The sequence below is a fragment of the Burkholderia sp. WP42 genome (assembly GCF_000745665.1).
Taxonomy (GTDB): domain Bacteria; phylum Pseudomonadota; class Gammaproteobacteria; order Burkholderiales; family Burkholderiaceae; genus Burkholderia; species Burkholderia vietnamiensis.
Window position 1 is genome coordinate 58,572 of sequence record NZ_KN050725.1, and the last position, 55,689, is coordinate 114,260.

General features: G+C 67.2%; 56 protein-coding genes and 1 pseudogene (1 of these 57 cut by a window edge). 41 read left to right on the plus strand and 16 right to left on the minus strand.

Features of this window, described 5'->3' with window-relative positions:
• The 3 genes and pseudogenes from EX20_RS32665 to map all read right to left on the minus strand — a co-directional run.
• A pseudogene (locus tag EX20_RS32665) lies at nt 1–497 on the minus strand (pseudouridine synthase); the annotation flags it as partial.
• A 16-nt stretch (nt 498–513) separates the two neighbouring features.
• Complete coding sequence (locus EX20_RS26745; RefSeq protein WP_011885147.1) at nt 514–3,093, minus strand: [protein-PII] uridylyltransferase; 2,580 nt, start codon at nt 3,091–3,093, stop codon at nt 514–516.
• A 51-nt stretch (nt 3,094–3,144) separates the two neighbouring features.
• Complete coding sequence (map, locus tag EX20_RS26750; RefSeq protein WP_034195310.1) at nt 3,145–3,960, minus strand: type I methionyl aminopeptidase; 816 nt, start codon at nt 3,958–3,960, stop codon at nt 3,145–3,147.
• A gap of 377 nt (nt 3,961–4,337) precedes the next feature.
• Here map and rpsB point away from each other — a divergent pair, with 377 nt between their 5' ends.
• From rpsB to EX20_RS26830, 16 genes are all read left to right on the plus strand, one after another.
• Entirely contained in the window at nt 4,338–5,078 is a 741-nt protein-coding gene (rpsB, locus tag EX20_RS26755; RefSeq protein ID WP_011885144.1) for a 30S ribosomal protein S2, read from the plus strand.
• Between the two features lie 162 nt (nt 5,079–5,240).
• Nucleotides 5,241–6,122 carry a translation elongation factor Ts gene (gene tsf, locus EX20_RS26760; RefSeq protein WP_034195311.1) on the plus strand — a complete coding sequence of 294 codons (882 nt, stop codon included), beginning with the start codon at nt 5,241–5,243 and terminating at the stop codon, nt 6,120–6,122.
• Nucleotides 6,123–6,278: 156 nt separating this feature from the next.
• Complete coding sequence (gene pyrH / locus EX20_RS26765; RefSeq protein WP_011885142.1) at nt 6,279–6,992, plus strand: UMP kinase; 714 nt, start codon at nt 6,279–6,281, stop codon at nt 6,990–6,992.
• A 102-nt stretch (nt 6,993–7,094) separates the two neighbouring features.
• The gene (gene frr / locus EX20_RS26770) at nt 7,095–7,655 is read left to right on the plus strand and encodes a ribosome recycling factor (protein WP_011885141.1); all 561 of its coding nucleotides are present in this window, start codon (nt 7,095–7,097) and stop codon (nt 7,653–7,655) included.
• 49 nt (nt 7,656–7,704) lie between these two features.
• The gene (gene uppS / locus EX20_RS26775) at nt 7,705–8,487 is read left to right on the plus strand and encodes a polyprenyl diphosphate synthase (protein ID WP_011885140.1); all 783 of its coding nucleotides are present in this window, start codon (nt 7,705–7,707) and stop codon (nt 8,485–8,487) included.
• Nucleotides 8,481–9,302 (plus strand): phosphatidate cytidylyltransferase, encoded by an 822-nt coding sequence (locus tag EX20_RS26780; RefSeq protein WP_014723217.1) that lies wholly within the window; start codon nt 8,481–8,483, stop codon nt 9,300–9,302. Before uppS ends, EX20_RS26780 begins: the two co-directional genes overlap by 7 nt.
• A gap of 15 nt (nt 9,303–9,317) precedes the next feature.
• Nucleotides 9,318–10,514, plus strand: coding sequence for a 1-deoxy-D-xylulose-5-phosphate reductoisomerase (locus EX20_RS26785; protein WP_011885138.1), 1,197 nt, complete (start codon nt 9,318–9,320; stop codon nt 10,512–10,514).
• Between the two features lie 11 nt (nt 10,515–10,525).
• The gene (rseP, locus tag EX20_RS26790) at nt 10,526–11,899 is read left to right on the plus strand and encodes an RIP metalloprotease RseP (protein ID WP_034195312.1); all 1,374 of its coding nucleotides are present in this window, start codon (nt 10,526–10,528) and stop codon (nt 11,897–11,899) included.
• A gap of 64 nt (nt 11,900–11,963) precedes the next feature.
• A complete protein-coding gene (gene bamA / locus EX20_RS26795; protein WP_011885136.1) occupies nt 11,964–14,270 on the plus strand; it encodes an outer membrane protein assembly factor BamA in 2,307 nt (768 codons plus the stop codon).
• A 34-nt stretch (nt 14,271–14,304) separates the two neighbouring features.
• On the plus strand, nt 14,305–14,832 hold the full coding sequence (locus EX20_RS26800; protein WP_011885135.1) for an OmpH/Skp family outer membrane protein: 528 nt from the start codon (nt 14,305–14,307) through the stop codon (nt 14,830–14,832).
• Nucleotides 14,833–14,848: 16 nt separating this feature from the next.
• Nucleotides 14,849–15,973: a UDP-3-O-(3-hydroxymyristoyl)glucosamine N-acyltransferase gene (gene lpxD / locus EX20_RS26805; RefSeq protein WP_034195313.1), complete on the plus strand. Its 1,125-nt coding sequence runs from the start codon at nt 14,849–14,851 to the stop codon at nt 15,971–15,973.
• 126 nt (nt 15,974–16,099) lie between these two features.
• Entirely contained in the window at nt 16,100–16,567 is a 468-nt protein-coding gene (fabZ, locus tag EX20_RS26810) for a 3-hydroxyacyl-ACP dehydratase FabZ (protein WP_006495559.1), read from the plus strand.
• Between the two features lie 67 nt (nt 16,568–16,634).
• Complete coding sequence (gene lpxA / locus EX20_RS26815; protein WP_011885133.1) at nt 16,635–17,423, plus strand: acyl-ACP--UDP-N-acetylglucosamine O-acyltransferase; 789 nt, start codon at nt 16,635–16,637, stop codon at nt 17,421–17,423.
• A gap of 3 nt (nt 17,424–17,426) precedes the next feature.
• Nucleotides 17,427–18,596, plus strand: a complete 1,170-nt coding sequence (gene lpxB / locus EX20_RS26820; RefSeq protein WP_011885132.1) for a lipid-A-disaccharide synthase — start codon at nt 17,427–17,429, stop codon at nt 18,594–18,596.
• Nucleotides 18,593–19,243: a ribonuclease HII gene (gene rnhB / locus EX20_RS26825; RefSeq protein WP_011885131.1), complete on the plus strand. Its 651-nt coding sequence runs from the start codon at nt 18,593–18,595 to the stop codon at nt 19,241–19,243. The genes lpxB and rnhB overlap by 4 nt, the downstream gene beginning before the upstream one ends.
• Nucleotides 19,240–20,022 (plus strand): TrmH family RNA methyltransferase, encoded by a 783-nt coding sequence (locus EX20_RS26830; RefSeq protein ID WP_034195314.1) that lies wholly within the window; start codon nt 19,240–19,242, stop codon nt 20,020–20,022. The genes rnhB and EX20_RS26830 overlap by 4 nt, the downstream gene beginning before the upstream one ends.
• Before the next feature lie 112 nt (nt 20,023–20,134).
• Here EX20_RS26830 and ppsR read toward each other — a convergent pair whose 3' ends face one another.
• The gene (gene ppsR, locus EX20_RS26835; RefSeq protein ID WP_011885129.1) at nt 20,135–20,950 is read right to left on the minus strand and encodes a posphoenolpyruvate synthetase regulatory kinase/phosphorylase PpsR; all 816 of its coding nucleotides are present in this window, start codon (nt 20,948–20,950) and stop codon (nt 20,135–20,137) included.
• Between the two features lie 375 nt (nt 20,951–21,325).
• On the opposite strand from ppsR, the gene ppsA reads away from it, so the two are divergent.
• The 3 genes from ppsA (at nt 21,326) to EX20_RS26850 (ending at nt 25,335) form a co-directional block, all read left to right on the plus strand.
• Nucleotides 21,326–23,725 carry a phosphoenolpyruvate synthase gene (gene ppsA / locus EX20_RS26840; protein ID WP_034195315.1) on the plus strand — a complete coding sequence of 800 codons (2,400 nt, stop codon included), beginning with the start codon at nt 21,326–21,328 and terminating at the stop codon, nt 23,723–23,725.
• Between the two features lie 206 nt (nt 23,726–23,931).
• Nucleotides 23,932–24,366, plus strand: coding sequence for an NfeD family protein (locus tag EX20_RS26845; protein ID WP_011885127.1), 435 nt, complete (start codon nt 23,932–23,934; stop codon nt 24,364–24,366).
• A 33-nt stretch (nt 24,367–24,399) separates the two neighbouring features.
• Nucleotides 24,400–25,335: an SPFH domain-containing protein gene (locus tag EX20_RS26850; RefSeq protein ID WP_011885126.1), complete on the plus strand. Its 936-nt coding sequence runs from the start codon at nt 24,400–24,402 to the stop codon at nt 25,333–25,335.
• 219 nt (nt 25,336–25,554) lie between these two features.
• Here the strand turns inward: EX20_RS26850 and smpB are convergent, their stop codons facing one another.
• The gene (gene smpB, locus EX20_RS26855) at nt 25,555–26,001 is read right to left on the minus strand and encodes an SsrA-binding protein SmpB (RefSeq protein ID WP_006478511.1); all 447 of its coding nucleotides are present in this window, start codon (nt 25,999–26,001) and stop codon (nt 25,555–25,557) included.
• A 98-nt stretch (nt 26,002–26,099) separates the two neighbouring features.
• On the opposite strand from smpB, the gene EX20_RS26860 reads away from it, so the two are divergent.
• On the plus strand, nt 26,100–26,537 hold the full coding sequence (locus EX20_RS26860) for a type II toxin-antitoxin system RatA family toxin (RefSeq protein ID WP_011885125.1): 438 nt from the start codon (nt 26,100–26,102) through the stop codon (nt 26,535–26,537).
• 4 nt (nt 26,538–26,541) lie between these two features.
• Entirely contained in the window at nt 26,542–26,865 is a 324-nt protein-coding gene (locus tag EX20_RS26865) for an RnfH family protein (RefSeq protein ID WP_011885124.1), read from the plus strand.
• Between the two features lie 85 nt (nt 26,866–26,950).
• Here the strand turns inward: EX20_RS26865 and EX20_RS26870 are convergent, their stop codons facing one another.
• The 3 genes from EX20_RS26870 to EX20_RS26880 form a co-directional block, all read right to left on the minus strand.
• Nucleotides 26,951–27,934, minus strand: a complete 984-nt coding sequence (locus EX20_RS26870) for a DMT family transporter (protein WP_034195316.1) — start codon at nt 27,932–27,934, stop codon at nt 26,951–26,953.
• A gap of 126 nt (nt 27,935–28,060) precedes the next feature.
• Nucleotides 28,061–28,747 (minus strand): Vgb family protein, encoded by a 687-nt coding sequence (locus EX20_RS26875; protein ID WP_034195317.1) that lies wholly within the window; start codon nt 28,745–28,747, stop codon nt 28,061–28,063.
• Between the two features lie 30 nt (nt 28,748–28,777).
• On the minus strand, nt 28,778–29,998 hold the full coding sequence (locus EX20_RS26880; protein ID WP_011885121.1) for a hypothetical protein: 1,221 nt from the start codon (nt 29,996–29,998) through the stop codon (nt 28,778–28,780).
• 112 nt (nt 29,999–30,110) lie between these two features.
• On the opposite strand from EX20_RS26880, the gene EX20_RS26885 reads away from it, so the two are divergent.
• From EX20_RS26885 to EX20_RS26965, 17 genes are all read left to right on the plus strand, one after another.
• Nucleotides 30,111–30,875 (plus strand): DUF899 domain-containing protein, encoded by a 765-nt coding sequence (locus EX20_RS26885; protein ID WP_011885120.1) that lies wholly within the window; start codon nt 30,111–30,113, stop codon nt 30,873–30,875.
• A 15-nt stretch (nt 30,876–30,890) separates the two neighbouring features.
• Entirely contained in the window at nt 30,891–31,718 is an 828-nt protein-coding gene (locus tag EX20_RS26890) for a DUF2182 domain-containing protein (protein WP_034195318.1), read from the plus strand.
• An 18-nt stretch (nt 31,719–31,736) separates the two neighbouring features.
• Nucleotides 31,737–31,961 (plus strand): hypothetical protein, encoded by a 225-nt coding sequence (locus tag EX20_RS26895; RefSeq protein WP_034195319.1) that lies wholly within the window; start codon nt 31,737–31,739, stop codon nt 31,959–31,961.
• Between the two features lie 51 nt (nt 31,962–32,012).
• Nucleotides 32,013–33,473 carry an IMP dehydrogenase gene (gene guaB / locus EX20_RS26900; RefSeq protein WP_011885118.1) on the plus strand — a complete coding sequence of 487 codons (1,461 nt, stop codon included), beginning with the start codon at nt 32,013–32,015 and terminating at the stop codon, nt 33,471–33,473.
• Between the two features lie 6 nt (nt 33,474–33,479).
• The gene (locus EX20_RS26905; protein ID WP_034195320.1) at nt 33,480–34,097 is read left to right on the plus strand and encodes a hypothetical protein; all 618 of its coding nucleotides are present in this window, start codon (nt 33,480–33,482) and stop codon (nt 34,095–34,097) included.
• Nucleotides 34,098–34,204: 107 nt separating this feature from the next.
• The gene (gene guaA, locus EX20_RS26910; RefSeq protein ID WP_034195321.1) at nt 34,205–35,824 is read left to right on the plus strand and encodes a glutamine-hydrolyzing GMP synthase; all 1,620 of its coding nucleotides are present in this window, start codon (nt 34,205–34,207) and stop codon (nt 35,822–35,824) included.
• A gap of 300 nt (nt 35,825–36,124) precedes the next feature.
• Nucleotides 36,125–36,526: a DnaJ family domain-containing protein gene (locus EX20_RS26915; protein WP_034195322.1), complete on the plus strand. Its 402-nt coding sequence runs from the start codon at nt 36,125–36,127 to the stop codon at nt 36,524–36,526.
• A complete protein-coding gene (gene tadA / locus EX20_RS26920; protein WP_011885114.1) occupies nt 36,523–37,116 on the plus strand; it encodes a tRNA adenosine(34) deaminase TadA in 594 nt (197 codons plus the stop codon). Before EX20_RS26915 ends, tadA begins: the two co-directional genes overlap by 4 nt.
• Before the next feature lie 109 nt (nt 37,117–37,225).
• Nucleotides 37,226–38,164: a muramoyltetrapeptide carboxypeptidase gene (gene ldcA / locus EX20_RS26925; protein WP_011885113.1), complete on the plus strand. Its 939-nt coding sequence runs from the start codon at nt 37,226–37,228 to the stop codon at nt 38,162–38,164.
• Between the two features lie 308 nt (nt 38,165–38,472).
• Complete coding sequence (locus EX20_RS26930) at nt 38,473–39,177, plus strand: GntR family transcriptional regulator (protein WP_011885112.1); 705 nt, start codon at nt 38,473–38,475, stop codon at nt 39,175–39,177.
• A gap of 149 nt (nt 39,178–39,326) precedes the next feature.
• Entirely contained in the window at nt 39,327–40,811 is a 1,485-nt protein-coding gene (locus EX20_RS26935) for an NCS1 family nucleobase:cation symporter-1 (RefSeq protein WP_034195323.1), read from the plus strand.
• A gap of 10 nt (nt 40,812–40,821) precedes the next feature.
• The gene (locus EX20_RS26940) at nt 40,822–41,658 is read left to right on the plus strand and encodes an aspartate/glutamate racemase family protein (RefSeq protein WP_034195324.1); all 837 of its coding nucleotides are present in this window, start codon (nt 40,822–40,824) and stop codon (nt 41,656–41,658) included.
• Between the two features lie 150 nt (nt 41,659–41,808).
• Entirely contained in the window at nt 41,809–42,762 is a 954-nt protein-coding gene (gene puuE / locus EX20_RS26945; RefSeq protein ID WP_034195325.1) for an allantoinase PuuE, read from the plus strand.
• Complete coding sequence (gene uraD / locus EX20_RS26950) at nt 42,759–43,280, plus strand: 2-oxo-4-hydroxy-4-carboxy-5-ureidoimidazoline decarboxylase (RefSeq protein WP_011885108.1); 522 nt, start codon at nt 42,759–42,761, stop codon at nt 43,278–43,280. Before puuE ends, uraD begins: the two co-directional genes overlap by 4 nt.
• Nucleotides 43,281–43,339: 59 nt before the next feature.
• Nucleotides 43,340–44,350: an allantoicase gene (alc, locus tag EX20_RS26955; protein ID WP_034195326.1), complete on the plus strand. Its 1,011-nt coding sequence runs from the start codon at nt 43,340–43,342 to the stop codon at nt 44,348–44,350.
• A complete protein-coding gene (locus EX20_RS26960) occupies nt 44,347–44,859 on the plus strand; it encodes an ureidoglycolate lyase (protein WP_011885106.1) in 513 nt (170 codons plus the stop codon). Before alc ends, EX20_RS26960 begins: the two co-directional genes overlap by 4 nt.
• Before the next feature lie 59 nt (nt 44,860–44,918).
• The gene (locus EX20_RS26965; protein WP_034195327.1) at nt 44,919–45,116 is read left to right on the plus strand and encodes a hypothetical protein; all 198 of its coding nucleotides are present in this window, start codon (nt 44,919–44,921) and stop codon (nt 45,114–45,116) included.
• A gap of 579 nt (nt 45,117–45,695) precedes the next feature.
• Here EX20_RS26965 and EX20_RS26970 read toward each other — a convergent pair.
• Together EX20_RS26970 and uraH are read right to left on the minus strand one after the other, a co-directional pair.
• Entirely contained in the window at nt 45,696–46,889 is a 1,194-nt protein-coding gene (locus EX20_RS26970; RefSeq protein ID WP_034195328.1) for a urate hydroxylase PuuD, read from the minus strand.
• Between the two features lie 53 nt (nt 46,890–46,942).
• Nucleotides 46,943–47,296, minus strand: coding sequence for a hydroxyisourate hydrolase (gene uraH, locus EX20_RS26975; RefSeq protein WP_011885104.1), 354 nt, complete (start codon nt 47,294–47,296; stop codon nt 46,943–46,945).
• A 480-nt stretch (nt 47,297–47,776) separates the two neighbouring features.
• Here uraH and EX20_RS26980 point away from each other — a divergent pair, with 480 nt between their 5' ends.
• Nucleotides 47,777–49,189 (plus strand): 8-oxoguanine deaminase, encoded by a 1,413-nt coding sequence (locus EX20_RS26980; RefSeq protein WP_034195415.1) that lies wholly within the window; start codon nt 47,777–47,779, stop codon nt 49,187–49,189.
• A 63-nt stretch (nt 49,190–49,252) separates the two neighbouring features.
• On the opposite strand, the gene EX20_RS26985 is transcribed toward EX20_RS26980, so the two are convergent.
• A complete protein-coding gene (locus tag EX20_RS26985; RefSeq protein WP_011885102.1) occupies nt 49,253–50,182 on the minus strand; it encodes a LysR substrate-binding domain-containing protein in 930 nt (309 codons plus the stop codon).
• Between the two features lie 214 nt (nt 50,183–50,396).
• The gene (locus tag EX20_RS26990; RefSeq protein WP_011885101.1) at nt 50,397–50,606 is read right to left on the minus strand and encodes a dodecin; all 210 of its coding nucleotides are present in this window, start codon (nt 50,604–50,606) and stop codon (nt 50,397–50,399) included.
• Nucleotides 50,607–50,742: 136 nt separating this feature from the next.
• Here EX20_RS26990 and EX20_RS26995 point away from each other — a divergent pair, with 136 nt between their 5' ends.
• A complete protein-coding gene (locus EX20_RS26995; protein WP_034195416.1) occupies nt 50,743–51,636 on the plus strand; it encodes an NAD(P)-dependent oxidoreductase in 894 nt (297 codons plus the stop codon).
• Between the two features lie 74 nt (nt 51,637–51,710).
• Here EX20_RS26995 and EX20_RS27000 read toward each other — a convergent pair whose 3' ends face one another.
• The 4 genes from EX20_RS27000 to EX20_RS27015 all read right to left on the minus strand — a co-directional run bounded on the left by EX20_RS27000 (nt 51,711) and on the right by EX20_RS27015 (nt 55,084).
• Entirely contained in the window at nt 51,711–52,157 is a 447-nt protein-coding gene (locus EX20_RS27000) for a hypothetical protein (protein ID WP_014723190.1), read from the minus strand.
• 342 nt (nt 52,158–52,499) lie between these two features.
• Complete coding sequence (gene mscL, locus EX20_RS27005; protein WP_011885098.1) at nt 52,500–52,931, minus strand: large conductance mechanosensitive channel protein MscL; 432 nt, start codon at nt 52,929–52,931, stop codon at nt 52,500–52,502.
• A 224-nt stretch (nt 52,932–53,155) separates the two neighbouring features.
• Entirely contained in the window at nt 53,156–54,328 is a 1,173-nt protein-coding gene (locus tag EX20_RS27010; RefSeq protein ID WP_034195417.1) for a tetratricopeptide repeat protein, read from the minus strand.
• 75 nt (nt 54,329–54,403) lie between these two features.
• Entirely contained in the window at nt 54,404–55,084 is a 681-nt protein-coding gene (locus tag EX20_RS27015; RefSeq protein WP_011885096.1) for a PspA/IM30 family protein, read from the minus strand.
• Between the two features lie 438 nt (nt 55,085–55,522).
• Between EX20_RS27015 and EX20_RS27020 the strand changes: the two genes are divergently transcribed.
• A protein-coding gene (locus EX20_RS27020) for a penicillin-binding protein 1A (protein ID WP_034195329.1) crosses the window boundary here: on the plus strand, nt 55,523–55,689 show its beginning. The gene runs 2,359 nt beyond the window's last position; 167 of the gene's 2,526 nt are visible here — the first part of the coding sequence; its start codon is at nt 55,523–55,525; its stop codon lies beyond the right edge, outside the window.

Consider the following 55,689-nt stretch of genomic DNA (forward strand, 5'->3'; position numbering starts at 1 on the left):
CCGGCTGCCTTGTCGCGATACGGCGCGCGTGCGCCGCCTTCGCCACCTGCGCGGCGCGGGCGATCGTCATCGCGTGCGGGACGCGCCGGACGGTCGCCGGTCGCACGACGTTCGCCGAAGCTGCGCTTCGCGCCTTCGCCGGCATCCTTGTCGCGATACGGCGCACGCGCACCGCCTTCGGCGCCTGCACGGCGCGGCCGCGCCTCCGGCTTGCCGTCGGCGCTGCGGTACGGCCGCGCGTCGCCGCGCGCTGCGCCGGCGTCACGCGGCGCGCGCTTCGCCGGCGCGCGATCCGCGCCCGGCCGTTGCGCGTCGCGCGACTCGGCGGCACGCTTGCCGGCGCCGGCCGCGGCGGGCTTCTGCGCACGCGGCGGCTTGTCGCCGGGGGCCGGCGCGGCGGGGCGCACGGCCTTGCGGGCGACGAGGCTGCCGGAGCGGACGGGTGCGCGGGTCGGCGACGCCGGCCGCGGATTCTTGACGGTCAATTTGGTGCGCATAAACGCTGGGATTCATTCAGACTGCGATCGCGCGCAGCAATTCGGTTTCAAGCTGGATCTGCAGGCGGTTGTCGGACAGGCCGGCACCATCGAGCAGGAAGATGTCCTCGACGCGTTCGCCGAGCGTATTGATCCGCGCCGCATGGACGCCGACCCGATGCTCGGCCAGCACGCGCGCGATCGAATAGAGAAGGCCCGGCCGGTCGTTCGCGGACACGGACAGGATGTAGTACTGGCCGCGCTCGTCGGCCCGCAGGTCGACGCGCGGCGTGATCGGAAAAGTGCGGGACAGTCGCGACAGGCGGCCCTTCGACGGCTCCGGCAGCGGCGCGGTTTCGGCGAGCCGCGTCGCGAGCTGCTGTTCGACGAGATTCGCGATGTCGCGGTAGCGCACGTCGCGCTCGGTCTGCGTGACGATGAAGTTGTCGAGCGCGTAGCCGTGCCGCGTCGTGCTGACGCGGGCATCGAGCACCGACAGCCCGTTGCGGTCGAAATACGCGCAGATGCCCGCGAACAGGTCGGGGCGGTCCTTCACGTACACGAGCACCTGCAGCGCGTCGCCGATCGGCGACGGCCGCGCCCGCACGATCGCGGTCTCGGCGTTCACGTGGCGGTACAGCACGCGCGTCTGCCACGCGATGTCGGCTGCGTCGTGACGCAGGAAGAAGCCGACGTCGAGCTGATCCCACAGCGCGCGATGCGCGTCGTCGGGCACGGTCTCGAGGCGCAGCAGCGCGAGCGCCTGCTCCTGGCGCGACTTCAGTTCCGAATGCGCATCGGGCTTCGCGCCGCCGAGCACCGCGAGCGTGATGCGGTACAGATCCTCGAGCAGCTTGCCCTTCCAGGTGTTCCACACCTTCGGGCTGGTGCCGCGGATATCGGCAACGGTCAGCAGATAGAGCGCGGTCAGGTAGCGTTCGTTGCCGACGATCGCGGCGAAGCGCTTGATCACCTCCGGGTCGCTCGTGTCCTGCTTCTGCGCGACCTGGCTCATCGTCAGGTGATGCTGGACCAGCCACACGATCAGCGCCGCATCGTCGCCGCCGATGCCGTGTTCGCGGCAGAAGCGTCGCGCGTCGGCCATGCCGAGCGTCGAGTGATCGCCGCCGCGGCCCTTCGCGATGTCGTGGAACAGCGCCGCGACGTAGAGCACCCACGGGCGCTCGAAATTGCCGATCAGCTGGCTGCAGAACGGATATTCGTGCGCATGCTCGGCCACCGCGAAGCGGCGGATGTTGCGCAACACCATGAGGATGTGCTGGTCGACCGTGTACACGTGATACAGGTCGTGCTGCATCTGGCCGACGATGCGGCGAAAATTCAGCAGATAGCGGCCGAGCACGCTGGTCTGGTTCATCAGCCGGAACGCATGCGTGATGCCTTCGGGCTGCTGCAGGATCTGCATGAACGTGTGGCGGTTCTGCGCATCGCGCCGCCACGTGTCGTTCATGATTTCGCGCGAGTTGTACAGCGCGCGCAGCGTGCGGGCCGACAGGCCCTTCACGCCGCGCGTCGTCTCGTACAGCAGGAACGCTTCGAGGATCGCGTCGGGATGGCGCTCGAACACGCCGTCGTCGACGATCTCGAGCATGCCTTGCTTCTCGACGAAGCGATCGTGCGACAGCACGCGCGTGATGCCGCTCGTCGCGGGGAACAGCTGCGCCTCGATGTTCTGGATCAGGATCGTCGCGAGCTGCGTGACGGCCTTCGCCGCCCAGTAGTAGCGGCGCATCAGCTGCTCGCTCGCGCGCTTGGCCTGCGTCGGCCGATAGCCGAAGCTCTCGGCAGCCTGCGTCTGCAGGTCGAACACGAGCACGTCCTGACGGCGGCCGGCGATCACGTGCAGCCGCGCGCGCAGCGCCTTCAGGAACCCTTCGTTGCGGCGCAGCTCGCGCGCCTCGCGCTCGGTGATGAGGCCGCGCGTGTCGAGCTCGCGCCAGCTGCTGCCGAAGCCTGCCGCGCGTGCGATCCAGAGGATGGTCTGCAGGTCGCGCAGCCCGCCGGGGCTTTCCTTCACGTTCGGTTCGAGGCTGTACGGCGTGTCCTGGAACTTCGCGTGGCGCTGACGCATCTCGAGCACCTTCGCGGTGAAGAAGGCGCGCGCATCGAGCGCCTCTTCGTGATAGCGAACGGTGAAGCGCTCGAACAACGCGGTGCTGCCGAAGATGCGGCGCGCCTCGAGCAGCGAGGTCTGCACGGTGACGTCCTGCGACGCCTCTTCGATACATTGCGCGACCGTCCGTACGCTGCTGCCGATCTCGAGGCCGAGATCCCACGCCATCCCGATGAAGCGCTCGATGCGCGCATCGAGCGCCGGATCGTGCGCATCGGGCAGCAGGACGAGGATGTCGACGTCGGAGTGGGGCGCGAGTTCGCCGCGCCCGTAGCCGCCGACGGCGACCAGCGCGAGCGTCGCGGGCAGCCCGCAGTCGTCCCATACGCGTTTCAGTGCGCTGTCGGTGAGTTTCGACAGCGCGTGCATCAGCGACGTGACGTTGGTCGCGCTGCGAAAGCGCTCGAGCAGGTCGGCCTTGGCGGCCTTGAATTCGGCGCGCCGCGACAGCGCTTCGGGCGAGGGGGCGGCGTGAGCGCTCATGGGCGGCCGTTTAGATGAGAAAGCTGGGTGGGGCGGGCGGCGCGGCGGCGCTCAGACCGCGGCGGCCGGTTGCGCGAACACGGGGCGCGCCGGCGTGCCGGCCGACACGGTCAGCACTTCGTAGCCGGTGTCGGTCACGAGCACCGTGTGCTCCCATTGCGCGGACAGGCTGCGATCGCGCGTCTTGACCGTCCACTGGTCGGGCATCGTGCGGATGTCGCGCTTGCCGGCGTTGATCATCGGCTCGATCGTGAAGATCATCCCGGCCTTCAGCTCGATGCCGGTGCCCGGCCGGCCGTAGTGGACGACCTGCGGATCTTCGTGGAACACCGTGCCGATGCCGTGGCCGCAGTATTCGCGCACGACGCTGTAGCCCTGTGCTTCCGCATGCTTCTGGATCGCGTGGCCGATGTCGCCGAGGTGGGCGCCGGGCTTGACCTGGTCGATGCCGAGCCACATGCACTCGTAGGTCGTCTGCACCAGGCGCTTCGCGAGGATCGAGCCCTCGCCGACGATGAACATCCGGCTGGTGTCGCCGAAGTAGCCGTTCTTGATCACGGTGATGTCGATGTTCAGCGCGTCGCCGTTCTTCAGCACCTTCTCGCCGGGAATGCCGTGGCAGATCACGTCGTTGACGGAAATGCAGGTGGCCTTCGGGTACGGCGGATAGCCGGGCGGCTGATAGTTGAGCGGCGCGGGGACGGTGCCCTGCTTGTTCAGCATGAATTCGTGACAGAGCCGATCGAGCTCGGCGGTCGTGACGCCCGCGACGACGTGCGGCGTGATGAAGTCGAGCACTTCGCTCGCGAGACGGCAGGCGACACGCATCTGCGCGATGTCGTGTTCGTTTTTGAGCGTAATAGCCATCGAGGTATGCCTGGAATGCGGTGAATTGACGGATTATCGCACCTTATGGCTGCGGTCGCAGCCCCTGCCGATCGGGCGCGTGCGGGTTTTCGCCGATTGTTCGGCCGGCAGGCGCACGGCAAGCGAAAGTGGTGCGCGACTTGAGAGGCGACAAATCGGCATGCTATACTCTTTGGCTAAGTCGACATCCAAATGCCGAACGTTGCCCGCTTCTTGGGGTGGCATCGAGATGAAGGACTTGCGGCACGCGCATTCGCACGTGCCGAATCGCAAGCCGGCGCAACCAGGGTGCCGGCCGCGCGGAATGGCGGTCCTTCGGGGCGCTCGCGCGGCGGTACGGCAGCCGGCTTAAGACCCAACCCTCGTGGAGAATTTACATGGCAGTCACGATGCGCCAAATGCTGGAAGCAGGTGTCCACTTCGGTCACCAGACGCGCTTCTGGAACCCGAAGATGGCTCCGTTCATTTTCGGTCACCGCAACAAGATTCACATCATCAACCTCGAAAAGACGCTGCCGATGTTCACGGACGCACAGAAGTACGTGCGCCAGCTGGCAGCGAACCGCGGCACGATCCTGTTCGTCGGCACGAAGCGCCAGTCGCGTGACACGATCGCCCAGGAAGCGCAACGTGCGGGCATGCCGTACGTCAACGCGCGCTGGCTCGGCGGCATGATGACCAACTTCAAGACGCTGAAGGTGTCGATCAAGCGCCTGAAGGACATGGAAGCGGCCGTCGAAGCGGGTGAAACCGAAAAGATGAGCAAGAAGGAAGCGCTGCTGTTCGAACGCGAAATCGCCAAGCTGCAAAAGTCGATCGGCGGCGTGAAGGACATGGGCGGCATTCCGGACGCGATCTTCGTGATCGACGTCGGCTACCACAAGATTGCCGTCACCGAAGCGAACAAGCTGGGCGTGCCGGTCATCGCCGTGGTCGACACGAACCACTCGCCGGAAGGTGTGGACTACGTGATCCCGGGTAACGACGACTCGAGCAAGGCCGTTGCGCTGTACGCGCAAGGCGTGGCCGACGCGATCCTCGAAGGCCGTGCGAACGCGGTCAACGAAGTGGTCCAGGCCGTGCGCGGCGACGACGAATACGTCGAGGAAAACGCGTAACTGGCCCCGAGCCGGCGCAAAAAGGGGGCTCTCAACAGGCCCCCTTTTTTTAAGCTTGTGCGCCGGATCTGATCGCGCCGAAACGGCGCGGGTCCGGAAACGAAATTCGGCCGTTCGCGTCCAAGCGGGCGGTGTGGTGAATACAGACTCAAGGAGCGAATGATGGCGGCAATTACCGCAAGCATGGTGGCAGAACTGCGCGCAAAGACCGATGCACCGATGATGGAGTGCAAGAAGGCGCTGACGGAAGCCGACGGCGATCTGGCCAAGGCCGAAGAGCTGCTGCGCGTCAAGCTCGGCAACAAGGCGAGCAAGGCCGCATCGCGCGTGACGGCCGAAGGCGTCGTCGCATCGTTCGTCGGCGGCAATGCCGGCGCGCTGGTCGAGCTGAACTGCGAAACCGACTTCGTCGCGAAGAACGACGACTTCCTCGCATTCTCGAAGACGGTTGCAGAACTCGTCGCGACGCAAAACCCGGTCGACGTGGCTGCGCTGTCGGCCCTGCCGCTCGACGGCTCGACGGTCGACGCAGTCCGTCTGGCGCTGATCGGCAAGATCGGCGAAAACGTCTCGATCCGCCGTTTCGTCCGCTTCGAAACCGCGAACAAGATCGCCACGTACCTGCACGGCGCGCGCATCGGCGTGATCGTCGAGTACACGGGTGCTGAAGAGCAGGTCGGCAAGGACGTCGCGATGCACATCGCGGCAATGAAGCCGGTCGCCCTGTCGGCAGCCGACGTCCCGGCTGAACTGATCGACACGGAACGCCGCGTGGCCGAGCAGAAGGCTGCCGAATCGGGCAAGCCGGCCGAAATCGTCGCGAAGATGGTCGACGGCAGCGTCCAGAAGTACCTGAAGGAAGTGTCGCTGCTGAACCAGACGTTCGTGAAGAACGACAAGCAGACGATCGAGCAGATGCTGAAGGCGGCGGATGCGGCAGTGCAGAAGTTCGCGCTGTTCGTCGTCGGCGAAGGCATCGAGAAGCGTCAGGACGACTTCGCCGCCGAAGTGGCCGCGCAAGTCGCAGCAGCAAAGCAGCAGTAAGCAGTCAGGCAGTATCCGCGGCGGGCGTCCGCTCCGCCGCGGCCGGCGCCGCCGCCGGCCGGCCGGGAACCCCGGTCCGGTCGTCGGCGCTTGCCCGAATCAGTATTTCGCCCCTACAGTTCGTGGTTGTCATCCTCTCGTCGCTCGGAAGCCCCTATGTCCAATGCCTATAAACGCGTCCTCCTCAAACTCTCCGGCGAAGCGCTGATGGGCGACGATGCCTTCGGCATCAATCGCGCGACGATCGAGCGGATGGTGGCGGATATCGCCGAAGTCGTGGGTCTCGGTACGCAGCTGGCCGTCGTGATCGGCGGCGGTAACATTTTCCGCGGTGTCGCGGGCGGCGCGGCCGGCATGGACCGTGCGACGGCCGACTACATGGGGATGCTGGCGACGATGATGAACGCGCTGGCGCTGCAGGACGCGATGCGCCACGCCGGCATCGTCGCGCGCGTGCAGTCGGCGCTGCGGATGGACCAGGTCGTCGAGCCCTACATCCGGCCCCGTGCGATCCGTCAGCTCGAGGAAGGCAAGGTCGTGATCTTCGCGGCCGGCACCGGCAACCCGTTCTTCACGACGGACACGGCCGCCGCGCTGCGCGGCTCGGAAGTCGGCGCCGAGGTGGTGCTGAAGGCGACCAAGGTGGATGGCGTATATTCTGCCGATCCGAAGAAGGATCCGTCGGCCACGCGCTACACGACGATCAGCTTCGACGAGGCGATCAGCCGCAATCTGCAGGTGATGGACGCGACGGCCTTCGCGCTGTGCCGCGACCAGAAGCTGCCGATTCGCGTGTTTTCGATAAACAAGCCGGGTGCGCTCAAGCGTATCGTGCTGGGCGAGGACGAAGGTACGCTCGTCCACGTGTAAACTCCCGCGGATGCGGGCAAGCGGCGTGGGCAGCCGGCCGAGGCGCGTGACGCGCCGGGCGCCGCCCGCGTTCTTTGAAGGTTGGAAGGTTCGGAGGTTGAAATGAGTGTCGCTGATGTCAAGAAGGGCGTAGAGCAGAAAATGCAGCGCTCGATCGAAGCGTTCAAGAACGATCTGGCAAAGATCCGCACGGGCCGTGCGCACACCGGTCTGCTCGATCACGTGCAGGTCGATTACTACGGTTCGATGGTGCCGATCTCGCAGGTTGCGAACCTGACGCTCGTCGACGCACGCACGATCGGCGTGCAGCCGTGGGAAAAGAACATGGTCGCGAAGGTCGAGAAGGCCATCCGCGAAGCCGATCTCGGCCTGAATCCCGCCACGTCCGGCGATCTGATCCGCGTGCCGATGCCCGCGCTGACCGAAGAGCGCCGCCGCGAGCTGACCAAGGTGGTCAAGAGCGAAGGCGAGACGGCGAAGGTTGCGATCCGCAACCTGCGTCGCGACGCGAACGAAGCGCTCAAGAAGCTCGTGAAGGACAAGGAAATCTCGGAAGACGACGAGCGTCGTGCCAGCGACGACGTGCAGAAGCTGACGGACAAGCACGTTGCCGAGGTCGACAAGCTCGTGCAGACCAAGGAAGCCGAGATCATGACGGTCTGACGACCGTCCTCGCGCGCCGCCTTCATTCCGCCTTACTGTCTCAACGGCCATGACCTATACCAGCTCTACCGTTCGCGTGCCTGACGTCGGCGCCGTGCCGCGTCATATCGCGATCATCATGGACGGCAACGGCCGTTGGGCAACCGAACGCCGCTTGCCGCGCGTCGCCGGGCACACCCGCGGCGTGGACGCCGTGCGGTCGGTGGTCGAAGGCTGTGCGCGCGCCGGCGTCCAATATCTGACGCTGTTCGCGTTCAGTTCGGAGAACTGGCGGCGCCCGAACGACGAAGTGTCGTTCCTGATGCGGCTGTTCATCACCGCGCTCGAACGCGAAATCGGCAAGCTGCATGCGAACGGCATCCGCCTGCGGGTGGTCGGCGATCTCGATCGCTTCGAGCCGCGCATCCGCGACCTGATCCGCCGCGCCGAAACCAAGACCGCGCGCAACACGCGCCTGACGCTGACGATCGCCGCGAACTACGGCGGCCGCTGGGACATCCTGCAGGCGACCAAGAAGCTCGTCGCCCAGGCCGTGCGCGAAGGCCGCGAGGTCGACGTGACCGAGGAAGCGTTCGCGCCACACCTGGCGATGGCCTATGCGCCGGAGCCCGATCTCTTCATCCGCACCGGCGGCGAGCAGCGCGTCAGCAATTTCCTGCTGTGGCAGCTCGCGTACGCCGAGTTCTACTTCACCGACAAATACTGGCCGGACTTCGACGGCGCGGCGCTGGCCGATGCGATCGCGTCGTATACCGAGCGCGAGCGCCGTTTCGGGCGCACCAGCGCCCAGCTCGAGCCGCAATCGCAAAACGCCGATTCCCTTTCATGCTGAAGACCCGTGTGATCACGGCGGTCGTGATGCTGGCAGTGCTGCTGCCGGTGACGCTGTTCGCGCCGCTGGCCGGCTTCGGCGCGCTGATCGGCGTCGTGCTCGTGTTCGCCGCGTGGGAATGGGCGCGGCTGCTGAAGCTCGGCGCGACCGGCGCCGTCGTCTATGCGCTCGCCGCCGCGCTCGCGCTCGCGGCGACCGTGCCGCTCGGCGTCGGCGCGGCTTCGTCCCGTCCTCTTTTCATGGCAGCCGGCGTGTTCTGGCTGCTGGTCGGCCCGTTCGCGCTGCGGCGCAAGCCGCTGCTCGCGGGCGCTGTGTGGCGGCCGTTCCTGCTCGCGGCCGGCTTCGTGGTGTTCGCGGCCTGCTGGCACGCGCTCGTCGCCGCACGTGCGCAGGGCGTGCCGTTCGTGCTGTCGCTGCTGCTGGTCGTCTGGCTCGCCGATATCGGCGCATACTTCGCAGGCAAGGCGTTCGGCAAGCGTAAGCTCGCAATCACGATCAGTCCCGGTAAAAGCTGGGAGGGCGCGATCGGCGGCTGGCTCGCCGTGATGGTCGTCGCGGGCGCCGCGATGGCCGCGCACTGGTTCGAGCCGACCCTGTTTTCCGCATTCGCCACGCATTACGGGATGCCCGGTGCGTGGGCCGCGCTGACGTTGCTCGTCGTCTACAGCGTGATCGGCGATCTGTTCGAGTCGCTGCTCAAGCGCCAGGCCGGCGTGAAAGACTCCAGCGGGCTGCTGCCCGGTCACGGCGGCGTGCTCGATCGCGTCGACGCGCTGCTGCCGGTGCTGCCGCTCGCAATGCTGCTGCTTGGTTAATCCACTATCTCTGTTATGCAAAAACGTCTGACACTGCTCGGTTCCACGGGCTCGATCGGAGACAGCACGCTCGACGTGGTCGCCCGCCATCCCGAGCGTTTTTCGGTGTACGCGCTGACCGCGCATCGCAACGGCGACAAGCTCGTCGAGCAATGCCTGCGCTTCGCGCCGGAAGTCGCGGTGGTCGGCGACGCGGCGACCGCCGCGCACGTCGAAGCAAAGCTGCGCGCCGCGGGCAGCAAGACCACGGTGCTGTATGGTCCGCAGGCGCTCGTCGACGTGTCGGCGAGCGACGGCTGCGACACGGTCGTCGCGGCGATCGTCGGCGCGGCCGGCCTCGCGCCGAGCCTCGCGGCCGCGCGCGCGGGCAAGCGCATCCTGCTCGCGAACAAGGAATCGCTGGTGATGTCGGGCGGGATCTTCATGGACGCGGTGCGCGACCATGGCGCGATCCTGCTGCCGGTCGACAGCGAGCACAACGCGATCTTCCAGTGCATGCCGCGCGACGAGAACGAGCACGGCGGCATCTCGAAGATCATCCTGACGGCGTCGGGCGGCCCGTTCCGCACGCGCGAGCCGGCCACGCTCGCCGACGTGACGCCGGACGAGGCGTGCAAGCATCCGAACTGGGTGATGGGCCGCAAGATCTCCGTCGATTCGGCGACGATGATGAACAAGGGCCTCGAGGTGATCGAGGCGCACTGGATCTTCGGTCTGCCGGGCGAGCGGATCGACGTGCTGATCCACCCGCAGAGCGTGATCCATTCGCTGGTGTCGTATCGCGACGGGTCGGTGCTCGCGCAGCTCGGCAACCCCGACATGCGTACGCCGATCGCGCACGCGCTCGCGTTCCCGGAGCGCGTCGACGCCGGCGTCGATCAGCTCGACCTCGCGCAGATCGCGCAGCTGTCGTTCGAGAAGCCGGATTACGCACGCTTCCCGTGTCTCGCGCTCGCGCTGAAGGCGCTTGAAGAGGGCGGGATCGCGAGCGCCGCATTGAACGCGGCGAACGAAGTCGCGGTCGAAGCGTTTCTCGAGCGCCGGATCGGCTTCATGGCGATCGCGGCGACGGTCGACGCGGTGCTCAACGCACTGCCGAACCGCAGCCCGAACGGGCTCGACGACGTCCTGGCGGCCGATGCCGACGCGCGCCGTCTTGCCGCCGGGTTCATTGCAAAAGCGCCTGCGCCTCGCGTGGAGCGTATCGTCTGAATGAGGTGCTCATGAACGTGCTGGTCGAACTGGTCGCGTTTGCGGTGGCGATCGGGGTGCTGGTCGTCGTGCATGAGTACGGACATTATCGCGTCGCGCGCTGGTGCGGCGTGAAGGTGCTGCGTTTCTCGATCGGCTTCGGCCAGCCCATCGCGCGCTGGGTGAGCCCGCGCACGGGCACCGAGTGGACGCTCTCCGCGTTGCCGCTCGGCGGCTACGTGAAGATGCTCGACGAGCGCGAACCGGGCCCCGGCATCAATCCGGACGAGCTCGACCAGGCGTTCAACCGCCAATCGGTGTTCAAGCGCATCGCGATCGTCGCCGCCGGGCCGATCGCGAACTTCCTGTTGGCAATCGTGCTGTTTTCGGCGGTATTCGCCACCGGCGTGACCGAGCCGGCCGCGCTGGTCGCGCCGCCGGCCGCCGGCACGGTCGCGGCCCGCGCGGGCTTCGACGGCAGCGAGACCATCGTGTCGATCCGCGACGCCGACGGCGGCGCCGCCGTGCCGGTGCGCTCGTGGTCCGACTTGCGCTGGAAGCTGCTGTCCGCCGCATTCGACCATCGCGAGGTCGTGCTCGGCGCGCGCGACGGCGGCGCGGCGACGTTCGACTTCCGCGTCGATCTGCGCAATATCCCCGAGAGCGACATCGATGACGATTTCATGGCGCGCCTCGGCTTCGAGGCCGGCGGCGGCACGCTGTCGATCGCGTCGGTGCAGCCCGGCAGCGCGGCCGAGCGGGCGGGGCTGAAGGCCGGCGACAAGCTGCTGGCGCTCGACGGCCAGCCGATCGGCGGCGCGTCGCGCTTCATCGACGCGGTGAAGCATCACGCCGGCCGGGCGGTCGACCTGCAGGTCGGGCGCGGCGGTACGACGCAGACGGTAGCGATCGTGCCGCAGCTGCAGCGCGACGACGAGACGGGCCAGCAGGTCGGCCGCATCGGCGCGGCGCTGTCGATGCACACGCCGTCGGTCGACGTGCGCTACGGGCCGCTCGACAGCGTTCGGCTCGGTGCGCACCGCACGTGGGACATCGCCGTCTATTCGCTGAAGATGTTCGGGCGGATGATCACGGGCAACGCATCGCTGAAGAATCTGTCCGGCCCGGTGACGATCGCCGACTATGCGGGCAAGAGCGCGCGGCTCGGTCCGTCGGCCTTCGTATCGTTCCTCGCCCTTGTCAGCATTAGCCTCGGGGTGCTGAACTTGCTGCCGATTCCCGTTTTGGACGGGGGGCATCTGTTATATTATCTGGTTGAAGCCGCGACCGGGAAAGCCGTCTCGGAGCGCTGGCAGCTGATTCTGCAAAGAGCCGGGCTGATCTGCATCGTCGCATTGTCGGCGATCGCATTGTTCAACGACCTGGCTCGGTTAATCCATTTCTGAAGCGTCAGGCGGCGGCCGGTCGGTCGCCGCCTGATTTGATGCAGCTAAATATTGGGGATGCACGTTGTTCAAACCTCATCGCTTTGTACCTAAGACAGTTGCAGCGGCCGCGCTCGCCGCGCACGGCCTCGCGGCGCATGCAGCGGCACCGTTCGTGGTGCAAGACATCAAGATCGAGGGTTTGCAGCGCGTCGAACCCGGTTCGGTATTCGCGTACCTGCCGATCAAGCAGGGCGATACCTTCACCGACGACAAGGCATCCGAAGCAATCCGCGCGCTGTACGCGACGGGCTTCTTCAACGACGTGCGCGTCGCCACGCAAGGCAACGTCGTGATCGTGCAGGTGCAGGAGCGTCCGGCCATCGCGTCGATCGACTTCACCGGCACGAAGGAATTCGACAAGGACAACCTGACCAAGGCGCTGCGCGCGGTGGGTCTGGCCGACGGCCGCTACTACGACAAGGCGCTCGTCGACAAGGCGGAGCAGGAGCTCAAGCGCCAGTACCTCACGCGCGGCTTCTACGCGGCCGAGGTCAAGACGACGATCACGCCGGTCGACGCGAACCGCGTGTCGATCCTGTTCGCGGTCGCCGAAGGCCCGAGCGCGAAGATCCGCCAGATCAACTTCATCGGCAACAAGGCGTTCAGCACCAGCACGCTGCGCGACGAGATGCAGCTGTCCACGCCGAACTGGTTCTCGTGGTACACGAAGAACGACCTGTACTCGAAAGAAAAGCTGACCGGCGACCTCGAAGCCGTGCGCTCGTACTACCTGAACCGCGGCTACCTCGAGTTCAACATCGAGTCGACCCAGGTGTCGATCTCGCCCGACAAGAAGGACATGTACCTGACGGTCACGCTGCATGAAGGCCAGCCGTACACGGTGTCGGGCATCAAGCTGTCGGGCAACCTGCTCGATCGCGAAGCCGAACTCACCAAGCTGATCAAGATCAAGCCGGGCGATCGTTTCTCGGCCGAGAAGCTGCAGCAGACGACCAAGTCGATCGTCGACAAGCTCGGCGAATACGGCTACGCATTCGCGACGGTCAACGCGCAGCCGGACATCGATCAGGCGAACCACAAGGTGAACCTGAACCTCGTCGTCGATCCGAGCCGCCGCGTGTACGTGCGCCGCATCAACGTGGTCGGCAACACGCGCACGCGCGACGAAGTCGTGCGCCGCGAAATGCGCCAGCTCGAAAGCTCGTGGTTCGATTCGAACCGTCTCGCGCTGTCGAAGGACCGCGTGAACCGTCTCGGCTACTTCACCAACGTCGACGTGACGACGGTGCCGGTCGAAGGCACGAACGACCAGGTCGACGTGAACGTGAAGGTCGACGAAAAGCCGACCGGCGCGATCACGCTGGGCGCGGGCTTCTCGTCGACGGACAAGGTCGTGCTGTCGGCCGGCGTGTCGCAGGACAACGTGTTCGGCTCGGGCACGAGCCTGTCGGTGAACGTCAACACCGCGAAGAGCTACCGCACGCTGACCGTCACGCAGGTCGACCCGTACTTCACGGTCGACGGCATCAAGCGGATCACCGACGTCTACTACCGCACGTACCAGCCGCTGTACTACTCGACGAGCTCGAGCTTCCGCATCATCAGCGCGGGCGGCAACCTGAAGTTCGGCATTCCGTTCTCGGAAGTCGATACCGTCTATTTCGGCGCGGGCTTCGAGCAGAACCGTCTCGACGTCGATTCGAACACGCCGCAGAGCTACCAGGATTACGTGAACGAGTTCGGCCGCGTGTCGAACACCGTGCCGCTGACGGTCGCGTGGTCGCGCGACGCGCGCGACAGCGCGCTGATCCCGAGCCGCGGCTACTTCACGCAGGCGAACGTCGAGTACGGCGTGCCGGTCGGCAAGATCCAGTACTACAAGGCCGACCTGCAGGCGCAGTATTACTACTCGTTCTCGCGCGGCTTCATCCTGGGCCTGAACCTGCAGGGCGGCTACGGCAACGGTATCGGCAACCCGTACCCGATCTTCAAGAACTACTACGCGGGCGGTATCGGCTCCGTGCGTGGCTACGAGCCGAGCTCGCTGGGCCCGCGCGACACCAAGACGAACGACCCGATCGGCGGCTCGAAGATGCTGGTCGGCAACATCGAACTGACGTTCCCGCTGCCGGGCACCGGCTACGATCGCACGCTGCGCGTGTTCACGTTCATCGACGGCGGCAACGTGTGGGGCAACGCGCCGGGCGGCACGAGTACCGGCGCGAACGGTCTGCGTTACGGCTATGGTGTGGGCCTCGCGTGGATCTCGCCGATCGGCCCGCTGAAGCTGAGCCTCGGTTTCCCGCTGCAGAAGCACGAGGGCGACCAGTACCAGAAATTCCAGTTCCAGATCGGGACGGCGTTCTGATCGAACGCATGACAACAGCAACGAGAGGGTAATTTTGCTAACCGGTAAGTTTTCGAAACGAGTGATCGGGGCGTTGACCATTGCGCTGGCCTTGGGCGCGGCGACGGCACACGCTCAGGACGTCGCCCGCATCGCGGCGGTCAATTCGGATCGGATCCTGCGCGAGTCGGCGCCCGCGAAGGCGGCGCAGACGAAGCTCGAAGCCGAGTTCGCGAAGCGCGACAAGGATCTGCAGGACCTGGCGGCGCGTCTGAAGTCGATGTCCGATTCGCTGGACAAGAACGGTGCGTCGTTGTCGGCGGCCGATCGCGCGCAGAAGCAGCGCGATCTCGCGCAGCTCGACACCGACTTCCAGCGCAAGCAGCGTGAGTTCCGCGAAGATCTGAACCAGCGCCGCAACGAGGAGCTCGCGGCGGTGCTCGAGCGCGCGAACAAGGTCATCAAGCAGATCGCGGAGCAGCAGAATTACGACCTGATCGTGCAGGAAGCCGTGTACGTCAGCCCGCGCATCGACATCACCGACAAGGTGCTCAAGGCGCTCGCGTCCGGCTCGACGAACTGAACGGAGCAGACGACGAATGGCATTGACGCTCGAGGCACTCGTAAAGCGGTTCGGCGGCGAGATCGTCGGCGACGCCCAGTGCAAGGTCAGCGGCCTCGCGCCGCTCGACCAGGCCGGCCCTCAGCAGCTCGCGTTTCTCGCGAATCCGAAGTACCTGTCGCAGGTCGAGACGAGCGGCGCCGGCGCGGTGCTGATCGCGCCCAAGGACCTCGAAAAGCTTGGCGCGGCCGACGGATCTCCGACATCCGGCCCCCGGATGGCCGGCCCCCGGACGGCCGGCCCCAGCAACTTCATCGTGACGGCGAATCCGTACGCGTACTTCGCGCGCGTCGCGCAGATGTTCATCGATCTGGCCACGCCGCCGCGCGCGGCCGGCGTGCATCCGAGCGCGACGATCGACCCGTCCGCGCAGGTCGCCGCGAGCGCGGTGATTGGCCCGCACGTGACGATCGAGGCCGGTGCGGTGATCGCCGATGACGTGCAGCTCGACGCCGGCGTGTTCGTCGGCCGCGGCACGACGATTGGCGCGGGCTCGCACCTGTATCCGAACGCAGCGGTGTACCACGGCTGCAAGATCGGGCCGCGTGCGATCATTCATGCGGGCGCGGTGATCGGCTCGGACGGCTTCGGCTTCGCGCCGGATTTCGTCGGCGACGGCGACGCGCGCACCGGCAGCTGGGTCAAGATCCCGCAGGTCGGCGGCGTGTCGATCGGCCCGGACGTCGAGATCGGCGCGAACACGACGATCGATCGCGGCGCGATGGCCGATACCGTCATCGAAGCGTGCGTGAAGATCGACAACCAGGTGCAGATCGGTCACAACTGCCGGATCGGCGCATATACGGTCATCGCGGGCAGCGCCGGGATCGCCGGCAGCACGACGATCGGCCGCCATTGCATGATCGGCGGCGCGGCCGGGATCGCCGGCCACGTGACGCTCGGCGACTACGTGATCATCACCGCGAAGTCGGGCGTATCGAAATCGCTGCCGAAGGCCGGCATCTACACGAGTGCGTTCCCGGCCGTCGACCACGGCGAATGGAACCGCAGCGCCGCGCTCGTACGCAACCTCGACAAACTGCGCGACCGCATCAAGGCGCTCGAAACCGCGCTGGCCGCCCAGGGCGGCACGGACGCCTGATCACCATGCGAGACCACCAACCGGGCACGGCCAGCGCATCCGCCCGGTTAGCCGGACCGGGCCGCACGACGGCCCGCATCAGCCTTTGCATCACCACCGCGCAGCCTCTGCGTGAGACGAACCATCATGAGCACTGAAAAAATCAATCTCGACATCCACAAGATCCTCACGCTGCTGCCGCATCGCTACCCGATTCTGCTGGTCGACCGCGTGCTCGAACTCGAGCCGCACAAGGGGATCAAAGCGCTGAAGAACGTGTCGATCAACGAGCCGTTCTTTCAGGGACATTTCCCGAAGCGGCCGGTGATGCCGGGTGTGCTGATCCTCGAGGCGCTCGCGCAGGCGGCCGCGCTGCTGACCTTCGCGGAAGAGCAGCCGAAGGATCCGGAGAACACGCTGTACTACTTCGTCGGCATCGACGGCGCGCGCTTCAAGCGCGTGGTCGAGCCGGGCGACCAGCTGATCCTGAACGTGACGTTCGAACGATACATCCGCGGCATCTGGAAGTTCAAGGCGGTGGCCGAAGTGGACGGCAAGGTGGCGGCGGAAGCCGAACTGATGTGCACGGTCAAGACGGCCGACGCGGCGCCCTGAGCGACGCGGCACGCATGAGCAACATGACGCGGGCAACGCGACACATCATAACGAGAGGCAACGGCGCATGACCAGGATTCATCCTACCGCGATCGTCGAACCGGGCGCGCAGATCGACGAGTCGGTCGAGATCGGGCCGTACGCGATCGTCGGGCCGCATGTGACGATCGGCGCGCGCACCACGATCGGCTCGCACAGCGTGATCGAAGGTCACACGACGCTCGGCGAAGACAACCGCATCGGCCATTACGCGTCGGTCGGCGGCCGTCCGCAGGACATGAAGTACAAGAACGAGCCGACCAGGCTCGTGATCGGCAACCGCAACACGATCCGCGAATTCACGACGATCCACACCGGCACCGTGCAGGACGCCGGCGTGACGACGCTCGGCGACGACAACTGGATCATGGCGTACGTGCATATCGGCCACGACTGCCGGGTCGGCAACAACGTGATCCTGTCGAGCAACGCGCAGATGGCCGGTCACGTCGAGATCGGCGACTTTGCGATCATCGGCGGGATGTCGGGCGTGCATCAGTTCGTGCGCATCGGCGCGCACTCGATGCTCGGCGGCGCGTCGGCGCTCGTGCAGGACGTGCCGCCGTTCGTGATCGCTGCAGGCAACAAGGCCGAGCCGCACGGCATCAACGTCGAAGGCCTGCGCCGGCGCGGTTTCTCGCCGGACGCGATCTCTGCGCTGCGCAGCGCGTACCGCCTGCTGTACAAGAACGGCCTGTCGCTCGACGAGGCCAAGGTACAGCTGCGCGAGCTCGCGAGCGCCGGCGGCGACGGCGATGCGCCGGTGGCCGCGCTCGTCGCGTTCGTCGACGCGTCGCAACGCGGCATCATCCGCTAACCGATGCCGCTGCCGACCAATCAGCTGCGGCTCGCCATGGTGGCCGGCGAGCCGTCGGGCGACCTGCTCGCGGCGTCGCTGCTCGGCGGGCTGCAGGCGCGACTGCCGGCGTCGACCCACTATTATGGGATCGGCGGGCAGCGCATGCTCGCGCACGGCTTCGACTCGCACTGGCAGATGGACAAGCTGACGGTGCGCGGTTACGTCGAGGCGCTGGGCCAGATCCCCGAGATTCTGCGCATTCGCGGCGAACTGAAGCGCCAGCTGCTCGCCGAGCGGCCCGACGCATTCATCGGCGTCGATGCACCCGACTTCAACTTCAACGTGGAACAGGCCGCGCGCGACGCGGGCATTCCGTCGATCCACTTCGTGTGCCCGTCGATCTGGGCGTGGCGCGGCGGGCGGATCAAGAAGATCGCGAAGTCGGTTGACCACATGCTGTGCCTGTTCCCGTTCGAACCGGCGATCCTCGACAAGGCGGGCGTCGCGTCGACGTACGTGGGCCATCCGCTCGCCGACGAGATCCCGCTCGAGCCCGACACGCACGGCGCGCGCATCGCGCTCGGCCTGCCGGCCGACGGCCCGGTGATCGCGGTGCTGCCGGGCAGTCGCCGCTCGGAGATCGCGCTGATCGGCCCGACGTTCTTCGCGGCGATGGCGCTGATGCAGGAGCGCGAGCCGGGCGTGCGCTTCGTGATGCCGGCGGCGACGCCCGCGCTGCGCGAACTGCTGCAACCGCTCGTCGCCGCGCATCCGCAACTCGCGTTGACGATCACCGACGGCCGCTCGCAGGTCGCGATGACGGCCGCCGACGCGATCCTCGTGAAGAGCGGCACCGTCACGCTGGAAGCCGCGCTGCTGAAGAAGCCGATGGTGATCTCGTACAAGGTGCCCTGGCTGACCGGCCAGATCATGCGCCGCCAGGGCTACCTGCCGTACGTCGGCCTGCCGAACATCCTGGCCGGGCGCTTCGTCGTGCCGGAGCTGCTGCAGCACTTCGCGACGCCCGAGGCGCTCGCCGACGCGACGCTCACGCAGTTGCGCGACGACGCGAACCGCCGCACGCTGACCGAAGTGTTCACCGAAATGCACCTGTCGCTGCGGCAGAACACGGCCGCGAAGGCGGCCGAAGCGGTCGTGCGGGTGCTCGAGCAACGCAAGGGGCGCGCATGACCGCCACTCGCGCACCACGTGCAGCGCGCGGCCGCGTGCCGCTCGACCAGCGCGGCTTCGATTTCAGCCGGCCCGACGACATCGTCTGCGGCGTCGACGAAGCCGGGCGCGGCCCGCTCGCGGGCCCGGTGGTCGCCGCCGCGGTGATCCTCGATCCCGCGCAGCCGATCGAAGGCCTCGACGATTCGAAGGCGCTGTCCGCGAAAAAGCGCGACGCGCTGTACGACCTGATCGTCGCGCGTTCGCGCGCATATTGCGTCGCGTCGGCCAGCGTCGACGAGATCGATACGCTGAACATCCTGCATGCGACGATGCTCGCGATGAAGCGCGCGGTCGAAGGCCTGTCGCTCATGCCGACGCTCGCGCAGATCGACGGCAACCGTTGCCCGACGCTGATGGTGCGCGCCGAGGCGATCGTCAGCGGCGACGCGCTCGTGCCGAGCATCTCGGCGGCGTCGATCCTCGCGAAAGTCACGCGCGACCGGATGCTCGTCGAGCTGCATGCCCGCCATCCGGTGTACGGCTTCGACGTGCACGCCGGCTACGGCACCGCGAAACATCTTGCCGCGCTGCGCGAGCATGGGCCGTGCGAAGCGCATCGGCGCTCGTTCGCACCCGTGCGCGCGGCGCTCGACCTGATTCGATGAAAAGCATCACCTCACGCGACAACCCGCTGTACAAGCGGCTGAAGGCGCTCGCGGGTTCGACGGCGCAGCAGCGCCGCGGCGGCCACGCGCTGCTCGAAGGTTTCCATCTGGCCGGCGCCTATCTCGACACGGGCGCGATCCCCGAGCTGTGTGTCGCGACCGAAGGCGCGCTCGCGCATGCCGAAGCGCGGGCGATCGTCGCGCGCATCGACGCGCCGCGGGTCGTCACGCTGCCCGACGCGCTGTTCGGTCAGCTGTCGAACGTGGTCAGCGGCGTCGGCCTGCTGCTGCTCGTCGAGCGGCCGGCGCAGCCGTTGCCGGCGCGCGTCACCGATACGTCGGTCGTGCTCGACGGCGTGCAGGACGCCGGCAACGTCGGCTCGATCCTGCGCAGCGCGGCGGCGGCCGGCGTGCGCCACGTGTTCTGTGCGCCGGGCACCGCGTATGCGTGGTCGTCGAAGGTGCTGCGCTCGGGCATGGGCGCCCACTTCCTGTTGTCGATTCACGAGGACGTCGAGCCGGACGCGCTCGCCGAGCGTCTCGACGTTCCGGTCGCGCTGACCGATTCGCACGGCGCGCAGGCCGTCTACGACTGCGACCTGTCCGGCCCCGTCGCATGGGTGTTCGGCAACGAGGGGGCGGGCGTGTCGGCCTTCTGGCGCGATGCGGCCACCCATCGCGTGACGATCCCGCAGCCGGGCGGGATGGAGTCGCTCAACGTCGCGGCGGCGGCGGCCGTGTGTCTGTTCGAGCAGGTGCGGCAGCAGCGGCGCAAATGAGACGCGCGCGCCGCGCGCCAGGTCGTCGGCGCGCAGCGCCCAGCAAAAAGCCGCGTTGAACGCGGCTTTTTGCTTTCTGGCGGCGGCGTGAGCGCCGCCGATGCAGCGCACGTCAGTACGACTGCCGCTCCAGGCGGATTTCCTGCAGGATCGTCGTCGCGATTTCCTCGATCGACTTGTGCGTCGACGACAGCCACTTGATCCCTTCGCGGCGCATCATCGCCTCCGATTCGTTGATCTCGTAACGGCAGTTCTCCGGCGCCGCGTACTTGCTGCCCGGGCGGCGCTCGTTGCGGATCTCCGACAGACGCTGCGGGTCGATCGACAGGCCGAACAGCTTTTCGCGATGCTGCGTCAGCGCCGACGGCAGCTTGCCGCGCTCGAAGTCTTCCGGAATCAGCGGATAGTTCGCCGCCTTCACGCCGTACTGCATCGCGAGATACAGGCTCGTCGGCGTCTTGCCGCTGCGCGACACGCCGACCAGGATCACGTCGGCTTCGGACAGGTTGCGGTTCGACTGGCCGTCGTCGTGCGCGAGCGAGAAGTTGATCGCCTCGATCCGCGTCTTGTATTCCTCGGTATCTGCGTTCTGGTGGCCGCGCCCCATCGCGTGGCTCGACTTCAGCTCGAGCTCCTGCTCGAGCGGCTCGACGAAGCGCTGGAACATGTCGAGCACGAGCGCGTTCGAGCGCTTGACGATGTCGTTCGACACGCTGTCGACGAGCGTGGTGAACACGATCGCGCGACGGCCGTCGTGCACGGCCGCTTCGTTGATTTTCTCGACGGTCGAATAGGCCTTTTCGAGCGAGTCGACGAACGGCACGCGCACGAGGCGGAATTTCTGGTCGAACTGGGACAGGATCGAATGCGCGAAGGTTTCGGCAGTGATCCCGGTGCCGTCGGAGACGATGAAAACGGTAGGCAGCATGAATCTGGGCGTCGAGCGTGAAGGGCGGTTGCGCGGGCGGCTGGAGGTTCGCCTCCACACGCGGTGACAAGGTCGCGCCACATCCGGCAGCCGGCACGGTAGAATAGCGGCAACCTGTTGGATAAGCAATTGCGGGGCGGTGCGCGCAGGGCGCCCGGCGCTTGCCGCGAGCCATCCAAAATTCCCGGCAAGTTCGGCGATTCGTCTGCATACGTCGCCTTTCTGCCGGGTTTTTGCACATCGAGGGTCGGAAGATTTCCACCGCTGCGATTGTTTCTCCAACAGGTTGCGCAAGACGCGCCGCGCCTTTTTGCAAGCGCCCGCGTTCGAGCCCACTTGCGCAATCGAGCATTTTTTTCACACTTAGGGGCTTGTATGACTAACGCAGCAAACGTCGCAAAGGACCAGGCGTATGTAATCCCGTTCGAGCAGTTGCGGATGACCGATGTGGAGATCGTGGGCGGCAAGAACGCGTCGCTCGGCGAGATGATCAGCCAGCTTTCCGAGGCAGGCGTTCGCGTCCCCACCGGCTTTGCCACGACCGCGCTCGCATTCCGCGATTTCCTCAAGCACAACGATCTGACCGATCGCATCGCCAAGCGTCTCGAGTCGCTCGACATCGACGACGTGAAGGCGCTCGCCGAAGCAGGCGCCGAAATCCGTAAATGGATCGTCGACGCACCGCTGCAGGCGCGTCTCGAGCAGGAAATCCGCGCGCAGTTCGAAATCCTGAAGAGCGGCTCGCCGGCCGAACTGTCGTTCGCCGTGCGCTCGTCCGCGACCGCGGAAGACCTGCCCGACGCATCGTTCGCCGGCCAGCAGGAGTCGTATCTGAACGTCGTCGGCATCGACGACGTGCTCGATCGCATGAAGCACGTGTTCGCGTCGCTGTACAACGACCGCGCGATCTCGTATCGCGTGCACAAGGGCTTCACGCACGCCGAGGTCGCACTGTCGGCAGGCGTGCAGCGCATGGTGCGTTCGGACGTCGGCGCGGCCGGCGTGATGTTCACGATCGACACCGAATCGGGCTTCAAGGACGCCGTGTTCATCACGTCGAGCTACGGCCTCGGCGAAACCGTCGTGCAGGGCGCCGTGAACCCGGACGAGTTCTACGTGTTCAAGACGACGCTCGCGCAGGACAGGTACCCGATCATCCGCCGCTCGATCGGCTCGAAGCTGATCAAGATGGAGTTCACGCAACCCGGCGAACCGGGCCGCGTGAAGACGGTCGACGTGTCGCACGAGCAGCGCAACCGTTATTCGATCACCGACGAAGACGTGATCGAGCTCGCGAAGTACGCGGTCATCATCGAGAAGCACTACCAGCGTCCAATGGACATCGAGTGGGGCAAGGACGGTCGCGACGGCAAGATCTTCATCCTGCAGGCACGTCCGGAAACGGTGAAGAGCCAGGCGAGCGGCAAGGCCGAGCAGCGCTTCAAGCTGAAGGGCCAGTCGCAGGTGCTGGCGACGGGCCGCGCGATCGGTCAGAAGATCGGCGCGGGCCCCGTGCGCGTGATTCAGGACCCGTCGGAAATGGAACGCGTGCAACCTGGCGACGTGCTGGTGGCCGACATGACCGACCCGAACTGGGAGCCGGTGATGAAGCGCGCATCGGCGATCGTCACGAACCGCGGCGGGCGCACCTGCCACGCGGCGATCATCGCGCGTGAGTTGGGCGTGCCGGCGGTCGTCGGCTGCGGCGACGCGACCGACGTGCTGAAGGACGGCGCGCTGGTGACGGTGTCGTGCGCGGAAGGCGACGAAGGCAAGATCTACGACGGGCTGCTCGAGACGGAAGTCACGGAAGTGCAGCGCGGCGAGTTGCCGGAAATTCCGGTCAAGATCATGATGAACGTCGGCAACCCGCAACTCGCGTTCGACTTCTCGCAGCTGCCGAACGCCGGCGTCGGTCTCGCGCGCCTCGAGTTCATCATCAACAACAACATCGGTGTGCACCCGAAGGCGATCCTCGAGTACCCGAACATCGATCAGGACCTGAAGAAGGCCGTCGAGAGCGTCGCGCGCGGTCATGCATCGCCGCGCCAGTTCTACGTCGACAAGCTGACCGAAGGCGTCGCGACGATCGCCGCGGCGTTCTACCCGAAGCCCGTGATCGTGCGTCTGTCCGACTTCAAGTCGAACGAGTACAAGAAGCTGATCGGCGGTTCGCGCTACGAGCCGGACGAGGAAAACCCGATGCTGGGCTTCCGCGGCGCATCGCGCTACATCGCCGAAGACTTCGCGCAGGCGTTCGAGATGGAATGCCGCGCACTGAAGCGTGTGCGCGACGAGATGGGCCTGACCAACGTCGAGATCATGGTGCCGTTCGTGCGTACCGTGAAGCAGGCGGAGCGCGTCGTCGGCCTGCTCGAGAAGTTCGGCCTGAAGCGCGGCGAGAACGGCCTGCGCCTCGTGATGATGTGTGAAGTCCCGACCAACGCGATCCTCGCCGAAGAGTTCCTGCAGCACTTCGACGGTTTCTCGATCGGCTCGAACGACCTCACGCAGCTCACGCTCGGCCTCGATCGCGACTCGGGCATGGAACTGCTGGCCGTCGACTTCGACGAACGCGACCCGGCCGTCAAGTTCCTGCTCAAGCGTGCGATCGACACCTGCCGCAAGATGGGCAAGTACGTCGGTATCTGCGGCCAGGGCCCGTCCGATCACCCGGATTTCGCGCAGTGGCTGGCCGACGAAGGCATCGTGTCGATTTCGCTGAACCCCGACACGATCATCGATACGTGGCAGGCGCTGGCCAAGCGGAAGTAACGGCAGCCCGCCGCTGCATCGAAAGGGCGGTCCGCCGCTCTTTCGATGAAGGCAAAATGCAAGCTTCGTGCTATAAACACCCCGGTATCTACCGGGGTGTTTTTTTATCTGCGCCCGCCGGATCGCTCGACGGTGCCGACCGCCACGCGCGGTCCGACAGCGAATATAGTGCGTAGTGGGGCGCAAGCGTTTTTCTGGAGACCACAATGATGTCGGGGCATCTGTTCTGGTGGATCGGGGTCGGCGTGCTGGTCGTGGCCGAACTGCTGACCGGCACCTTCTATCTGCTGATGATCGCGCTCGGCTTTCTCGCCGGCGGCCTGCTGCAGTTCGCCGGCTTCGCGCCGCACGTGCAGCTGGGCGCGGCCGCCGCGGTCGCGATCGTCGCGATGATCGCGCTGCGCCGCTCGGGGCTCGGGCGCAAGCAGAAGCGCGACACGTCGACCAATCCGGACGTCAATCTCGATATCGGCGCGACCCTTACGGTCGACGCGTGGCATGACGGCCGCGCGCGCGTGCAGTATCGCGGCGCCGACTGGGACGTCGAGCTGGCGAACGGCGAGCGCGACGATGCGCACGTGTACCGCGTCAGCGCCGTGCGTGGCAACTGTCTGGTCGTCGTCGCGAAAGCCGCGGGCTGATCGTCCACCGATAAAACAAGGAGGGAATATTTCATGGATTCGCTGATCGTCTGGGTCGTCCTGCTCGTCATCGCCATCGTGATCGTGTCGAAGACGGTGAAGATCGTGCCGCAGCAGCATGCGTGGGTGCTCGAGCGCTTCGGCCGGTATCACGCGACGCTGTCGCCCGGCCTGAACATCGTGCTGCCGTTCGTCGACCGGATCGCCTACCGCCACGTGCTGAAGGAAATTCCGCTCGACGTGCCGAGCCAGGTCTGCATCACGCGCGACAACACGCAGCTGCAGGTCGACGGCGTGCTGTACTTCCAGGTCACCGACCCGATGAAGGCGTCGTACGGATCGAGCAACTTCGTGCTCGCGATCACGCAGCTCGCGCAGACGACGCTGCGCTCGGTGGTCGGCAAGCTCGAACTCGACAAGACCTTCGAGGAACGCGACTTCATCAACCACAACATCGTGTCGGCGCTCGACCAGGCCGCGGCGAACTGGGGCGTGAAGGTGCTGCGCTACGAGATCAAGGACCTCACGCCGCCGAAGGAAATCCTGCACGCGATGCAGGCGCAGATCACCGCCGAGCGTGAGAAGCGCGCGCTGATCGCGGCATCCGAGGGCCGCAAGCAGGAGCAGATCAACCTCGCGTCGGGTGCGCGCGAGGCAGCGATCCAGAAGTCAGAAGGCGAGCGGCAGGCGGCGATCAACCAGGCGCAGGGCGAGGCGGCCGCGATTCTCGCGGTGGCCGACGCGAACGCGCAGGCGATCCAGAAAATCGCGAACGCGATTCAGTCGCAGGGCGGCATGGATGCGGTCAATCTGAAGGTGGCCGAGCAGTATGTCGGCGCATTCTCGAATCTGGCGAAGCAGGGCAATACGCTGATCGTGCCGGCCAACCTGTCGGATCTCGGGACCGCGATCGCCTCGGCGCTGACGATCGTCAAGAACGCGACGCCGGCAGCGGGCGGTAGGGGCTGAGCGTCCGCGGGGCTTGCAGCGGCGTCGGCCGCTGCCGGCTTCCGGCGTGCGGCGTATCGTCGCGCGGCTGCATTGCCGTGGCTGCGTCGGCGTGCAATTCCATCGGCAACGGCGTGGCAGTGCTGCACGCGCGCCGCGTCGCCCGATCCGCCTGTGCCGCCCACAGCAAAACGGCCCGCATCGAGCGGGCCGTTTCGTTGCTGCGGCAGCGCGTGCGTGTCACGTGCCGGCGCGCATGATGCGCGCCTTTTCGCGCTCCCAGTCGCGCTTCTTCTCGGTTTCGCGCTTGTCGTGCAGTTTCTTGCCCTTCGCGAGCGCGATGTCGCATTTCACGCGACCGCCCTTGTAGTGGAAGTTCAGCGGCACGAGCGTGTAGCCGCGCTGCTCGACCTTGCCGATCAATTTCTTGATTTCCTCACGGTGCAGCAGCAGCTTGCGCGTGCGGACCGGATCGGGCTTGATGTGCGTCGAGGCTTCGGGCAGCGGGCTGATGTGGGTGCCGATCAGGAAGATCTCGGCGTTCTTCACCACCACGTAGCCCTCCTTGATCTGGCCGCGCCCGGCGCGCAGCGCCTTGACTTCCCAGCCCTCGAGCACGAGCCCGGCTTCATAGCGTTCCTCGATGTGATAATCGAAGTGCGCTTTCCTGTTGTCGATGATGCTCATGAAAGGATTGGGCCAACTCGTTTAAAATCACGATTTTAGCAAAGCGGGGCGTGAATCGCCCGGCTTGCGTTCCCACTTCAAGCGATGCCGCGCGATTTATGGCAGATGTCCAGAAAACCGTATTGATCCGTCACTCGGCGGAACAGATGTTCGACCTCGTCACCGACGTGGCCGATTACCCCAATTTCCTGCCCTGGTGCGGCGGCGTCGAAGTTCGCCGCCAGGACGACCGCGGGATGGAAGCGCGCATCGACATCAACTTCAAGGGCATCAAGCAGCATTTCGCGACGCGCAACACGCAGCAGCGTCCGAGCCGGATCGACATGGAGTTCGCCGACGGCCCGTTCAAGAAGTTCACGGGCTCGTGGCGGTTCATCCCGCTGCGCGCCGATGCGTGCAAGATCGAATTCGCGCTGCACTACGAGTTCTCGAGCATCCTGCTCGAGAAGATCATCGGCCCGGTGTTCAGCCACATCGCGAACACTTTCGTCGATTCGTTCGTCAAGCGCGCCGACCAGCGCTACGGCAAGGGGTGAGGCGATGCTGTCGATCGAAGTCTGCTACGCGCTGCCGGACCGCCAGACGCTGATTCCCGTTTCATTGCCCGAGGGCGCGACCGTGCGCGCCGCGATCGACGCGAGCGGCGTGCTCGCGCTGCATCCGGAGATCGATCTCGCGCAGGCGAAAACCGGCGTGTTCGGCAAGCTCGCACCGCTCGACGCGCCGCTCGCCGACCACGACCGTGTCGAGATCTACCGGCCGCTGATCGTCGATCCGAAGCTCGCGCGCCAGCGGCGCGTCGACAAGACCCGCCGCGAAGGCTCGATCGAGGGCCGCAAGTGGATGCACAAGGACGCGCGCTGACGCGTCGCGTCGGCGTCGCGTCATCTCTTTTCTTTCCTGTTCATCGGCCGTACCGGCTCGATCGGCGGCCGGTTCAGTGACGTGTTCAGTGAGCCGTGACGTTCGCGTTCGCCGCGGCGTGCTCGCACGTGCTGTCGCCTGCATGCGGATCGCCGTGCCGACGCACCGACCCGTAGACGCCCGCGAGCAACAGCGCGAGCGCCGCGATCTCGAGCACGCGCGGCATCCGGTGGTCGTAGACGAACGCATAGAGCATCGCGAACACCGTTTCGAACACGATCAGCTGGCCCGACAGCGTGAGCGGCAGCCGCTTCGACGCCGCGTTCCAGAGTCCGTTGCCGAGCCACGACGCGCCGATCGCCAGCGCGAGATTCAGCAGCCAGAACAGCTGCCAGCGCGATGCCGGCAGCGCGGCCTGTATCGTGCCGGCCGGCAGCGCCAGGATCGCGAGCCAGCACAGGCCGCCGATCAGCCCGGTCACGACGCCCCACAGCACCGACCACTCGTTGCCGCCGAAGCGATGGTGGCGCTGCAGGTAGCGCGCGTTCGCGACCGCGTACCAGGTCCAGCTCGCCAGCGCGCCGCTGGCGCAGGCGATGCCGAGGAGCTTCTCGCCGAGCGTGGTCGCATGCGCGGCGGCCGACGTGAACAGATCGACGTTGATGCAGACGATGCCCGCGATCACCAGCGCGAGCGGTGCCGCGAGGCGCCGCAGCGGCACCGCGCCGTGGTCGCTCAGGCCCGCGAGCGTGACGGTCACGGGCAGCACGCCGACGATCAGCGAGCTGGGGCCGATGCCGATCAGATGCACGGCGCCGGACAGCAGCATGTAGTACGCGACGTTGCCGATCAGCGCGAGCTTCGCGAGCGCCACGACGTCTTCGCGGGTCAGCCGCGCGAGCAGCGAGCGGGCGGCCGGCAGCGCGGCCGCCAACGACACGAGACCGTACATCGCGTAGCGGCCGGCGCTCAGCAGCAGCGGCGAGAAGTCGGTCAACAGCCGCGGCACCAGAAACACCATGCCCCACAACGCGCCCGCCAGGACGCCATACACTACACCGCGCTGCATCGACTGCTCCGAACAAAAGACTGACGAGCGCGCATCTTAGCGAGGGTCAAGCGAAGGCGTCTTGTTCATTCCTGCACAGGGGGGTGGACGTGGTGCGCGTGCGGCCGCGGTGCGATCGCAGGCGTATCAGCGTTCGGCTGCTGCGTCGGCGTCGGCGTCGCTGTCGTGCACGGCGTTCCCCGACGCGGGGCGGCGCACCGCGCGCAGCGTGCCGCTGTTGCCGCCGCCGCAGTAGAACGTGTCGCGGCCGTCGGATTCCAGTCCCGACACGCCGACGCCGGCCGGCATGTCGACCTGCTCGAGCACGTGTCCGGTGCCGGGGTCGACGCGTCGCAGCGCGCTTTCGTCCGCTTCCCACGTGCCGTGCCACAGTTCGCCGTCGACCCAGGTCACGCCGGTGACGAAGCGGTTCGATTCGATCGTGCGCAGCACGGCGCCCGACTGCGGATCGATCTGATGAATCTTGCGCTCGCGGTATTGCCCGACCCACAGCGTGCCTTCGGCCCAGGCGAGCCCGGAATCCGCGCCGCCGCCGGGCGCGGGGATCGTCGCGAGCACGCGGCCCGAGTCGCGGTCGATCTTTTCGATGCGGTCCTCGACGATCTGGAACAGGTGGCGGCCGTCGAACGCGGTGCCCGCATGCGCGGCGACGTCCAGCGTGCGCACCGTCGTGCCGGCACCGGGATCGAGCGCATTGAGCTTGTCGCCGGACGCGAACCACACGTGCTGCCCGTCGAACGTGACGCCGTGCACGCCGTCGACGCCGGCAAACGGGCCGTATTCGCGCAGGATGCTTGCGGTGGAACGTTTCATGTCTGTCTCCTCGTCGTGGGTAGGCCCATCCTAGTCGCCCGGCAGCACCACGGGGAGTAACAATGCGGTCGCGAATCCGGGCGGCGCGGGCGTGAGCCAGCGGCGCGCACGGCCGCGACCGAGCGCCTGGACCTTGCCGGCGGCCGCCAGCGCTTCGAGCGCACGCTGCACGGTGCGCTGGCTGGCGCCGAGCGCGAGCGCCAACGCGGAGCTCGACCATGCGTCGCCGTCGGCGAGCAGCGCGAGCACGGCAGCGTGGCGATCGTCGACGACGCGCGCGAGCACGACGATGTCAGCGGCGCCGAGCGGCTCGAGCGCGAAGCCGTCGGCGGTGGCGGTCAGCTTCGCGAGCGGCCGCAGCATCGCGCGCAGGCGGCCGATCTCGACGCGCAGGCGCGCGCGATGCGAATCGTCCGCGTGTCTCGCGCGAAACGCGGCGGCGACGAGCGCGTTCCTCGACACGTCGCGCGGCCACGCTTCGCCGAGCACGCGCGCGAGCGTGAACAGCACCGGGCGGCGCGCGAGCGACACGCTTGCGCGCGCATCGCGCACGGCATGCCGGCACGCGTCGACGACCAGCGCGTCCGACTCGAACAGCGCCTGTACTTCGTCGAGCCGCACGAGCCGCGATGCCCCGCGTGCGATGAGCCGCGCGGCCGGCGTATCGAGCGCGCGCGCGGCCGTCTCGACTTCGGCGCTCAGTGCGGCGATGCCGGCATGTTGCGCGGCCGCGCGCGCACGGGCCAGCGCGGCGCGCGCCGCGTGCGGGCGGATGCGGCGGATCGCGATGCCGGCCGCGATCAGTTCGTGTGCCGCGCGCGACGCCGGCGGCAGCGCGGCGGGCTCGAGCTGCGCGAGTTGCTGCTCGGCGTCGTCGACGCGTCCGATCAGCAGCAGCCGGCGCACGCCGAGATAACGCGCATGGGCCGCGTTCGCGCGATCGCCGTGCGCGTCGAGCGTCGCGCATGCGGCGTCGAGTGCGCGCGACGGCCAGCGCAGATCGCGCGACGCCAGCGCGATCTCGGCTTGCGCGACCACGCAGCGCGCGCGTGCGACGGCTTCGTGCGGGCCGAACGCGCGCGCCGCCGCGCGCATGAGCGCGCGGGCGCGCTCGAAGTCGCCGAGCTGAGCCAGCGCGATGCCGCGCAACGCGAGCGCGGGCGCGTCGCCGCGCAGTGCGACGCGGTTCAGCGCGCCGAGCGGGTCGCCGGCCGCGAGCGCGCGTGCGGCGGCGGTGATTAGCGAATCCATGCGAATCCCGACACAGTTGTCACTCCCTCGCGTCCGATCCCGGGCCCTAATCTAGCACCACGCACACGGCGAAGCCGCCGTGCCCGAATCCCGACGAAAGGAGAAACCCGCAATGACGACCCATCTCACCGGAACGCGCGACGAATGGCTGACGGCGCGACGCGCGCTGCTCGACGCGGAAAAGACGCTCACGCGCCATAGCGACGCGCTCGCACGGCGTCGCGAGGCGCTGCCGTGGGTGCGCGTGGACAAGACCTACCGGTTCGACACCGAGCACGGCGCGGCGACGCTCGACGATCTGTTCGACGGCCGTTCGCAGCTGCTCGTCTATCACTTCATGTTCGGCCCCGACTACAAGGCCGGCTGCCCGTCGTGCTCGGCGCTCGCCGATGGCTTCGACGGTTTCGCCGTCCATCTCGCGAACCACGACGTGACGCTCGCGGCGGTGTCGCGCGCGCCGCTCGCGAAGCTGCTGGCGTACCGGCAGCGCATGGGCTGGCGGTTTCCGTGGGCGTCGTCGGAAGGCGGCGCGTTCAATTTCGACTTCAACGTGTCGTTCACCGAAGCGCAGCAGCGCACCGGCGACGTCGAATACAACTATGCGCGCGCCGCTCACGCGATGGACGTGGATCCGCCGCCGGCCGCGGTCGCGCAGTTCGCCGCGACCTGCGGCACCGATGCCGCGACGTATGCGCGCGACCGCCCGGGGATGAGCGCGTTCGTGCGCGAGGACGGCGTCGTCTATCACACGTATTCGACCTATGCGCGCGGGCTCGATGCGCTGTGGGGCATGTACGCGTGGCTCGACCGCGCGCCGCTCGGCCGCAACGAGACGGGCGTGTGGTGGCGCCGTCACGACGAATACGCGCGCGATTGAGCGCGGAGGCGGGCGATGCGTCGCGCGACTCGATCGGGCCGGCACTCCGTTGCCCCGCGCAGCGCGGACCGCGCGTTCTGCGCGGCGCTCGCGGCCGCATTCGCCGCGGCGCTGTGGGCGACGCTGGCGCTGCATGCGTCGATGGACGCGATGGGCGGCACGCCGATGGCCGGCGGCTGGACGCTGTCGGCCGCGTGGGGCGGATCGTGCGGATGGCGGCCGGGCAGGGCGTTCGGCGAGTTCGTCGGCATGTGGGCGGCGATGACGGCGACGATGATGCTGCCGGTGCTGGCGCCCGAGCTGTGGCGGTATCGCCGCCGGATGGGCGCGTCGGGCGATGCGCGCGCGGGATGGCGCGTCGTGGTGGCGGGTGCCGGGTATCTCGGCGTATGGCTCGTGCTTGGCGCGATGGTGTTTCCCGTGGGTGCCGGGCTGGCGGCCGCGGCCGCGCGGCCGCCCGCGCTCGCCGCCGCGATGCCGGTGGCGGCCGGTGCGGTCGTGTTCGCTGCCGGCGTGCTGCAGTTTTCCGGCTGGAAGCGGCGCCGGCTTGCCTGCTGCCGGCACATGGCCGCGGCGGACGACGACGGCCCGCGAGCCGGCGTGGGCGCTGCATGGCTGTACGGCCTGCGGGCCGGCGTGCGCTGTGCCGCGTGCTGCGGCAATCTGATGGGCGCGGCCGTCGCAGCCGGCATGATGGATCTGCGCGTGATGACGATCGTGACGGCCGCGATCGCCGCCGAACGGCTCGCGCCTGGCGGCGCGTGCGTGGCGCGCGTCGTCGGCGGCGTGGCGCTCGGCGCGGGTGCGGTGATGGTCGTGCGTGCGGTGGCTGCGCTGGCGTAGCCGCGCGTCGGGCGCTGGGTGCCGCCGCTGCATATCGAAGCCGACTGGCGGCTCGCTGCAAGCAGTGCGGCGCCGCCGCGCCACTTCGTCGCGCGCGGGCCGATTCCGGCCGCTTCGCCCTGCCTGCGCGAATGCTGCGAGCGCCGGGTGAAACGAAAGGCGATCGAAAACGAACCGAACGGCGATCCGAACGATTCGGCCCCCGAACGCTCCCGAACGGCTAACCCGTTGTTCGTGTTGTGAAAATCCGCGGCGCTTCGCGTATAATTCGCTTTTGCGCCCATAGGATTTGCCATGCGTCTGATCCAAAAAGCACTCACTTTCGATGACGTGCTCCTCGTTCCCGCCTTCTCCGACGTTCTCCCGCGCGACACCAGCCTGAAAACCAAGCTGACCCGCAACATCTCCCTGAACATGCCGCTCGTGTCCGCCGCGATGGACACGGTCACCGAAGGTCGCCTCGCGATCGCGATGGCGCAGCAGGGTGGCGTGGGGATCGTCCACAAGAACCTGACGCCGGCCGAGCAGGCCCGCGAGGTCGCGAAGGTCAAGCGTTTCGAATCGGGTGTCGTCCGCGACCCGATCACCGTTCCGCCGCAGATGAAGGTGCGCGACGTGATCGCGTTGTCGCGCCAGCATGGCATCTCGGGTTTCCCGGTCGTCGAAGGCCCGCAGCTCGTGGGCATCGTCACGAACCGTGACCTGCGTTTCGAATCGCGCCTGGACGAGCCGGTCAAGTCGATCATGACGCCGCGCGAGCGTCTCGTCACGGTCAAGGAAGGCACGCCGCTCGCCGAAGCGAAGGCGCTGATGCACAGCCACCGCCTCGAGCGCGTGCTGGTCGTCAACGACGCGTTCGAACTGCGCGGCCTGATGACCGTCAAGGACATCACGAAGCAGACCGAGCATCCGGACGCGTGCAAGGACGAGCACGGCAAGCTGCGCGCAGGCGCGGCGGTCGGCGTCGGCCCCGACAACGAAGAGCGCGTCGAGCTGCTGGTGCAGGCGGGCGTAGACGTGATCGTCGTCGATACCGCGCACGGTCACAGCAAGGGCGTGCTCGAGCGCGTGCGCTGGGTCAAGCAGAACTTCCCGCACGTCGAGGTGATCGGCGGCAACATCGCGACCGCGGCTGCCGCGAAGGCACTCGTCGAATACGGTGCGGACGCCGTCAAGGTCGGTATCGGCCCAGGCTCGATCTGCACGACGCGGATCGTCGCGGGTGTCGGCGTGCCGCAGATCAGCGCGATCGCGAACGTCGCCGAGGCGCTGAAGGGCACCGGCGTGCCGTGCATCGCCGACGGCGGCGTGCGGTTCTCGGGCGACGTGTCGAAGGCCCTCGCGGCCGGCGCGAATGCGGTGATGATGGGCAGCATGTTCGCCGGCACCGAAGAGTCGCCGGGCGACGTGTTCCTGTACCAGGGCCGCCAGTACAAGTCGTACCGCGGCATGGGTTCGGTCGGCGCGATGAAGGACGGCGCGGCGGACCGCTACTTCCAGGACAACTCGGCGAACATCGACAAGCTCGTGCCGGAAGGCATCGAAGGCCGCGTCGCGTACAAGGGCTCGGTCAACGCGATCCTGTTCCAGCTGGTCGGCGGCGTGCGCGCGAGCATGGGCTACTGCGGCTGCCGCACGATCGACGAGCTGCACGAGAAGGCGGAATTCGTCCAGATCACCGCGGCGGGCATGCGCGAGTCGCACGTGCACGACGTGCAGATCACGAAGGAAGCGCCGAACTATCACGTGGACTGAGCGCCGATGAAACCGCTGCTGCGAGCCGTGCTGATCGTCGACGCCGTGCTGCTGCTCGCGTTCGGCACGTTGTTCGTGCTGACGCCGTGGCAGGCGCTGTTCAATGCGCTGCAGCTCGCGAACGTCCAGCCGGCGATGCTCGGCCAAGCGTTCGGCATCGCGCTGCTCGGGCTCGCGTGGCTCGCGTTTCATGCGGCGGTCAACGGTGAACTCACGGCGCCCGTCGCGCGGGCGGTCGGCCATGTGAACTGGCTGATCGGCGTGCTTGCGGTCGTGTGGTCGCTCGGCACCGGCAACGGCCCGGCGATCGCGGCGGCCGGCCGCGTGCTGTCGGTCGCGGCCGGGGTCGCGCTGATCGTGCTCGGCCTCGGCGGCGTGCGGCTCGCCGCGGCCGTGCGGCGGCGCGACAAGGCGCTGGCGCTCGAGGCCCGCGGCGCGCAGCGTCCGGCCGAGCCGGCGCCGGTCGTCGTGCCGCAGCCGCGGGTCGAGCCGAGCGTCGCGCGTCCGGCAGCACCGGCAGCACCGGCAGCGCCTGTCGCACCGGCAGCAGCAGCCGATGCCGCGGCAGCGGCCCGTTCGTCCGGCAGCGTCGCGTTCGACGCCCGCCCGCCGGCGCAGGATTGACCGGCGATGCGTCGCGCGAGCCGCCGCCCGCCCGACGCCTCCGTCCATGCTATTGACGCAGCGCTTCGTGCGCTGCTTTTCTTATCATCTTCATCCCGTCCGCAGCCATGCACGACAAAATCCTGATTCTCGACTTCGGTTCGCAAGTCACCCAACTGATCGCGCGCCGCGTGCGCGAAGCGCACGTCTACTGCGAGATCCATCCGAACGACGTGTCCGACGCGTTCGTTCGCGAGTTCGCGCCGAAGGCGGTGATCCTGTCGGGCAGCCACGCCAGCACCTACGAAGACCACCAGCTGCGCGCGCCGCAGGCCGTGTGGGACCTCGGCGTGCCGGTGCTCGGCATCTGCTACGGCATGCAGACGATGGCCGTGCAGCTCGGCGGCAAGGTCGAGTGGAGCGACCATCGCGAATTCGGCTATGCGGAAATGCGCGCGCATGGTCATACGCGCCTGCTCGACGGCATCGACGATTTCAAGACGGCCGAAGGCCACGGGATGCTGAAGGTCTGGATGAGCCACGGCGACAAGGTGGCCGAGCTGCCGCCGGGCTTCACGCTGATGGCGTCGACGCCGAGCTGCCCGATCGCCGGCATGGCCGACGAGGCGCGCGGCTACTACGCGGTGCAGTTCCATCCGGAAGTCACGCACACGGTGAAGGGCCGCCAGATCATCGAGCGCTTCGTGCTGCATATCGCCGGCGCGAAGCCCGACTGGATCATGAAGAACCACATCGAGGAAGCGGTCGCGAAGATCCGCGAGCAGGTCGGTGACGAGGAAGTGATTCTCGGCCTGTCGGGCGGCGTCGATTCGAGCGTCGCGGCGGCGCTGATCCATCGCGCGATCGGCGACCAGCTGACCTGCGTGTTCGTCGATCACGGCTTGCTGCGCCTGAACGAAGGCAAGATGGTGCTCGACATGTTCGAGGGCCGCCTGCACGCGAAGGTCGTGCACGTCGACGCATCGGAACAGTTCCTCGGCCATCTGGCCGGTGTGACCGATCCGGAGCAGAAGCGCAAGATCATCGGTCGCGAGTTCGTCGAGGTGTTCCAGGCTGAGGCGCAGAAGCTGTCGAAGGCGAAGTGGCTTGCGCAGGGCACGATCTATCCGGACGTGGTCGAATCGGGCGGAACGAAGACGAAGAAGGCGACGACGATCAAGAGCCACCACAACGTCGGCGGGCTGCCGGAAACGCTCGGCCTGAAGCTGCTCGAGCCGCTGCGCGACCTGTTCAAGGACGAAGTGCGCGAGCTGGGCGTCGCGCTCGGCCTGCCGCCGGAGATGGTGTACCGCCATCCGTTCCCGGGCCCGGGCCTCGGCGTGCGGATTCTCGGCGAAGTGAAGCGCGAATATGCGGAGCTGCTGCGTCGCGCGGATGCGATCTTCATCGAGGAGCTGCGCGGCACGACCGCCACCGCGCAGGACGCGGCAGCCGGCCTGTGCGGCGAAGCCGACGTCGGCAAGAGCTGGTACGACCTGACGAGCCAGGCGTTCGCGGTGTTCCTGCCGGTGAAGTCGGTCGGCGTGATGGGCGACGGCCGCACGTACGACTACGTGACGTCGTTGCGCGCGGTGCAGACGACCGACTTCATGACCGCACACTGGGCGCATCTGCCGTACGCGCTGCTCGGCCGTGCGTCGAACCGGATCATCAACGAGGTGCGCGGGATCAACCGTGTGGTGTACGACATCTCGGGGAAGCCGCCGGCGACGATTGAGTGGGAGTGATGCGGCGCCGGGGTGCGCCCCGGTAGCGGATCGCGGCATCGGAGGATGCGAGCGCCCGGCAGGGAAGCCTGCCGGGCTTTTTTTCGTGCCGGGCGCCGCGTACCACGACATACCCACTCCGAACCAGCCAAACCCCCGCCCAGCCCGCCGCGGCGCAGCACAGCCCCAAGTCGCCCCGATCTTCACACATGCGCGCCGATTCGGCCCCTAAAAAGACAATATCGAGCAGGTCTTCGAAGAGCCTGTCATATGCACGTCACCCTGCTAGAATTCGGCTGCCGCATTTGTTCCGATTGACTAATGAGATTGCTTGACGCACTGGTCGAACAACGCATCGCCGCCGCCGCCGCGCGGGGCGAGTTTGACGATTTGCCCGGTACCGGCGCGCCGCAGGCGCTGGATGACGACCTCCTCGTCCCCGAGGAGGTCCGGGTGGCCAACCGTATCCTGAAGAACGCCGGCTTCGTGCCGCCGGCCGTCGAGCAATTGCGCGCGCTGCGCAACCTGCAGGACGAACTGCAGGCGGTCGGCGATCGTGCCGCACGTTGCCGGCTTCAGGCGAAGATCCTCGCGCTCGACATGGCGCTGGAATCGCTGCGCGGCGGTCCGATGGTGATGCCGCGCGACTATTGCCGTCGCATCGCCGAGCGTCTGTGCGAACGCGGGCTCGACGAAGCGCCCGCCGAAGCGGGGTCGATGTGAGCGCAGACGCGCTGCACGACGCGGCCCCGGAATCCGTCGGCGCTGCCGATTCCCCCGTATCCGAGCCCACGATCGAGCCCGCGCCCGCGTCTGCGCGCGACCTGCATTTCATGCGGCTCGCGCAGGCCGCGGCCGAAGAGGCGCGCGCCGCGGGCGAAGTGCCGGTCGGCGCGGTGCTCGTGCGCGGCGACGAAGTGATCGCACGCGGCTTCAACCATCCGATCGGCGGGCACGACCCGTCGGCCCACGCGGAAATGGCCGCGCTGCGGATGGCGGCCCAGCATCTGCAGAATTACCGGATGCCCGGCTGCGAGTTGTACGTGACGCTCGAGCCTTGTCTGATGTGCGCGGGCGCGATCATGCACGCGCGCATCGCACGCGTGGTCTACGGCGCGGCCGACCCCAAGACGGGCGCCTGCGGCAGCGTGATCGACGCATTCGCGAATCCCCAGCTGAACCACCACACCGAAGTGACCGGCGGCGTGCTCGCCGACGAATGCGGCGCCGCGCTGAAGTCGTTCTTCGCGGAGCGCCGCCGCGCGGTGCGCGAAGCGCGGCTCGCCCGCGACGCCGAATCGGGCGCGGCATGACCGCCGCGCGCCGCGCGCGCTGCGCCGGCCGCGGCCTCCGCGCGTGATCGCTGAACCGTCAACGATCCAGGCCCTCTAAGCAGTGTTTGACGACCCGACTCCTCCCGCCATGTCCTTCCAGCCCGCCGCGTCCTATACCATTCGCCTGCTTGCGCCGTCCGGTTATCCGCATGATCCCGACGCGATCAATCGCGCGCTCGAGCGTTTGAGTAGCGCCCAGCAGCGCATCGAGAACATCGAGGCGACGCAGCGCCGCTTTCAGCGCTTCGGCGGCACCGACGGCGAACGCGCCGGCGACCTGAACCGCCTCGCCGATCCGCAGCGGGCGCTGCCCGACATCGCGCTCGCGGTGCGCGGCGGCTACGGCGCCGCGCGCATCCTCCACGGGCTCGACTATCGCGGGCTCGAGCGCCGCCTGCGCGATCAGCCTATCGCGCTGGTCGGCCATAGCGACTTCACCGCGATCCAGCTCGCGCTGTACGCGAAGGCGCGCATCAAGACCTTCGGCGGCCCGATGCTGTCGGCGGATTTCGGCGCCGAAACGCCGAGCGACTTCACGATGCAGCACTTCTGGCAGACGCTGTCGCAGCCGAGCACGACGATCGTCGCCGACGTGCCGCAGGTGCAGGCCGTGACCGCGGCGGGCACGCTGTGGGGCGGCAATCTCGCGATCCTGTCGTCGCTGGTCGGCACGCCGTACATGCCGGACATCGAAGGCGGCATCCTATTCATCGAGGACGTCAACGAGCAGCCGTTCCGGATCGAACGGATGATCTATCAGCTGCATCTGTCCGGGCTGCTCGCGCGCCAGCAGGCGCTCGTGATCGGGCAGTTCACGGGCGCGCGGCCGTTCGAATACGACAACGGCTACGACATGGAGGCCATGATCGAGCAGGTGCGCTCGGTGATCGGCATCCCGGTCGTCACGGGCTTGCAGTTCGGCCACGTGCCCGATCTATTGACGCTGCCGTTCGGCGCACACGCCGAACTCGTCGCGAACGCGCACGGCTTCCGGCTCACGCTGTCCGACTATCCGCATCTCGGCTGACGGCCGATCGCTAACCTCGAAAGGCGGGTCTCCCGCCTTTTTCTTTAAGTAGACGCGCAACTAACCGTCGCTAATTTTCGACGACACGAAGCACATTCGCGCCGTTGCATGCACCAGTTTTGTCGACAAAATTCCCGGCAGGGTAAACGCCGTAAGCTGCCATGGATGGTCGTTGCGGCCTTGCCGTGTGCGGGTTTCGTGCGCCGCGCACTGCTCTGGCACACCCGGATGCACGCCGATTGTGCGAATTCAGGGAAAAGAATTGTTGACAATCTTTATGTCCGTCCTAGGATGAGGACCATCACACGATGCAGAACATGAACGAGCCCGATATCCCTGCGTCCGGCGCCGCCGGCCCCGAAGCGATCGCCGAGCGGATCCGCACCGCGATCCTCGAGCATCGGCTCGCGCCCGGCGCGAAGCTGACGGAGGCGCAGCTGTGCGACGTGTTCGGCGTGAAGCGCGGGACGATCCGCCAGGCGCTGTCGCAGCTCGCGGCCGACAAGCTCGTCGATCTCGAGCCGAACCGCGGCGCCTTCGTTGCGAGCCCGACGCTGCAGGACGTGCACGAGGTGTTCGAGATGCGCCGCATCATCGAGCTGGCCGTCGTCGAGCGGCTCGCGACGGGGCCGGGCGCGAAACGGTTGAAGGGCGTCGCCGCGCTGATCGACAAGGAGCGTCGCGCGTTCGAGCGTCACGATTTCGCCGCGTGGATCCGCCTGTCGGGCGAATTCCATACGGCGCTCGCCGCGCTCACGGGCAACGCGACGCTGTGCGAATGCCTCGACGGGCTCGTCGCGCGCTCGACGCTGATGTCGGCGCTGTACGAGTCGCACGGTCGCAGCCCGTGCTCGTGCGACGACCACGACGGGATCCTGGCCGCGCTGGAAGCGGGCGATTCGAAGCGGGCGGTGACGCTGATGGCGCACCACCTGCAGCATGTCGAACTGAAGATGCTGGACCGGCCCGCGCAAGGGCAGGTCGATTTGCGCGAAGTGTTCGGCGGCGCCTGAGCGGCGACGCGAACCGGCCCGCGCGCCACACGACGAGAGCAATGCAGGCCGGCGGTCAGCGCCGCCGGCCGCCAGTCCGACTCCGGGCGACGACCCGGAGCGATATCGATGACGGTGGAGCGGCCGCACGGCCGCGTCAAGGAGAAGTCATGGCTCAGTTCAGTGTGGCGCACGACAGCGCATATCCGGCGGAACAAGGCGGCGAGGGCGGCGATCCGGCCTTGCCGGACGGTTACAGCGAGCGTTTGTACAACGAAGATTTGGCACCACTGAAGAACCAGACGTGGGGCGCGTACAACATCTTCGCGTTCTGGATGTCCGACGTGCACAGCGTCGGCGGCTACGTGTTTGCCGGCAGCCTGTTCGCACTCGGGCTGACGAGCTGGCAGGTGCTGATCGCGCTGATCGTCGGCATCACGATCGTGAACCGGCTGTGCAACCTGATCGCGCGACCGAGCCAGCAGATCGGCGTGCCGTATCCGGTCGCGTGCCGCGCGACGTTCGGCGTGCTGGGCGCCAACGTGCCGGCCGTGATCCGCGGGCTGATCGCGATCGCGTGGTACGGCATCCAGACCTATCTCGCGTCGAGCGCGCTGGTGATCGTCGTGCTGAAGTTCTTCCCGCAATGGATGCCGTACGCGGACGTTCATCGCTACGGCTTCCTCGGGCTGTCGGCCGTCGGCTGGGCCGGCTTCATGCTGCTGTGGGTGCTGCAGGCGTTCGTGTTCTGGAACGGGATGGAGACGATCAAGAAGTTCATCGACTTCGCGGGGCCGGCCGTCTACGTCGTGATGTTCATCCTCGCCGGCTACATGGTGTGGCGTGCGGGCTGGCGCAACATCGGCATCAATCTCGGCGGCGTCAAGTATCACGGCGCGCAGGTGATTCCGGTGATGATCACGGCCGTGTCGCTCGTCGTGTCGTATTTCTCCGGGCCGATGCTCAATTTCGGCGACTTCTCGCGTTACTGCCGCTCGTTCGGCGACGTCAAGCGCGGCAACTTCTGGGGGCTGCCGGTCAACTTCCTCGCGTTCTCGCTCGTCACGGTAGTCACCACGGCCGCGACGCTGCCGGTGTTCGGAGAGCTGATCACCGACCCGGTCGCGACGGTCGGCCGCATCGATCATCCGACCGCGGTGATCCTCGGCGCGCTGACGTTTACGATCGCGACGATCGGTATCAACATCGTCGCGAACTTCGTGTCGCCCGCGTTCGATTTCTCGAACGTCGCGCCGCGGCTGATCAGCTGGCGCGCAGGCGGGATGCTCGCGGCCGTCGCGTCGATCTTCATCACGCCGTGGAACCTGTTCAAAAACCCGGCCGTGATCCATTACACGCTCGATGTGCTCGGCGCGTTCATCGGCCCGCTGTACGGCGTGCTGATCGCCGACTTCTACCTCGTCAAGCGCGGCCGGCTGGTGCGCGACGATCTGTACACGATGTCGGAGCGCGGCGCGTACTGGTACACCGGCGGCGTGAACCGTCGCGCGCTCGCCGCGCTGCTGCCGGCCGCGGTGATTGCGGTCGTGTGCGTGATGGTGCCGGGCTGGGAGGCCGCCGCGAATTTCTCGTGGTTCATCGGCGCGGGGCTCGGCTTCGCGTTCTACCGGTTGCTCGTGAGCACGAACGCGTGAGGAGCGCGAGATGAAGATCAAGCTGATCAACCCGAACACGACGCAGCGCATGACCGACGCGATGGGCCGTTGCGCGCGCGAGATCGCGGCCGCCGGTACGGAGATCGTCGCGGTGAGCCCGCCGATGGGGCCGCCGTCGATCGAAGGCTATTACGACGAGGCGCTGGCGACGCCGGGGCTGCTCGCCGAGATCGCGCAAGGCGAACGCGACGGCTGCGACGCGTACGTGATCGCGTGCTTCGGCGATCCGGGGCTGTACGCGGCGCGCGAATTGGCGCGCGGCCCGGTGATCGGAATCGCCGAGGCGGCGATGCATGCGGCGAGCGTGCTCGCGCCGGGCTTCTCGGTCGTCACGACGCTCGCGCGCACCTGCGGGATGGCCTGGCATCTCGCCGAGCGCTACGGGATGAAGCGCTTCTGCCGCAACGTGCGCGCGACCGACGTCGCGGTGCTCGAGCTCGACCGGCCCGGTTCGGCGGCGCGGCGCATCATCGTCGACGAATGCCGGCGGGCGCTCGACGAGGACGGCGCCGATGCGATCGTGCTCGGCTGCGCCGGGATGGCCGAGTTCGCGCACGAGATCGAGCAGCAGATCGGCGCGCCGGTGATCGAGGGTGTCACGGCGGCCGTGAAGTGGGCCGAGGCGCTGGTGTCGCTGCGCCTCGCGACCGCGAAGCGCGGCGATTATGCGCGGCCGCTGCCGAAGCGCTACGACGGCGAATTCGCGCGCTTCAGCCCGCCGGACGACGCGTCGGCGGCTGCGCCGGCAAGCGCGGGCGCGCGCAGCGGCAGCGTTGCGTCGGCGCCCGACGCCGGTTTGCCGCAACCGCACATACACGCGGTCTGACCTGCACTATCTGCGCCGCTGTATGGGCGCGTCCCGACCTTTTCGCTACACTGGGCCGTCGTCGTATCGGCCCGCGCGGCCGGCCTTCGGGCCCCGTGCGGGCCGATGCGAACCCACCATTTCAGCGAGCTTCAGCGGCACTCCGAACCCATGTCACTCGATCCCAACTATCCTCGCGACCTGATCGGCTACGGCCGCCATCCCGTGCAGGCGAACTGGCCCGGGCGCGCGCGCGTCGCGGTGCAATTCGTCCTCAATTACGAGGAGGGCGGCGAGAACTGCGTGCTGCACGGCGATCCGGGCTCCGAGCAGTTCTTGTCGGAAATCGTCGGCGCGGCCGCGTATCCCGACCGTCACATGAGCATGGAGTCGATCTACGAGTACGGGTCGCGTGCCGGCGTATGGCGCATCCTGCGCGAGTTCGAGAAGCGCGGGCTGCCGCTGACGGTGTTCGGCGTCGGCATGGCGATCGAGCGCCATCCGGAGCTCGCGCGCGCCTTCGTCGAGCTCGGCCACGAGATCGCATGCCACGGCTGGCGCTGGATTCACTACCAGAGCATGACGCCCGAGCTGGAGGCCAAGCACATGCGTCTCGGCATGGAGGCGATCGAGCGCGTGACCGGCGAGCGTCCGCTCGGCTGGTACACCGGCCGCGACAGCCCGAACACGCACCGCCTCGTCGCCGAATACGGCGGCTTCCTGTACGACTCCGACAACTACGGCGACGACCTGCCGTTCTGGATGGACGTCGCAGTGTCGGGCGGCCGCACGACGCCGCAATTGATCGTCCCGTACACGCTCGACACGAACGACATGCGCTTCGCGACGCCGCAGGGCTTCAACACCGGCGAACACTTCTTCGATTACCTGCGCGACGCGTTCGACGTGCTGTACGCGGAAGGCGACGAAGCGCCGAAGATGCTGTCGATCGGCATGCACTGCCGGCTGCTCGGGCGGCCGGGGCGTTTCCGCGGGCTGCAGCGTTTCCTCGATCACATCGAGAAGCACGAACGCGTATGGGTGACGCGGCGTGCCGATATCGCGCGCCATTGGCGTGAACATCATCCGTATCAGCCCAATCATCGAGACGAAGGGAAAGCATGAAGGCGATGCGTTACACGTTGGAGCAACTGAACACGATGACGCCGAGCGCATTCGTCGCCGCGCTGTCGGGCATTTTCGAGCATTCGCCGTGGGTGGCCGAGCATGCGGCGGCGAAGCGGCCGTTCGCGAGCATCGACGCGCTGCACGAGACGATGTCGAACGCGGTGGAAACGGCCGGCGACGCACGCCAGCTCGCGCTGATCAACGCCCACCCGGAACTGGCCGGCAAGGCGGCCGTGCGCGGTGAGCTCACGGCCGAGTCGACGCGCGAGCAGAGCGGCGCGGGCCTCGATCAATGCACGCAGGAAGAGTTCGACAAGCTGCTGACGCTGAACCGCACCTATCGCGAGAAATTCGGCTTCCCGTTCATTCTGGCCGTGCGCGGCTATGACCGGCACGGCATCATCGCGAACTTCGAGTCGCGCGTGAATCATTCGCGCAGCGAGGAGCTGCGTGCGAGCCTCGACCAGATCTACCGGATCGCGCGCTTCCGGCTCGACGACCTGATCGACGCGTGACGTCGCGCCGTAGCGGCCGCTTCGCATCACCGCTTCGCCTCACCGAACAAGGACACATCATGGCTGTTCCGCTTCTCGATCCCGCCGCGCCCGATTTCACCCGGCGCTACGTGAACCTCGCCGACCCGCGCCTCGGCGCGCAGGCGCTCGAAGCCAGCGACGACTTCTTCGCGCCGAAGGAGCGGATGCTGAACCCGGAGCCGGCGGTCTTCATCCCCGGCAAGTACGACGACCACGGCAAGTGGATGGACGGCTGGGAGACGCGCCGCAAGCGCACGACCGGTTATGACTGGTGCATCGTCAAGCTCGCGCGGCCCGGCGTGATCAAGGGCGTCGACATCGATACCAGCCATTTCACCGGCAACTTCCCGCCGGCCGCGTCGATCGACGCCGCGTACGTCGTTGACGGCGCGCCGACGGCGACCGAGTGGATCGAGATCGTGCCGTCGACGACGCTGCAGGGCAACAGTCACCATTACGTCGAAGCGCGCGACGCGCGCGCGTTCACGCATCTGCGCGTGAACATCTATCCGGACGGCGGCGTGGCGCGGCTGCGCGTGTACGGCCAGCCGCAGCTCGACTGGGCCGGCGCGAGCGCGACCGAGCAGTTCGACCTCGCGGCGATGGAAAACGGCGGCTACGTCGTGGCCGCGAACAACCAGCACTTCGGGCTCGCGTCGAACCTGCTGCTGCCGGGCCGCGGCGTGAACATGGGCGACGGCTGGGAAACGCGTCGCCGCCGCGAACCAGGCAACGACTGGGCGATCGTCGCGCTCGCGCAGCCGGGCGTGATCCGCAGGATCGAAGTCGATACGGCGTTCTTCAAGGGCAACTACCCGGACCGCTGCTCGATCCAGGCCGCCTACATGTCGGGCGGCACCGACAGCTCGCTGATCACGCAGTCGATGTTCTGGCCGGTGCTGCTCGGCGAGCAGAAGCTGCAGATGGACAAGCAGCACTTCTTCGAACCGGAAATCGCCGCACTCGGGCCGGTCACGCACGTGCGCCTGAACATCATCCCGGACGGCGGCGTATCGCGTCTGCGCCTGTGGGGGACGCTCGACAAATGAAGACGCTTGCAATCGAACCGCTGACCAGGCAAGCGTTCGCCCCGTTCGGCGACGTGATCGAAACCGACGGCGCGAAGCAGATTCCGATCAATCTCGGCACGACGGTGCGCTTTCACGATCTCGCGAACGTCGACGTGACCGACGCGGGCGGCCGCACGCTGGTCAACCTGTTTCGCGGCCAGCCGCGTGAGCTGCCGTTCGAGGTCAGGATGCTCGAGCGGCATCCGCTCGGCAGCCAGGCGTTCGTGCCGCTGAACGAGCGGCCGTATCTCGTCGTCGTCGCGCCGGCGGGCGAGCTCGATCCGTCGAAGGTTCGTGCGTTCGTGACGAGCGGCTGGCAGGGCGTCAACTACGCGAAGGGCGTGTGGCATCACCCGCTGATCGCGTTGGGCGAGGTCAGCGACTTCATCGTCGTCGATCGCGGCGGCGACGGCCTGAACCTGAACGAGCAGGACCTGCCGGAATCGCTGTGGCTCACCGAAGATGCGCTCGAGGCGGTGATGGTCTGAGCGCCGTTGCCGTAGCAGCGATCGTCGAACCAGCCCGCGCGACACGCGCGGTTTTTTTTATGTCGGTGCGCTTGGGGATCGCGGTGTGGGTGGTGGTCGGCATTCGTCAGCAACACTGCGAGGCAGTGCGGCGCACGGCCACGAACCGACACGCAGGGCAGTACGTGTGGCTCGATCGCGCCGATGCGCATGCGATCGTCGCGACGCGTTGGCGCGTGAAGTACGGTTGCCGGCCCGGTGCCGATGCGTCGATCTGAAAGCGAACGCACGGCCTCGCTGAGCACGAAGCGGACGGGGCGTCGTCGTTCGAGGCGATCGTCGCGTTTCGTCGAAGCCGACGCGATGACCGTCGCGGCTGGCTGGTGTTCGTGTCGCCGTCCGGCGATTCGCACAGCGCCGTTTCGCCGTCCCGTCGCAAATCTTCGGGCTGCAATCGTGATGGGCGTGCAGCTGGAACGAGCGTTCCGGGTCCATTCATGATGCCGACCAGGAAGCCCGCCGCGAGACGGCGGCCGTGCGACGCAACCGGCCCGTGTTTTTCCGCGCCGCATGAATCGCGCTGAGCGCGCATTCCGATCGCGCCGCGTCGCATTCTCTACGCATCGTTCACAGCAGGGCGCAGCTGTACCGTGACGACGGTCACGCATCAAGATCACATCTTCCTGCCGTTCGACGACCTCCCATGAATCTACTGCTCGTGCTGCAGCGTGAAGCGGCGCGGCTGGCGCGACGGCCGTACCTTCGCGCCTTCGCACGTGCCAAAAAAAACGGGCCCGTTTCCGGGCCCGCATCCACCAACGTATCGCACCGGCGATCACACGCCGGCTCACAGCGCCTCACTTCACCGCGCCGCCCTCGAACCAAGCGGCGAGCTTCACGCGCTCGTCGTCGGTCATGTGCGTGACGTTGCCGATCGGCATCGCCTTCAGGCGCACGGCCTGTTCGTAGATGCGCTGCGCGTTCTTCGACACTTCGTCCGGCGTGTCGAACATCACGCCGGCCGGCGCGCTGCCCATCAGCGTCGGCTTGGCCGAGTGGCATTCGATGCAGCGCTGCTGCAGGATCGGCATGATGTCGTTGACGGCGAGCTTCGGCGCGTTCGCGGCCTCGGCCTGCGGCGCGACCGGCTTCGGCATCGTCCACACGAGCGCGCCCGACAGCAGCGCGACGCCGCCGATCGGCAGGTACCACAGCTGCTTGCCGCGGTGACGTATCACGAAGAACTGACGAATCAGCGCGCCGGCCAGCATGATGAGCACGAGCACGATCCAGTTGAAGCGGTTCGTGTACGTCATCGCATAGTGGTTCGACAGCATCGCGAACACGACCGGCAGCGTGAAGTAGGTGTTGTGCACCGAGCGCTGCTTGCCGCGCTTGCCGTAGATCGGGTTCGGCTCTTCGCCCTTGAGCATCTTGTCGACCATTTTGCGCTGGCCGGGGATGATCACGAAGAACACGTTCGCCGACATGATCGTCGCGAGCATCGCGCCGACGATCAGATACGCGGCGCGGCCCGCGAAGATGTGACACGCGAGGTACGCGGCGATCACGACGTAGATGCCGACGCAGATGCCGAGCACGCGATCGTTGGTGCCGAGGATGCGGCACAGCGAGTCGTAGACGATCCAGCCGGCAGCGAGAAAGCCGAGCGCGGATGCGACCGCGACCACCGGCCCCATGTCGAGCACGCTCTTGTCGATCAGGTAGGTGTTCGGCGCGAGCAGGTAGAGCACGAAGAACAGCGAGAAGCCCGACAGCCACGTCGTGTACGACGGCCACTTCGACCAGTGCAGGTCGTCGGGCATTTCCGGCGGCGCGACCGTGTACTTCTGCATGTTGTAGAAGCCGCCGCCGTGCACATGCCACAGCTCGCCGAACACGCCGCGCTTGCGCTGGTTCGCGTCGGTCGGCGGCTTGAGGCTGTTGTCGAGCGCGACGAAATAGAACGACTCGCCGATCCACGCGATCGCGACGATGACGTGCAGCCATCGCAGCGCGAGGTTCAGCCAGTCGGTGATGAAGCCTTCCATGAAACTCCTCCAGACTCAGATCGTTGTCTTCGATGCAGGCGCCGATGCGTATGTCAGCTGCCGCGATAGGTGCTGTACGACCACGGCGACACGAGCAGCGGCACGTGGTAGTGCGATGCGGCGTCGGCGATGCCGAAGCGCAGCACGACGCGGTCGACGAAGCGCGGTTCGGGCACCTTCACGCCGAGCGACGCGAAGTAGTCGCCGGCATGGAACACGAGCTCGTATTCGCCGGCGGCGAGCGCCGCGCCTTCGAGCAGTGGCTCGTCGCAGCGGCCGTCGCTATTGGTCAGCACGGTCTTGAGCGCGCGGCGCGTTTCGCCGTCGAGCGCGTAGAGGTCCACCTTGACGGCAGCGCCGGGACGACCGTGTGCCGTATCGAGTACGTGGGTAGTGAGCTTTCCCATTCGTTGTGTCCTTATGTGAATGCGAGGTTCGGCGGCGACTCGATCCATTGACTGTGCGGCGGATCGAGGCTCCACGTCACGTGGCTACATACCCGTCGGCGAAATTGATGCGAGCGCCGTGCAGGCATTGTAAGAAGGTTCCCGCGCAAATACGGACGCGATATCAAAGATAATGCGCCGCGCATGAACGGCTGTCGACGGCCGTCCATGCGTGGCCGGGGCGCGTGTGCGCTGCGTCCGATCGCGCTGCGCCGCGTACCATATCGAAACCGTGAAGCGCAGTATTCGGTTTCGCGCATTGTGCGCGGCGCGCGCTTGCGCGATGCTGCCGCGCGTACCCCGAAGACGGCATGCATGCCGGGTAACCGGGCCAGCGCGTTCGAACGGACGCAGGCACCGGTGCGTGCCGCGCAGCAGCGTTCGAACGGCCTTCAGCGTCTGCGGGAGCGGCTCCCGCAGACGGAACGACGCGGAGAACGCATGAACCTCGAGCAGCACGCCGGCGCACGCGCGCCACAGCCATCCTCATCCCGCCCGACGACCTTGCTGGTCAAGCACGCCGACGTGCTCGTGACCATGGACGACACGCGCCGCGAGCTGCGTGACGCCGGGCTTTACATCGAGGGCAACCGGATCGTCGCCGTCGGGCCGAGCGCCGAGCTGCCCGACACCGCCGACGAAGTGCTCGACCTGCGCGGCCATCTGGTGATCCCGGGGCTCGTGAACACGCATCACCACATGTACCAGAGCCTCACGCGCGCGGTGCCGGCCGCGCAGAACGCCGAGCTGTTCGGCTGGCTCACGAGCCTGTACCGGATCTGGGCGCATCTGACGCCGGAGATGATCGAGGTGTCGACGCTCACCGCGATGGCCGAGCTGCTGCAGTCGGGCTGCACGACGTCGAGCGATCATCTGTACATCTATCCGAACGGCAGCCGGCTCGACGACAGCATCGGCGCCGCGCAACGCATCGGCATGCGCTTTCACGCGAGCCGCGGCGCGATGAGCGTCGGTCAGCGCGACGGCGGGCTGCCGCCCGATTCGGTCGTCGAGCGCGAGCCGGACATCCTGCGCGACACGCAGCGGCTGATCGACGCCTATCACGACGAAGGACGTTACGCGATGTTGCGCGTGGTCGTCGCGCCGTGCTCGCCGTTCTCGGTGAGCCGCGGCCTGATGCGCGACGCGGCGGTGCTCGCGCGCGAGCGCGGCGTGTCATTGCACACGCATCTGGCGGAGAACGTCAACGACATCGCGTACAGCCGCGAAAAATTCGGCATGACGCCCGCCGAATATGCGGAAGATCTCGGTTGGGTCGGTCACGACGTCTGGCATGCGCACTGCGTGCAGCTCGACGATGCGGGCATCGGCCTGTTCGCGCGCACCGGCACCGGCGTCGCGCACTGCCCGTGCTCGAACATGCGCCTCGCATCGGGCATCGCGCCGATCGGGAAGATGCGGGCGGCGGGCGTGCCGGTCGGGCTCGGCGTCGACGGGTCGGCGTCGAACGACGGCGCGCAGATGGTCGCGGAAGTGCGGCAGGCGCTGCTGCTGCAGCGGGTCGGCTTCGGGCCCGACGCGATGACCGCGCGCGACGCGCTCGAGATCGCGACGCTCGGCGGCGCGAAGGTGCTCAATCGTGACGATATCGGCGCGTTGAAGCCCGGCATGGCCGCCGACTTCGCCGCGTTCGACCTGCGCCAGCCGCTCTTTGCCGGTGCGTTGCACGACCCGGTCGCGGCGCTCGTGTTCTGCGCGCCGTCGCAGGCGGCCTATACGGTGGTGAACGGCAAGGTGGTGGTGCGGGAAGGGCGGCTCGCGACGCTCGATCTGCCGCCGGTCATCGAGCGCCACAATGCGCTTGCGCAGGCGCTCGTGGAAGCGTCGCGCTGACGCGGCGCGCGGAAACATGCGCGGCCGGCGTTGCGTCTTCCGGCCGTGCCCCGCCCGCTACGCTTACGCCTCGATCAACGTGCGCGTCGCTTCGGCAACCAGGCTGCGCAGCCAGCGCACTTCGTCCGAGTAATGGCAGCGTTCGTGCCACAGCTGGTAGTACTGCATCGGCGGAAAGTCGAGCGGGGCCGGCACGACCGACAGCGGCAGGAACTTCGCGTAATGGTCGGCGAACAGGCGCGTCGTCGTGAAGATCAGGTCGGACTTCACGAGCACATACGGCGCGAGGTTGAAGTACGGCAGCGTGACGACCACGTGACGCTTGAGCCGTTCGCGCGCGAGATGCACGTCGATCGCGCCGCGCTGGCCGACCGAATACGGCGTCGGCGCGAGGTGCGGCGCGTTCAGGTACTGATCGAGCGTAAGCCCGCCGCGCTTCGCGAACGGATGCGTGTTGCTCATCAGGCAAACGATTTCGTCGACGAACAGGTTGGACAAATGCAGCTGCTCGGGCGGCTCGGGCCAGTTGCCGACGACGATGTCGAGCTTGCCGTCTTCGAGTGCCAGTTCGTAGTCGAACGCGGGGCCGAGCGAGTGGAATTCGAGTGTCGCATTCGGCGCGGCCTGTCGGAAGCGTTCGACCACCGTCGGCACGAACAGCACGTTCAGATAGTCGGGACAGCCGATCCGGTAGCAGCGGATCGACGTGGCCGGGTCGAAGCTGTGCTGCTGAAACTTGATGCGCTCGATCTCGCGCAGCGCGTTCTGTACCGGCTCGAGCAGGCGCAGCCCGTATTCGGTCGGCACCATGCCGGACTTGCCGCGCACGAGCAGCGGGTCGCCGGTGATGTCGCGCAGGCGGCGCAGCGCGGCGCTGATCGCCGGTTGCGACTGGTTCAGTTTGACGGCCGCGCGCGTGACGCTGCGCTCCATCAACAAGGTGTGCAAGACGCGCAAGAGGTACGTGTCGATCGCCTCGCGTTGCTGACTCATGGTATCTCCGTTTATATGTCCAGGCTGATCGAGGGGGAGGTGGGGTATATCGTTTTTAATATGGAAGAAAATCAGCGTCAAGCGATGGATACCGCGGCCGCGAGCCGGACGGGCCTCGCGCGAAGGGCGGTACACGGGCGCGAAGACCCACGCGGACGCGCGTTGCACGCATCCGCGGGCTTCGCGCGCCGGGCTTCCGGGCGCGTTCGGCGCGTCAGTCGTCGATGCGGATGCCGACTTTCAGCGTGACCTGCCAGTGGATCACCTGATCGCCTTCGATGTGTCCGCGCGTTTCGGTGACCTGAAACCAGTGCAGGTTGTGCAGCGTCTTGCCGGCCTTCGAGATCGCGTTGCGGATCGCGTCGTCGCACGATTGCCGCGACGATCCGGTCAGTTCGATCAGCTTGTACACGTGGTCGCTCATGATGGGCTCCGTGAAATGTCCGTACGTGCGGCCGGTGCAAGAGGCGGGCCCGGCGCGCGGCCGCGCGCACCAGGCCTGTTTGAGTGATAGGTATGATGGGCGGCAACTGCAACCTTGATTGGAGGCGACGAATATCGTGGAAGTCGGATTTTGCGGACCGGGATTGATGGGCGCGCCGATGATTCGGCATTTGCTGGCGGCGGGGCACCGCGTCGGCGTATGGAATCGCGCGCGCGCGAAGGCGGAGGCGCTCGAGCAGGACGGCGCGCGGGTGGTCGACACGCCGCGTGAACTGGCCGAGCAGGTCGATACGGTGTTCGTGTGCGTGCTCGATGGCCGCGCGGTCGGCGACGTCGTGTTCGGCGCGCACGGGCTGCTCGCCGGCGACGCGAACGCGCGCCGCGTGAAACGCATCGTCGATCACTCGAGCATCGCGCCTGCCGCGACGCGCGATTACGCAGCGCGTGCGGCGGCGCTCGGCGTCGGCTGGGTCGACGCGCCGGTATCGGGCGGCGTGCCGGGCGCCCAGGCCGGCACGCTCGCGGTGATGGCCGGCGGCAACGCGGCGGACCTCGACGCGGTGCGGCCGCTGATCGACCGCTACGCGTCGCGCATCACGCATATGGGCGACGCGGGCGCGGGACAGACGGCGAAGCTGTGCAACCAGGCGATCGTCACCGCGACGGTCACCGCGATCGCCGAAGCCGTGGGCCTCGCGCAGGCGAGCGGCATCGACGCCGCGCGTCTGGCCGACGCGCTGGCGGGCGGCTGGGCAGATTCGGTACTGCTACAGACCTTCGTGCCGCGGATGACGTCAGGCGGTCATCCGTCGATCGGCGCGCTGAGCACGTTTCAGAAGGATGTCGATGCAATCGCGGACGCGGCCCGCGACACGGGCGCGGTGATGCCCGTAGCGGCGACGGTGCAGCAGGTGTTGCGGCTGGCCGCCGCGCAGGGCCTTGCCGGCGCGGATTTCGCCGCGTTCATCGACATCCTGCGGCCCGGCAACGGACGCGGCGCCGCGACATGAGCGCGGCACGGCCGAAACGGTACGCGTGAATGGCAGATGGGCCGCCCTCGGGCGGCCCATCATGCTGTGTCGGTTCAGCCGAGCGAGCGCGGCGTCGTGTCGCCGGCGTTCTGGCGTCCGAGCCCGCCGCGCAGGCTCGCCTTCGTGCCCGCACCAAACTCGGGCAGGATGCGCGTGCGGGCGCGGCTCGCGAACACGAGGAAGCCGAAGCCGTTTGCCTCGTACCAATAGCCGCCGTTCTCGAGACCGTCGAGCGGCTGTTCGAGTGCGTTGGCGATCGATTCGATGCAGCGCTTGCGGAGCTCGGCAATGGCCGGATAGGGCGGGTGTGCGCCGCGCACGCTGCACAGGAGCACGTCGAGGCCGGGCAGCACGTGGGCATAGAGGACGGGCTCGTCCTGCGCACGGGCGCGGGCAATCTTGGTGTCGAGTTGCGCGAACGGCTTCGAATGGCGCAATACCGCGAGGAACGACTCGTGGCCATCCTGTTGCGCGCGTCGACGTTTTTTCGGGAAGGACATAAACACTCGCCTCAAAAACAATTGCAAGAAATGCGGCACTTTCATGCGACCCACTCCCGGCTATGTACGCCGCATGTCGATCCTTTATAGCACACGAAAATGCTGCATTCGTGAGGTACGACGATCAATGTCTCCCGTCGACCCGCTTGCCACGATGATCGACACAGCCAGCGTCTTGGCGCCCGTACTGTCGTTTAGTCTCCATCATAGACCTGCTTTTCGCGCGCGTGCATTCGCGCGTCACAAAAAAGTGCGAGGCGTGCCGCGCCGATGAAAAAGGCCCGCACGTGGCGGGCCTGGCAGATACGGCATGACGCGGCGTGAGCCGGCGTGGTGCGGCGCTCAGCGTTGCTTCAGCGAATCGCGGATCTCGCGCAGCAGCAGCACGTCTTCGGGCGTCGCGGCCGGAGCGGCTTCGGCGGGCTTGCGCAGCTTGTTGATGAATTTCACCATCAGGAAAATGATGAACGCAAGGATCACGAAATTGATCGCCACGGTGATGAACGAGCCGTAGCCGAATGCGGCGACGCCTGCGGCCTGCAGGTCCTTGAACGAATCGGGATTACCCTTGAACGACGGCGGGATGGTGCCGAGCAGAATGAATTTGTTCGAGAAATCCAGACCGCCGGTCAGCACGCCGATCACCGGCATGATGAGGTCCTTCACGACCGAGTCGACGATCTTCGAGAACGCGCCGCCGATGATCACGCCGACGGCGAGATCCATCACGTTGCCTTTGACGGCGAACTCCTTGAATTCCTTGATTATGCTCATGAGCGGCTTTCTCCTGGTTGGGGCGGGGACAGGCGTGCCGCGACGCGCAGGGCTGCGAAGCGTCTGATCGGTGGGGTATCGGAGGCACGCCGATGGCCGCATGATAGCGAACGTGCCCCATTGTCGGTAGCCCATCTTGAGATGATTAACAAATCGATGGGCGCGCGCACTTCGATGCGGGAAGGCGCGCAGGCGGGCGTCGTGCGAGGTGTCGACGGGAACGCTCAGCTGTTGTCGTCGGTCCAGCCGTCGTCGTTGCCGCCGAGATCGACACCGCCGCCGTTGCCGTCGCTCCAGTCGGTGTTGTCGCCGCGGCCGAGGTCGAAGCCCGCATCGTTGTTGTCGGGGCGGCGGCGCTGATCGTCGACGATCACGTCGCGCTCGACCACGCGTTCGCGTCCGCCGGACATCGCTTCGCCGAGCAGCACGCCGGTCAGCAGCCCGCCCATGCCGCCGCCGAAACCGCCGCCTTGCTGCACCACGACGGGCGGCTGCTGGGGCGGGTACGGTTGCTGCGGGTATGGTTGTTGCTGATACGGCTGGCCCTGCATGCCGGTCACGCGATCGGCTTCCTGCGCATATACGGAGCCGCTGCCGTTCGCGGGCGCGGCCGGCGGCGCGCTCGGATCGGGACGGCCTTCGACGCGAGCCTTCACGCTCGCATGCCGCTGTTCGAGTTCGTCGATCCGATAGGGCGGCACCGGGCTCTTGCCGCTCGACAGCGCTTCGACCAGTGCGCGCGCATCGGTTTCGATGCCTTCGAGCTCGCCGGTGAGCGCGGCGGCGCCGGGCGCCGACGACAGCTTCGCGTCGAGTTTCAGCGGACGGATGTCGTTCAGCACGTCGGTGGCGCGCTTCAGCTGCGTGCGCCGTTCGTCGTCGGCGCGGCTGTCGCCCGCGGAGCGCGCGCGGCGCAGCGTCCAGCGCAGCACCAGCGCAATGATCGCGACGAGCAGGCCCAGCACGATCCACATGCCGGCGGACGGCCCGTGTTTCGCGGGCGGCGCGATCGGCGCGACCGAGGGCTGCAACGAGCCGGCTTGCGGCGCGGCAGGCGCAGTTGCGCGCGTACGTCCGGCATCCGCACGGATGCGCGCTTCGGTTTGCGCGAAGCGCGACGCGTCGGTGAAGCGCAGTTGCGGATCGAGCGTCCTGGCCTGCTGCAGCTGGGCGAGCGCGTCGGACGCGCGGCCTTCGCGGTCGAGCACCTGCGCGTACAGATAGCGCGCGTGCGCGTTGTTCGGATGGGCGTCGATGACTTGCGACAACTGCGTGTCGGCGCGTTGCCAGTCGCGCTGGGCGATCGACTGCTCGACCTGTTGCAACGACGGGACCGCAAACGCGGCGGACGACAGCAGCATCAGCGAGAGGCCGAGTGCGGCGAGGGATTTCTTCATGATCGAACCGGGCATGCTTGCCCGCCTCCTGGATCGGTGCGCGCCGCGGACGCTCGGCCCGCGGCGCGCGTGCCGTTACTGCGCGGGCGTGTCGAGCTGTTTCTTCAGCGCCGCGAGGCGGTCTTCGACCGACGGGCCCTTGTTCAATGCGGCGAGCTTGTCGTCGAGCGCCTTGCCGCTCGACGTGTCGGCCGAGTTCAGGCGTGCGTCCGAACGCGCATTCTGCAGCGCGACCTTGTCCTCGAGCTTCTGGAAGTCTTCCGACAGGTTCTTGCCGCCGATGCCGCCCAGGGCGCTCGCCGCGACATCCTTCGCCTGCGCGATTTCCTGCTTTGCCTGCAGGATGTTCGAGCGGGCGTTCAGATCGTTGCGGCGCGCCCGCATGTCGGCGATCTGCCCCTTCAGCTTGTCGACCGACGGTTCGAGCGTGGTCAGCTCGGCCGCGAGCGCGTCGCGCTCGGCTTCCGCGTTCGCCTGCGCGGCGAGCGCCTCGCGCGCGAGCGCTTCGTCGCCGGCCTGCAGCGCGCGCTTCGCGCCGTCCTCGTACTTCTTCACCTTGTCGTCGGCCGCATCGCGCTTGCTGCGCTGGGTCGCGACCTGTGCCTCGATTTCGATCAGCGAATTCTCGGCACGGCCGATGCTGTCGTCGAGCTCCCGCACGATCTGCCGTGCGTCGCGCGACGGATCCTGTACCGAATCGGCCGCGTCGTTCAGCAGGCCCTTGATCGTGCGCGAAACAGAGTCGAAAAGCGACATGAAATCCTCCGTGGTTTGAAAGGTGCCGCGTGAGCGGCAACGCCCGTCGCGAATCGGTTCCGACCCGCGTGAGCCGGCGGATATTACACCGCCGCCCGCTTAAATACGGCTTAATTGCGCGAGTTCAAGCGCTGCGGGTCGCGTCGATTCGATGCTTTCGCGATTGAAAGCAACGGCGCGGCGCGCAGCGCGCTGCGCGACCATGATAGGCGCAGCCTGCGGCGAATACGTTCCGCAATTCGCCGCAGTGCGGGAATTTTTACAAAAAATCGCGAAGTCAACCGGTCGATTTCATTAAAATGCGCTGTCACGTCGCGGGAACGGATCGCTGCGCCACGCGGTCTGTCGACGTGACAGTGCCACGATGCACCCACTCTGATTCATCCGCTTGCCTATCCGCATGCGTCCGAGGGCGCCACGTTCGCCCGCCATTCCGACATGCCAATCATCAAACGACCGTCTTCCTCCTCCGATCGGAAAGAACCTCACTACTCGCTGCGCCGTTCGCCGTCGGGAGCCTATTACCCCGATGACGACGAGCCCGACGACGCCCGTCGCGCATCGCGCCGCGGCGGCGGCCGCGACGGCGACGGGCGTCGCTCGTT

What these genes read in the sequence shown, in the direction of transcription:
- EX20_RS26875 (WP_034195317.1), bottom strand. Translation starts at nt 28,747, where the DNA reads ATGAAACGTTCCACCGCAAGCATCCTGCGCGAATACGGCCCGTTTGCC.
- EX20_RS26985 (WP_011885102.1), bottom strand. Translation starts at nt 50,182, where the DNA reads ATGAGTCAGCAACGCGAGGCGATCGACACGTACCTCTTGCGCGTCTTG.
- EX20_RS27000 (WP_014723190.1), bottom strand. Translation starts at nt 52,157, where the DNA reads ATGTCCTTCCCGAAAAAACGTCGACGCGCGCAACAGGATGGCCACGAG.
- lpxA (WP_011885133.1), top strand. Translation starts at nt 16,635, where the DNA reads ATGACCAGGATTCATCCTACCGCGATCGTCGAACCGGGCGCGCAGATC.
- guaA (WP_034195321.1), top strand. Translation starts at nt 34,205, where the DNA reads ATGCACGACAAAATCCTGATTCTCGACTTCGGTTCGCAAGTCACCCAA.
- EX20_RS26930 (WP_011885112.1), top strand. Translation starts at nt 38,473, where the DNA reads ATGCAGAACATGAACGAGCCCGATATCCCTGCGTCCGGCGCCGCCGGC.
- EX20_RS26990 (WP_011885101.1), bottom strand. Translation starts at nt 50,606, where the DNA reads ATGAGCGACCACGTGTACAAGCTGATCGAACTGACCGGATCGTCGCGG.
- ldcA (WP_011885113.1), top strand. Translation starts at nt 37,226, where the DNA reads ATGTCCTTCCAGCCCGCCGCGTCCTATACCATTCGCCTGCTTGCGCCG.
- puuE (WP_034195325.1), top strand. Translation starts at nt 41,809, where the DNA reads ATGTCACTCGATCCCAACTATCCTCGCGACCTGATCGGCTACGGCCGC.
- alc (WP_034195326.1), top strand. Translation starts at nt 43,340, where the DNA reads ATGGCTGTTCCGCTTCTCGATCCCGCCGCGCCCGATTTCACCCGGCGC.
- ppsA (WP_034195315.1), top strand. Translation starts at nt 21,326, where the DNA reads ATGACTAACGCAGCAAACGTCGCAAAGGACCAGGCGTATGTAATCCCG.
- uppS (WP_011885140.1), top strand. Translation starts at nt 7,705, where the DNA reads ATGACCTATACCAGCTCTACCGTTCGCGTGCCTGACGTCGGCGCCGTG.
- EX20_RS26885 (WP_011885120.1), top strand. Translation starts at nt 30,111, where the DNA reads ATGACGACCCATCTCACCGGAACGCGCGACGAATGGCTGACGGCGCGA.
- EX20_RS26850 (WP_011885126.1), top strand. Translation starts at nt 24,400, where the DNA reads ATGGATTCGCTGATCGTCTGGGTCGTCCTGCTCGTCATCGCCATCGTG.
- lpxB (WP_011885132.1), top strand. Translation starts at nt 17,427, where the DNA reads ATGCCGCTGCCGACCAATCAGCTGCGGCTCGCCATGGTGGCCGGCGAG.
- EX20_RS26960 (WP_011885106.1), top strand. Translation starts at nt 44,347, where the DNA reads ATGAAGACGCTTGCAATCGAACCGCTGACCAGGCAAGCGTTCGCCCCG.
- EX20_RS26860 (WP_011885125.1), top strand. Translation starts at nt 26,100, where the DNA reads ATGGCAGATGTCCAGAAAACCGTATTGATCCGTCACTCGGCGGAACAG.
- EX20_RS26780 (WP_014723217.1), top strand. Translation starts at nt 8,481, where the DNA reads ATGCTGAAGACCCGTGTGATCACGGCGGTCGTGATGCTGGCAGTGCTG.
- EX20_RS27015 (WP_011885096.1), bottom strand. Translation starts at nt 55,084, where the DNA reads ATGTCGCTTTTCGACTCTGTTTCGCGCACGATCAAGGGCCTGCTGAAC.
- EX20_RS26905 (WP_034195320.1), top strand. Translation starts at nt 33,480, where the DNA reads ATGAAACCGCTGCTGCGAGCCGTGCTGATCGTCGACGCCGTGCTGCTG.
- EX20_RS26845 (WP_011885127.1), top strand. Translation starts at nt 23,932, where the DNA reads ATGATGTCGGGGCATCTGTTCTGGTGGATCGGGGTCGGCGTGCTGGTC.
- uraH (WP_011885104.1), bottom strand. Translation starts at nt 47,296, where the DNA reads ATGGGAAAGCTCACTACCCACGTACTCGATACGGCACACGGTCGTCCC.
- EX20_RS26935 (WP_034195323.1), top strand. Translation starts at nt 39,327, where the DNA reads ATGGCTCAGTTCAGTGTGGCGCACGACAGCGCATATCCGGCGGAACAA.
- lpxD (WP_034195313.1), top strand. Translation starts at nt 14,849, where the DNA reads ATGGCATTGACGCTCGAGGCACTCGTAAAGCGGTTCGGCGGCGAGATC.
- EX20_RS26785 (WP_011885138.1), top strand. Translation starts at nt 9,318, where the DNA reads ATGCAAAAACGTCTGACACTGCTCGGTTCCACGGGCTCGATCGGAGAC.
- EX20_RS26890 (WP_034195318.1), top strand. Translation starts at nt 30,891, where the DNA reads ATGCGTCGCGCGACTCGATCGGGCCGGCACTCCGTTGCCCCGCGCAGC.
- EX20_RS26980 (WP_034195415.1), top strand. Translation starts at nt 47,777, where the DNA reads ATGAACCTCGAGCAGCACGCCGGCGCACGCGCGCCACAGCCATCCTCA.
- EX20_RS26865 (WP_011885124.1), top strand. Translation starts at nt 26,542, where the DNA reads ATGCTGTCGATCGAAGTCTGCTACGCGCTGCCGGACCGCCAGACGCTG.
- fabZ (WP_006495559.1), top strand. Translation starts at nt 16,100, where the DNA reads ATGAGCACTGAAAAAATCAATCTCGACATCCACAAGATCCTCACGCTG.
- mscL (WP_011885098.1), bottom strand. Translation starts at nt 52,931, where the DNA reads ATGAGCATAATCAAGGAATTCAAGGAGTTCGCCGTCAAAGGCAACGTG.
- EX20_RS26745 (WP_011885147.1), bottom strand. Translation starts at nt 3,093, where the DNA reads ATGAGCGCTCACGCCGCCCCCTCGCCCGAAGCGCTGTCGCGGCGCGCC.
- tsf (WP_034195311.1), top strand. Translation starts at nt 5,241, where the DNA reads ATGGCGGCAATTACCGCAAGCATGGTGGCAGAACTGCGCGCAAAGACC.
- EX20_RS26830 (WP_034195314.1), top strand. Translation starts at nt 19,240, where the DNA reads ATGAAAAGCATCACCTCACGCGACAACCCGCTGTACAAGCGGCTGAAG.
- EX20_RS26870 (WP_034195316.1), bottom strand. Translation starts at nt 27,934, where the DNA reads ATGCAGCGCGGTGTAGTGTATGGCGTCCTGGCGGGCGCGTTGTGGGGC.
- map (WP_034195310.1), bottom strand. Translation starts at nt 3,960, where the DNA reads ATGGCTATTACGCTCAAAAACGAACACGACATCGCGCAGATGCGTGTC.
- pyrH (WP_011885142.1), top strand. Translation starts at nt 6,279, where the DNA reads ATGTCCAATGCCTATAAACGCGTCCTCCTCAAACTCTCCGGCGAAGCG.
- smpB (WP_006478511.1), bottom strand. Translation starts at nt 26,001, where the DNA reads ATGAGCATCATCGACAACAGGAAAGCGCACTTCGATTATCACATCGAG.
- rnhB (WP_011885131.1), top strand. Translation starts at nt 18,593, where the DNA reads ATGACCGCCACTCGCGCACCACGTGCAGCGCGCGGCCGCGTGCCGCTC.
- EX20_RS26915 (WP_034195322.1), top strand. Translation starts at nt 36,125, where the DNA reads ATGAGATTGCTTGACGCACTGGTCGAACAACGCATCGCCGCCGCCGCC.
- EX20_RS26940 (WP_034195324.1), top strand. Translation starts at nt 40,822, where the DNA reads ATGAAGATCAAGCTGATCAACCCGAACACGACGCAGCGCATGACCGAC.
- EX20_RS27010 (WP_034195417.1), bottom strand. Translation starts at nt 54,328, where the DNA reads ATGAAGAAATCCCTCGCCGCACTCGGCCTCTCGCTGATGCTGCTGTCG.
- ppsR (WP_011885129.1), bottom strand. Translation starts at nt 20,950, where the DNA reads ATGCTGCCTACCGTTTTCATCGTCTCCGACGGCACCGGGATCACTGCC.
- guaB (WP_011885118.1), top strand. Translation starts at nt 32,013, where the DNA reads ATGCGTCTGATCCAAAAAGCACTCACTTTCGATGACGTGCTCCTCGTT.
- EX20_RS26970 (WP_034195328.1), bottom strand. Translation starts at nt 46,889, where the DNA reads ATGGAAGGCTTCATCACCGACTGGCTGAACCTCGCGCTGCGATGGCTG.
- EX20_RS26965 (WP_034195327.1), top strand. Translation starts at nt 44,919, where the DNA reads ATGTCGGTGCGCTTGGGGATCGCGGTGTGGGTGGTGGTCGGCATTCGT.
- frr (WP_011885141.1), top strand. Translation starts at nt 7,095, where the DNA reads ATGAGTGTCGCTGATGTCAAGAAGGGCGTAGAGCAGAAAATGCAGCGC.
- rseP (WP_034195312.1), top strand. Translation starts at nt 10,526, where the DNA reads ATGAACGTGCTGGTCGAACTGGTCGCGTTTGCGGTGGCGATCGGGGTG.
- uraD (WP_011885108.1), top strand. Translation starts at nt 42,759, where the DNA reads ATGAAGGCGATGCGTTACACGTTGGAGCAACTGAACACGATGACGCCG.
- EX20_RS26880 (WP_011885121.1), bottom strand. Translation starts at nt 29,998, where the DNA reads ATGGATTCGCTAATCACCGCCGCCGCACGCGCGCTCGCGGCCGGCGAC.
- rpsB (WP_011885144.1), top strand. Translation starts at nt 4,338, where the DNA reads ATGGCAGTCACGATGCGCCAAATGCTGGAAGCAGGTGTCCACTTCGGT.